The sequence below is a fragment of the Caballeronia sp. INML2 genome, from assembly GCF_023631365.1.
Lineage (GTDB): Bacteria > Pseudomonadota > Gammaproteobacteria > Burkholderiales > Burkholderiaceae > Caballeronia > Caballeronia turbans.
The window spans coordinates 1-46586 of sequence record NZ_JALQDH010000106.1; the positions used below are offsets into that span (position 1 = coordinate 1).

The window sequence follows — 46586 nt, forward strand, 5'->3', positions numbered from 1 at the left end:
GCCGTCCGGCAACGTGAAGCGGGCAAGGATGCCCGGCCACTGACCGATGACCTTCTTCTCGTGCCGGTAATCGAGCATCGCCATGCGCAGCGCTGCGGACGGCGCCACTGTCAAACCCGGCACCCGTTGGCGCAGGTATCGCGGAACGAGGCCATCGGTCCCGACCAGCGTCGCGCGATCCCACATTGAATCGAGACGCTTGCGCGCCCACTCGGGGTCGACCTTTCGGCCAGGCGCCGGGGCCGCCGGTTGCGCTCGGTTTTGCCGTGCATCGGCCAGACTGCCGCCTTCAAGTTCGATCATGAGTTCGCGGAAAGTCATTCCGGCGGACTTGCAGATGAGCTCGAAGCCGTCGCCGGCTTTTCGGTCGCCGTCGTTGCACTTGCGGCAGACCCAGTCGCCCCGCCCGCGGTTGTTGTCGTAGGTGAAGCGGTCGTTTCCGCCGCAGATGGGACAGGGTGCGCCCTTCCCGGTCAATGAGCTTGCGGGCACTCCATACTTCTGGAGCAACGCAATCCACTGTTCCGGGGACAGCTTGATGTCCTTCACATTCATTGTCACTCCAGTTGTGGTGTGGTTGAGGTCGATGCCTGAACAGGCGGTGAAACCGTGCTCAAAAAAGCCGTCCGCCTCGCGCGAGGCGAGCACGGCGGGCGGCTTTTTTCAGCAGGGGAAGCGAAAGGTGGGTGTAGCGACGAATGAGGCCGTGTCGCGTAGGAAAGAGACGCTTCGCGGCTCCGCCGACCGTTTCCGGTTCGACGAAGCAACGAAGGTGAGAAGAAACAGGAGGTGAGGTGAGCCGTTACGGGATCAGATCGCGGCCCACTCGCGCCGCGTCAGGAATCCCCGGAACGGGATGTCATCGTCCATGTCTGCGAAGCCGCCGCCTCCACCGAACGACGTCGATTGCGGTTCGCGATTCGCCGGCGCAGGGTTGCTCCATCGCGGCTGCTGCGAACGTTCTTGACGTGCAGGGCGTTGGCTCTCGAAGCCGTCATTGGATGAACGATCGCCCGTAGAGCGGCCGCCGAGCATTTGCATCTGGTCTGCGACGATTTCCGTCGAGTACCGCTCCTGCCCGGCTTGGTCCGTGTACTTGCGCGTGCGGATTCTGCCTTCGATGTACACCGACGAGCCCTTCTTCAGATACTCGTTGACGATCTCAGCCAGCCGACCGAAGAACGACACTCGATGCCATTCGGTCTGCTCCTTCATTTCGCCCGAGGCCTTGTCTTTGTAGCGATCGGTTGTTGCGAGTCGAATATTCGCGACCGCATCGCCGCTCGGCAGGTAACGCGTCTCAGGGTCAGCCCCGAGGTTGCCGACGAGGATGACTTTGTTTACTGATGCCATAACTAACTCCTTTAAGATTTTTTGGAAATCGACCAAAGCCATTTGTCCCACAGCACTTGCTCGCCGCTGGCGTCTAGCTTAGGTCGCCCACGTCCATCGACTGCTGGCACTTTGGTTTTGCCGATCCGCTTGACTTCAACGCGGTCACCGATGCGACAGGCCGACTCTGCGATTGCGTCGCGGAGGCCCTCGCCTTGGAGAACGTGCGTCTCGCCGCGATGCTCGAGCGTCACGCAAAACGATTCATACGTCTTGCCAGGGCGCTTGCCATCGGGGAATCGCTTCTCCCCCCACTCTCGCAACACCCCGTACCTCGCGCGCTCGGTCCGCCGATGTGACGACTCAGCGGGTCGAGGGGGCGCTGTCACGACGGCGTCCGTAACTTCTGGCCGGGGTCGCGCGTCGCTGACATTGACTGGTCGAACGGGTTTGGCGTCGGGCGAAGGCGTGTCTTGCGCATGAGCGCCCTTGAGTGCAGCCGCAATGGCGTCGGTCAACGTGCCCTTGTACTCGTGCAGCACTTCCCAGTGCGGCGCGAGCGCCGGTATCAGCTTCATGCCGACAGCCGTTGGTCGCAGCTCGTAGTCGAACGCCGGACGAAACTGCACGACGACTCCACCTTCATCGCGGAACAACATCGGTTGTCCTGCGATGGCGATGTGCCGTTCGTTGGCACCGCCCTTACCGACCTCGATCGGGGATGAATGGCTTGTGGGATTGTCGCTGCGACGCTGCGGTTGCGGCGTCACTCCGAAAAGCGTCCCGATCAGCCGGCCGAATGTTGATGTGCTCATCGTCGGCCTCCTACACCAGCGTGCCGAAGCACTCGCGACGCACTTCTTCCATGTCGCGCTTGAGCAGCGGGTTGCTCAGGATGACGTCTTGCAAGAACTCGGGATCGACGCCGTTGATCTGGCAGACGAACCGATACGGCAGCGCCCCGCTCCAGAACTCCATAACCCAGCCGAGCGTTGCTCGGTAGTCTTCGACTTCCATCTTCTTTCTGTTTCTGAGTCGCTCGCTGAACAGTACAGCGCAGTCCATCAACGACTCGGGCATGTTGTCGCCGCGTCTGCTGTCAGTCGCAAGACTGATCAACGCGTCGACCATTTTGTCTTTTACCGCCTCGCTCCACAGATGCGGATCGGGCAGAGGATCGGGCTTGGCTCGGGCACGCGTGATCGGCGCTGGAGGAGCGTCGAACATGTCCAGTTGCCATGCTGCTACTTCTGCTTGCATGGGAATCTCCGAATAAACGGGAACCCATGCCCGCAACGGGATGGTGTCCCGTTGGGGTGAGGGGTCAAGACCGCCCGCGCGGGCAGTCTTGACATTCAGGCGTAGCGACTAGTCGTCGGTGCCTGTCTTAAGTGGAACGACCACTGCGGACTTGGCGTACTGACGTTTGATGGGCGTGACGTTGGCGTCGGCGGGAGCCGAAGCGACAACGGCGTGCGCGGGAGCCTTCGAATCCTCCGCTTTCTCTTCTTTCAGCGCCGCCTTGATGGATCTCTTGATCCAAACAGCGACGGTGGCAGAAACAAACAGAAAGGCGAAGAACGAGTGCGCAGCAAGCCACAACGCAAAGCAAACAGCGACCAACCAGCCGGGCGATTTCATCGCCTTCATGACCAACTGCTTCGGCATTTTTCTCTCCAGAAAAAGACGCACTAGGGGATGTCCAGCCAGTACAGCGCTGGATGGTTTTCGATGCTCGGGTGAGCAGGGAAAAACGGGCGCGCGGAGAGACGCTTTCGTCACGGCTCGATGAAGGCGTGGCGAAAGCAGCTCACTGCGGATGGAAGAAGAGATCGCAAGCGCGCGCACCCATGCTCCGCGGCGGCTTGGGTCGATGCGTCGGTGACGCGGGGATAACAGGCAATTTACGCGTGGGCCGCGAGCGCGTGCGCGCGAAAGCTCCCAATTTCACACCGCCTTTCGATTTTCGGCGCGGGACGTGGCAGCGCCGCGGTGCTCACTTGACTTCCATTTGTCCTTGGCATGCTAGTTACATGCTCAACAGGGAGGCAGCGAATGTTCTTCGAAATGCTTGTCGCAGTCGGCGGCTATCACGTATTCAAAGCCATCAAGCGGCGGAGCCGATCTGGTTCGCGCAGCGCCCATCGCGCAAAACGCTTGTCGGACGATATCGGTGCGGCCGGCGAGGCTCTGGCTCAAGCAAAGCTTCGAACGACCCTCAGGTGGCTGTGCGGCGATAGCTTCTACCTGCACGAAGGGACGTTGCTGATAGAACATGCTCCCGGGACTGCGTTCCCTACCGCAGAGATCGATCACCTCGCGATCACGCCGTTCGGCGTCTTCGTTTTCGAGACGAAGAATTGGTCCGGCCGCATCGCGCCGTCGAATTGCACCTCGATGCTGACACGCATTGCGCCCAACGGAAAGGCGGACGAGCGCCGCTCGCCTATCGAACAAAACCGCAGCAAGATCCGTTTCCTCCGAGAGCAGCTTCCTGCGATATGGCCGGTCGCTGGCGCGGGTCTCTTCGTGTCGCCAGAAGTCGTCCTCCATCCGGAACTATCGACCGATCTATTGGCACTGGACGACCTCCCCCACTGGTTGCGTTCGAAGCGTGCAGAGTACATCGGCAGGTCGGCGGTGGACGTTGCCAAGGCCCGCGAAGCGGTACTCATGTATGCGGACACCTCGACCGAAGGTTTCATGGCGCACAAGGTCCGCGCGACGCGCCGGCTACCGGTAATTCGGGAAAGTTTCAAGTTTTTCCGCTAGGTAATCGCTTCCACGTCAAAACTCAGGAATTGCTTAAGTGTTTCAGAAATGAACCGTTAAACGTTTGCAAAGATGGACAAAAACACTACCTTTCACTCCCGGAAGGCGAAAGACGGGGTAAAAACAGTGTCTTTAAATGTCAGTCGTGCTCGGGAGCGCCGTTACGATCGCTTACATGTGTGAGAAAGCACGTCCTCCGACGGCAAAGGTTGCACAGGATGAGAACTGCCGCTGTGGCGAGTAAGTGCGCTCACGCGCGGATGCGGCTGGTTGTGTACTGACACCATTTTCTTATCCGCGAGCGAAGTCCTCGCGGGGTTTGAACGCAGCGCGCGGGGGTGCTGCAAATCTGGAGAGAAGTTATGTCCTCAAGTAGTGACGATTCTAAGAAGAACCTGCAATTGCGAAAAACGGAACTTCACGATCCGTTGGACGACATTTTTGGCCCAGTTTCGGCCGGCGGTGTCGAACGCTCGAAGATCGAAACGGTTGCCCGGCAGCTTTTCGGAGACGGCCCCGAGTTCACCGATCTCATCGCTCAGCTCGTCGAGAACATGGTAACGATCGCGGAGGCGAGAGCGCGAGTTTCAACCGACCTTAAAACGATAGGCGGCCTGTTGATCAACTCCATGCACCTGATTAAAAACGCGCTGGTCACGACGTCAGGCAACAAGACAACTGCCCTGCGACGGGCTGCGACGTTGGGATATTCATTCTTCGACTTGGCTCTCGGCGTGAAGATGCCGGCGGCCCGCAAGTACATGCGTTGCTATGAGGCGTTCCTCGACAACACCGAGGCTATCCGGGTATTCAACGTCGGCGAACTGGACATCCTCGCTTCCGACCACGTGACCGACGAACAGGTTGCGGCCATTCTCGCGGCAAAGCAGGCCAACGAGCATATGACCCGCGAAGACATTCGCAAAATGCTGGCGACGCTGCAGAAGCAGGAAGAGGCACTGGCTGACCGAAAAGCAGAGCTAGACAACTACGAGGCGCTGCTCGAGGACAGCAAAACCGCTCAGCGGGTCGCGGAGGACGAAGCCAACCGGCTTCAGCAACAGCTCGACGCCACTGCGAAACTGATCGCCGAAAAAGAGGCCCAGCTACAGCGCATGGACAGCTATTACACCGGTCGGCAGGCGGGCCTAGCCAACCTTGAAAAGGACCTTGCGGACAAGGACAAGGAAATTGCAAGGCTGAACGAGGAAAGAAACGCGCTGCTCGACCGGAAGCCGGAAGTTCAGATCAAGGAAGTTGAGACGACCCCCGCTGGTTATAAAAGCATTTCCGAATCACTGGAAAAGCGCAACGCTGAACTCAAACAGCTAGAAGAGCAGCTGGTCGAGAGGCGCGCCGAGTTGGAACGACTTGAGGCCGACAGGAAGAAAGAGGCCGGCGCCATTGAGGCTGCTAACCGCGTTCAAGCAGCGATGCAAGAAGCGCTATCTGCATTTGAGCAATTCGCGGGCAAGCTCACGCTGGCTCAGGTGGCGGTTCAGGCTTCCGATGGACTTGGGCAGCACGAACCGTTGGTCCAAACGCTGGCCGCAATGATGCGCAAGCACCTCAGCGAGATTGAGACGGGTTTGCGAAAGCTGTAAGACGTACCTGCCATAACGATAAGGCGGACGCGATGGGGTCGCATCCGCCAGCAACAATATAAATAATATGTCGACCACCACGCTTGATGCCGTTGAGACCAACATTGCCCTTCGCCAGTATCTCGCTGAGAAGATACAAAGGACCAACTTCTCGCTGACCGCGGTTATCCATAAGGTACTCGCGCGGTACAGCGGCGCCGAAGCATTCTTTGGCGTCTCGTTCGACAACATGGAAACGTTCAAGGCGCACGCCGTACCGATGGCCAAGCTTATGAACATGCCGTTCCTGGCGCTGTCGCCGGCGCTGCAGGACCCTCGCGATTGGGCGACGTTTGTCGACGGGATCATGTTTTCGACTGCAGTGTCGAAGCTGTCCTCAGCGATGCCCTTCGTCGACGACGTGACGGCGCGCGATATTTTTCACTACAACTGCGCCTATGTCTCGCTGCTGAAAGACGTGCTGCACCAGAGCGTGCTCGCAGCGCCCCTCCTCGGTATCTCGTTCGAGTTAGCCGAGTACCTGATGGGCTTGCCGATTGGACGGCTGGAAGCAGCAATCGGTGGGATTCGCTTCCCACTGTATAGATGGCGGTTTGACGACGATCGCTTCTGGCGACAATACGGCGCAGATTCTCTTACCGAAGAGGCCGTCGCTCACTATGTCATGCGCACCTCGAACCTCAAGCCGAGCGGGCTACCTTTCAAGAATGTGTGGTCCGACCTGCGGCTCGACCGCGCTAGGCGTGAGATCTACGCAAGATTAATGATGACCCAGGGCTGTCGCGCTTCGACCGCCACAAACTTGTTTGGCGTGACCTCGGCCATCACTCGCAGCACGTATCGCGAGATCCACGGCGTCAGCTCGCCGTGCGGGAACAGTGCAAGCTCGTTGACGTGGTACGTCGAGCGTCCCGTGCACCGGCTCCAAGCAACCATGCTCGTATGGCTTTATCGGTGCGCGCTGAAGAACGGAGCGAACATTCCGGAAGCGCTGATTGCGTCCAACGACGTTCTCGACAAGATGTTTGGTAGTCGGCTCGCCGTTTCTGCTGACCGCGCGAACCATCTCACCCGCTCTATGGCTATCGATTCGAGGTTGAATGTTGCACCATGCAGAACTTGCGCGACGGAGTACATCTTGGCGAACGACGAAGGGAAGATCGAATTGGCGAAAGATTTCGTATGTCCCGGTTGCACTGGCGACCTGAAGCCGCGCCTGACAGAGCCTAAGCGCAAAGGCCGTAAGGCCAAAAAATAGCCATATATAAAGGAGTTGGTGATGCCCCATGAATTCAACGTCGAGGCTGGTCTAGTGGTCTTCTCTCGCGACGGCCGCCCTCAGTTCGGCTGGCTCGACTTGGTAACCGGCGAGTACTACGCGGAGTCCGACGGACGATGCATTCCCGACGCAATCGGTGCGGTCGAATTCCACTCTGACGTGGCGCACTGAGCCATGCAGGACTTCGCTTACCTCTTTCCGGACAGTGTAGCGGCGTGGCTCGAAGGTCGCGGCGACGCGCGATTCCACCGGTACGAGCAGCACTACCGAGCCGATCGGGCGACGGCACAACCGGACGAAGCGTTCGACCTTGAGCGAAGCAATGTTCGTTTCGCCCAGCAGTTCGGCTCAGGCCGGCGGCAGTTCGCGGCTGTGTCGAAAAGCAAAGCCTTCGGCGCGCTCGCGACTTTTCTCATTCTCCTTTGGGGCGGCACCGCCCTCCTCTCTTCAGTCGGCGCGAAACAGCCCGTCGCCGTTGCTGCGGTGCTCGGCGTCGTCTTCATCGCCTTGCGGGTGAAGCACTTCCGCGCCCGCGGCAAACACCAGTAGCAAACGGTTGCGACCAAACAACGGTGCCAAATTCCAACCCCTTACCGGGTATTACAATGCCTGCGCCGCCGTTTGGCCAACGGCAATTTGCCAACGAGGAAAGCGGTTTCGCGGCGGGCTTCCGAGTCGCCTTGACTTCGAACACCGCTCGATAAGATGAAAGTAAGCAGATCGCGGGGGCGACTGCAATAACTAGATCGGAAACACAAATGACGATTCAGAAAAACTTCAAACTCTCGATGGCCGCGATCGCTGCATCGCTTTTGGTCGCTGCTTGCGGCGGTGGCGGTGGCGGCGGCAGCGATGCATCGCCCGCGGCCCCGGCAAGCGGTGCCAGCACGCCCGCGACTCCGACCAATCCGGCGAACTTGACGACGCCTCAGTACCCTGCTGACAGCTTCCATCTGGCCGCCTTCAACCTGCTCAACCAACAGCGCCAGCAATGCGGCTTCCCGGCCCTGCAGGAGAACACGGCGCTCGATCAGGCGACGGCGGCACACGCTCAGTACCTTGCATTAAACAGTGTGGTTACCGATACCGAGGTGTCGGGCAATCCCGGCTTCACGGGCGCTACTTTCGTTGATCGCGCAGCCCATTTTGGATATACGCAGAACAACGGTTCCATCGGCGTGTCGGGTGGCATTTATACGAACGCCACGTTGACGGAAACGCAATACGGTCAGGAAGCCGTCTATGAGTTCGAGTCGGGCGTGTATCACATCAGCATCGCGGCCTCGCCTACGAACACGATCGGTATCGGTAAGGTCGCAACGACGTACAACGGTTTCCCGCAAGAGCAGTTTTCGATGCAACTGACGAACTTTCAGCAAGTAACGACAAACGCTCCGTTGACGTTCCCGTGCCAAGGGACTACCGGCGTTGCGTACGACTCTTTCGGGGAAATGCCGACGCCCCCTGCCACGTCGGGCCATTGGGGTACACCAGTCGCTGTCGCGGGCAACCCGACTGACACAATCGTGATGCAGACCGGCACGATGACCGATTCGTCGTCGCACGTGATCGCATTGCAGGTTCTCGATTCGGCCAAAGACCCAAACAAGCTCCTGCTGCCATGGCAAGGCGTTGCGTACCCGACCACTCCATTGTCTCCTAACTCTCAATATACGGTCTCGCTCACGGGCACGATTAACGGCGTCGCGTTCTCCCGTACCTTCAGTTTCACGACCGGTAACGTGATCGGCTAACAAAGGTCGGCGCTTAGAAAAACAAAGCCGCTAGTCGATCTGGCGGCTTTTTTATCGGTTGCAAGACTGAAATTAGATGCCCCTGAGCAGCGCGCGGCGGCATTTTCTTGCGAACAGTTGCCTCAGCCGCCCGAGCCCGCTGTGTCGCCATAACCCTGCACATCGTAGCCGTTCACTTCGCCGGTACTATCGCTCGCCCTGCACATCGCATACTGGTACGTGTTTGGAGATGTGTTGTAGGTGTTGGTAATGAAGGTTGTGTTTGTACCGTCGTCAAGAATCGAGTTCTGCACGCCCCATCCAGGCCAGAATCCGAGTTGCTGAGTCACGTAGGCTCGGCAGGCTGGCTCGGGATTCCCTGTCGGTTGCTGCGAATTCGGTTTGCACTGCTGTCCCACCCAGGCGGAGCCGTTCCACGATGGAGCAGCTACTTGTGTGTATCCGTTCGGACAGCTCGGCGGCGGCGGTACATTACAGGAGTAGTTCCAAGCTGTTCCTGTCCAAACTGGCCCACTAGCAAAGCCGTACGCGCAATTAGGTTGTGGCGTGGCGCATTGATATCGCACACCGAGCTTCTGCCACGAATACCCCGGATCGCAACCGGGCGCACGCGGAACGCCGATGGGATTCTGAACCCATTCCGCGTTGGAGGTGACTGGAGCCGTCAGCACCCCGCTAAGAGTCGCCATCAGCCCAAACGAGATTGCCGTCCCGATTCGCTTCATGATCTTATTGGTTTGAATAGTTACAGCCAACGTCGATTTGCGCTTGCAGGCCGAGTTGATCTTGCACAAGCGTGTTTGCGCCGTCAGCGAGCACGTCGTAGATCTGCAGCACCCATTGCGAGCCGTTCCAACCCATCGCGTAACGCGCGCCGGAGATCGGCGGATTGTGATTGGAATAGTCGGTCGTCAGCGATTGCGGAGTGATGCGATACCAGGCCGTCCCGCCGGGGCCGCATGAAGGCGGTGTAACGCCCCATCCGTTGTACCAACCGCTGTATTGGGCATCTGCCGACTGATTGCTCACTAGAGTGCTCGCACCCACCCAGTTGCCCCACTTATTGCACACGTACATGAGGTTGTTGCGGATCGTCACTCCGTTCCAGCTGCACTTGCTGGCGGTGTAGTTGATGTTCGCAACATTGCCGTTGATAGTGTTGCCAGAGACCGTCCCTGACGAACTAACGTCCCCGACGTTCAGCCCGGCCGGCCCCGTCCCCTGATAGTTCTGCACATAGAGGTTGCCCTTGGTACGCACGGCAGCGTTCACGCTGTCACCGTAGTACATCGCACCGTTGTCGATCTGCAGGCTATTGCCCGCCTGCAACTTCAAGACCTTGTTCACGCCCAGCGTGACATTGCCGACGTTTTGCATGTCCTGATTGTTGGCGTTCATCGTGCCTGTCAGCGGCAGTGCGCCATCACGGCGGTAATACGGCGAATTGCCGTCCGCACCAAAGCCGTTGATCGCCAATACCATTCCAGCCTTGCTGCCGACTGGATTAGGCATCGTCCAGCCGCCATGAATGCCGGTCACCGTCGCCGGCGCTCGGTTTGTCGAATAGCCGAACTCCGCTCCCCCGGCCGCAGCGACCACACCGGCGCCGGCGATGTCGGGCGTTTTGTCCGTCATGCTGATAAGCGGCAGGCTTGGATAGATTTGCGAGGCGATATGGCAATTGCCGGCTGCGGTCGAACAGTTGTCGGGCACAACGGACAAAGCGATTTGGTAAGTGCCGCCCCAGAACGGCCCGTTCTTAAACGCGACCTTGTTATTCGACTGCGCGCTCAGTTGCGCCAGCGTCGGCGCAGCAATCGGCGTAGACGTCGTCTGCGAAAAGCCCGCGGGAATAAGCGACGCGTAGTTGTTGGTGATGTAGCTACCGAGCGCCGAGTTGATCGACGCAATGTTCTGCCCTTCGATCTGGAGCAGATTTTGTCGCTTGGCAGCGATGTCTTCTCTGATTCCCTGTACCGTCAGCAAGGCCGCGCCGACCAGGACGATCAACATCTCGAGAATGCTTCCCATGTCGGCGGTCCGCGATCAGGTACGGGTGGTCCACAGTCCCATCGACGCCATCGCGCCGTTCGACGCGCATGCAGTGGCGACCGTCTGCGGGTTGAACGTGACCGTCGGCGAAAAAATGGTTGTGCCGTTGACAGTCACCTGCGTATAGACGGTGATCAGCGCAGCGGCACTCAGGGAGCAAACCGTCGATGTGACCGGATACGTCAGAATCAAAGAATCATTCGAGGTAACGAGCGTGCCGACGGCAGCCGTCACCGTGCCGTTGAACATGCCCTTGACCGCTGACTTGTCCGATGCGACGCGCGATCCCGCGGAATCAAAGGCGTGATTCTGCGCCAGCACCGTAAGCGTTTCAGAGGAGAAATCGGCGTCGTTCTGCGTCGCGTTCAGGATCCCGGTGTGGAACATCTGGGCTTCGCTTTTGAACTGAGACGAATGAATCAGATCGAGCACGTACTTGCCGCCCGCATAGACAGCCAGCGCGAGTAGCGCAGCGCCAGCCATCACCGCGCCTGCCTCGATCATCGAGAGCTCGCCCGACTGCTTCTTGGCACGGGCAATTTTAAGAATGCGCGCCCGGCGTTCTTTAATCGGGTCGACTTGAATTGCTTGCGTGTTTTCGTTGGTCACTTTGCTTTTCCTTAGTAGCTAGAAGCGGCGGGATTACCCGATGTGAGGTTGACGGCACCCGTCACGACGTATGAGCCAATGCCGAGGGTCAGAAACAGTGCGGCGGCAAAGCCGAGCAGGATGAAGTGCGTCGTTCGAGCGTTGCGCTTAACTGCTTCAACGACGCGATCGAGCGACTCGCGGCCTAGACTCTTGATAGCGGCTTCGAACTGATCGCGGCCCGCAGCGTCTGTGATCGTGTCGACGATCGTGACCGAAAAGATGCCGGTGTCGAGCGCGCGCATCGGCTCATCGGATCGGGCCGTCAAGCGTCGATCCATGATCTTCAAATGCCAGCGCAGCCACGGATCGGCCGTCTTGAGAAGCCGGTCGAGCGCCGCGCGCAGCGTGAGATTGGAGTCGAACAGGCCTGCGAGCGAGACGATGAGCAGCGCCGCGCGGAGATCGCGGCGATTGCGCCAAAGTAGCGGCATGCGGTCGAACTTGTCGCGCAGCGGACCCGCCCAGCGCTTCAGGCTCGAAAAATAAGCGAGCACAAGGCCGATCATCGCCGTGAGCGTGAGCCACCAGTACTCGTAGCAGAACGTGTCGACGTGATAGAGGAACCGGCCAAGATCGGGCCATTGCTCGAGCGGCCGGACGTCAAGCACCTGCGGGAAAATGACACCGCCAAACAGCATGCAGTACGCGTACATGTAGACCAGCAGCAACGCCGGGTATGCCATCTGCACCGAGGTGGTCGACGACAGCACGCGCTTTGCCTTCGCTGCCATTTCCGCGAGCTCGAAGCCCCGAACGACCGCATCTTGGCGCGAAGACTCGTCCGCGATGTCCAGCAGCGCGTACTCGTCCCCAGGGACGTATGGCTTGATTGCAAGCGCGAAGCTTTCCCCGCGCTGCATGGTCTCGCGGATGCGCGCGAACACACGCCACTCGAGCTTGCCTCGTGAACGGCTGCGCTTCTCGTACGTTTCAAGCCGGTCGAACAGCGTCTCGGTGTTGCGCAGTCCCTTCGCTGCGATATCAAGACGCGTCTCGCGGTAGAAGTCCTCGCGGACTTTCTGAAACCGCCAGCGCGCGACGACCAACTGCTGCCGCACGGGCAGCATCTTTGCGAACGTGGTGATCATGGAGGACCAGGTTTAGACCATCAAGCCATCGACGCCGGGCATCACGCGGTACTGCGCGAAGGACTGCATCGAGCGATTGATGAATTGTGGGTCAATCAAACCGCGCGAAGCCTTGAAAAGAGCATGTTCATATAGCGTCTTTCCAGTCATATCAGCGTTATCGAACCCGGTACGACGCTCGCCGCGCCAAACTACGCGCGCACCGGCCCAGTCGCGCTCGGCAACGCGCTCCAAAAATTCCGGGGTCGGGCGATACAACTCGGCAGCTAGCGACGGGCGCTTCGTGCCGCCTGCCACCTTGCCGTTGCGCGTGAAAAGCCCTTTAAGCCGGCAGTGTTCGCAGCCGTCGTAGTTGCGGCACGCCATCCGCGAGGTGTTGAGGCCGAACTTCGTGCGCAGCAGTTCGAGGTCAGCTTTGGGCATGACGTCCTCCGCCGGCAGCTTGCAGTGCTCGCAAAGCGTCGGGATCAGCTTCTGATTGCCGACTGCATTGATGAATCCCTCGGAAGCCAGCTCGTCGATCGGCAGTTGCAGCCGCCCGCCCGCCATACGCATCACGGCAGCGATGATGTCGCCCGCGTGCAATGAAAAGCGTACCGGGTGGCCGGTCAGCGCAAGTTCCGCGACCAATCCCATCACGACGCGGTCACGGACTTCCCCGATCGTCAGATCGTCTGGGTCCTGCCGCATCAGCGTTCGGATGACTTCCGCGTACTTTCGGTTCGCTTCATCGTCAGTCTCATCCGGGCGGCGGATGATCGAGTAGTCCGACAGCCACGGCATCGGATACTCGGACGGCTCGTTCACTGCGAACTGCTTCTTGAGTTCCCGATCTGGCAGCATGTATGAGAGCGCGCGCAGCGTTGTCGTCTTGCCGGAACCGGTCTCGCCGGTGAGCGCTGTGATGCCGCCGCTCACATAGTTGAGCGTTTCGATCAGCTCAAGCTGGCTCTTCTCCAGGCCCATGTCTTTGGGCAGCAGCACCGAATAGTTCTTGAAGTTGCCGTCGAGCAGACGCAGCGTGACGTCATAGCCGCCAACGAGCGGGGATGACTGCCAGCGCAGGTTGACCGTGTCCGTCTTGACCACGAGTGGGATCATTGCGGATTGGGGCGCGCTCGGCTGAAAGCTGTTGCCCGAGTTCGTGTTGCGCTGAACCAGATCGCTGTACGCCGCGAACAAGGCGCGACGCACGATGGCCTTCGGCATCCGACTGAAGGTGTACATGTCGCCGTTGACGCGAAACCGAACTTCTACCTCGTTGTGGAATTCCCGTGGCTCGAAATGGATGTCGCTTGCGCCGTATGCGTGTGCTGCCTCAACGATGTCCCGGAAATTGCCGATCGCGCGGCTCGCTTCGCGAACTGTGGAGTTCGCGGACGCCGCGGCCTTACCCGAGTAGATTGCGGCGATTACGGCATCGGTCGCGATCATCTCCTCGCGCACGAGTATGTCGTTAGCGCCCAGATCCTTAATGAAAGTTGCGTACTGTGCCTTCTCTGCAAATCGTGCGGTGGCCACTGTGATCGCCACACCCGGCTGCAGTTCAACGGCGACGAACTCTTTGCGGGCGGCTGCGGGAATGCGCAGCGCGGCGTCGTCATCCGCCACGGTCAGAATGCGCTTGAAGTCAGGAAGTGAATCGGGCGACACGAGTTCCGGCCGCCCGGAAGACAATCCACCGCCTTCGGGCTGATCTTCGTCTTCCGCTGGCTGTTCCTGCTCTACCTTCGTGGGCGCAGACATCGCCTTTTTCTCGGCCGAGGCGATGGGCCGCTGAGGCGCGACATCCGCTTGCTTCTCGAACGCAAGCGGGCTCGCATTTGCACCAGACGTGCCGTGCGTGTCGGAGGGCGCATCGTTTGCGGCGACAGCATCGTGCGCAAGGCTTGCCGACGGCGCGGCCATCGGCTGCGGCTCAGGCTGCACTTTGTAGCTCGGTCGGGCAGTGGCCGCCACCGATTCGACTGGCGAGGCTGCACCATTGACTTGCACGCCGTGCTCCCTGGCCGCCATCGCCGCAGACATACTAGCGAAGGTGGGTCGTTCGAAGCTAGGCGGGACAAACGGGCGAAACGCCACGTAATCGTCGGCCGCATGCACCGGAGTTTCGGATCTCTCAGGCCCCGCCTGCGCCGGCGAGTGCCAATCATCGCCAACCTCTGTGCTCTCGACGTCCTCAATGTCGCCCCCCGACAGCGCGCGACCGAGAAACTTGACTTGGGGATTCACCGCGCGCGTGCTCACCGGCGACGCTTGCTCGGTTGCCGTTTCGTCGGCCAATATTTCCCGCCGTTTGCGTTTTCCCGCAACCGGCTCACCGGCCGCGAACTTCGGTTCCGCACCCGTGCCGGGCTCAATGAAGCTCGAGCGCGGTGCGCGAAACCGCTTCAGGAAGCCACCACGCGGAGCATCTGGTGTGCCCTGCTCTTCTTGTGCGAAAAGACCCATTTCTTATTTCCCAAACGGTACGAAGGTGGAAGCCGTCGACGCGATGCCGCCCGGAGGAAGCGGCGATGACAGATCAGTGATCGCCCTGACGGCTGCCGAGTCCGGAATCGCGACGGGCGCGTCGGAGGGCGCAGCGATGGTCTCTGTCCAGTGGCGCTTGCCGTCGACAAGATTGACGGTGAAGCCGTCGATGGAGGCGACGGTCCAACCGTTGAGCAAGCGGCTGCCGCTGCGCGCGGTATAAGTCGTGCCTTGATAGTCATACAGCACGTAGGAGCCCGACATGTCGGAGTACGCGCCAACGAAGGTTGCTGGAATGACGCGCTTTACCGGGACACTGGGCTTGTGCTCAAACTTGGGCGCGGCTGGTGCGGCCGCCGTCACCGCCGCAGGCGTCGCGCCGAGCGGCGAAGCAAGGCCAACGCCGTTGCCCGGTGCTGCTGCCACGCCTTGGCCACTTTGCGGGCCCCGCATCGAGTCGACGAGCTTTGCGCGCGCGAGCTTGTCAATGTCGTCTAGCGTGAGATGACTTTCCTGCGAAACCGCCGCGCCGGCGACGAACATAAGCGCACCGAAGCAGGCGGCCCGTGCTGGCCACTTAGTTGAGAACATAGTATTTACCCTTCGCAGTGAAATGCACCCCGGTACCGTCGTCTTTCAGCTCAACGTCGAGGGTGTCCAGTGCCATGTTGTCGGGCAGGCGCGCGAGCAGCGCGCTTTGCCACTTGTATCCGTCGATCTGCCACGTGCCGCGCTGCACGAGCGGCCCCTGCACTTCGCCAGCCGTCGGTTGTCGCGCAATGAGACGCTCGGCGGGCTTGATATCAACGACGTAGCCGTGGCTATCGAGCGTGTCCGGCTTGGTGGAAAGCTTCTGCGGATCAGTCTGCAAGGTCTTGATGAGAGCCTGCTGAGTCGGCCACGTCGCTTGTTGGGCGAGCGCGACCCGTTCAGCGACGGTTACTTCAGGACCCCGCGCGGTCAGATGCCAACCGTCCGGGTTAAAGACGACCGGTCGCAACGACTCCGGCACGCGTGCGTCGAATTCCTTGAACGTGCCGCCCTGCCGCTTGTAGGTTGCGATGCAGGGGCCCGAGATCGTGCAGGACGCTTTCTGAAACTGCCATCCCGCAACGTTGGTTTCTTGCGCGCCAAAGCTAGCGAGCAGCTTTGGTGCAAGCTGATTGGCAAGTGGAGCAGGCGCGGCCAGCGTGCGCATGACAGCCGACTGGTATTCCTGCATGAACGTCGGCGGGGGTGCCGGCGGCGGAGGCGGCGGGTTGAGCATCTCAATCAACTGCTTGCCGCCGAAGAACACGGCAGCGAGGATGACGAGCAACGGCACCGTCGTGGGCACCGCCACCGGGACCTTCTTGATTAGCCCGACCTTGGGCGCAACGAGCAGCTCGCGAAGGTCGAACGATTCTTCGACCGCGTGCAGTTGCGCGCCGTAACCCAGGGTCGCCAGTTCAAGCCCGGCTTTTGCGCACCCATCCTCGATCTCGTCTCGCTTGTCGGCAAGCGCATTAAGTGCTACCTCCTGATCGAGCGAGACAGCGCCGCGCTGCACGAGCACCAAATGCACGCGCTCATCGTTCTGGATGAGAACGAGTACCGCCGGGCGCCGTCGGACGCGCTCCAGCGACGCAATACGAGCAGCGGCGGAGTACAGCTTGCCGCCCTTGCGCTGCGAAGGCTCCAGTTCGCAGAACCCGACGATGGTCTCGTCATTCGCCTTGTATTCGGTGTAGTGCGTCGCACCGGACTCCTCGACGTAGTGTCGGCGTTCGGCGCGGGCACCCTTAGCGGAGTAGGCGCGCCAGTCCAGCCCGAAGACGAGCTTGGCGCCTTTTTCTCCCGGTATGGATTCGAAGTGCAAAGGCATTTTTACCCCGCGCTCACATCGACGGGACGACGGTTGCCGTCAGCATGATCACTTGGAACGTACGACCCTTATTCCACGCGCCCGAAAGACCACCGATGCCGTTGTTGCTGCTGCCGTCATAGCGATTGCCCACTGCGCCGTACAGCACAACCGTCTGTCCATCCGACAGTGCAATGGTCTGGTCGTCCTTGTTGCCGATGATGTCGGGCAACTGGATCTGCTGCAGCGTGTCGCCCGAACCGGTGCTGATGGTTGTGAACGGACCATTCAGCTTCGAGCTATCGCTCCAGTACGACAGGATGATCTGGTTGTGGTCATTGACCGACGGCAGGATGTTCACGAAGTCACCGACCGTCACCGACCCAGGTTGCAGACCCGGCACGCCAGCAGTACCGCCCGAGATGGAACCGAGGCTAGGCGTTGTTGCAGCGAGGTAGCCCTTTGTCTCGAAGGATCCGATCGAAACCGGCAAGCCATTGAGCGTCATCTTCGTTTGGGTGTTGTCCTGAACCGTTTTGCCGAAGACGTTGAGGCCGCTGATGACTGCGTTGGTGCCTTCCATGGGCGAACCCGGCTTCAAGACGGACAAGCCCACGGTGCCGCCAATTGCAGTTGCCAACGACGCGGGCGAAGCAACCGAGATTGAGTAGCGCTTCAGGCCGTCCGAGATGCGGTTGAAGACGATGTCGGCGCTCACGCCGGCTTGCGACGAATTGCTCAGATCGACCTGCAGGGTACGGACTCGCAGAGCGACTTGACGGGTCGAGATCGCGTTCTCGCGCGCGAGCAACGCGCCCATGCGATCGACGGCTTCCTTGGTGTCGTGAACCATCACCAGGCGGCTTTGTGGATTGACCACGACTTCGCCGAGCGGCGATTTCAGCTTTTCCAGCTCCGACTGGATGATCGCAATCTGGTCAAACGTGCCGTCGCGTCCGGTCGACGTGATCGACGAGAAAGACCCGGTATTGCCCGACGTGCCGCCCGTGGTGCCACCGGATGCCTGGTTGCCGGTCGACGTATCCGTCCCTTTCGACATGGTGGACTTGATGGACACCTTGCCCGGGATCGCCGCGATCGTGAACGTCTTGGTGACGAACCGGCTGATGGAAATAGTGCTGCCATCGAACGTCCAGTCGAGGCCAAGGTTTTCCGTCACGCCACGCAGATATGCGCCTACCTTGCAGTTACACGCCTGCGCGTACACCGGCTCAACGTTGGACTTTGCCATCACTTGCGGCTGCATCGGGGCGCTCTGCCCGTTCCCGCCGTTGGTCTTCGGAATCAGCGCGTCGCGCGGAATGAACACATCCGGGCTCAGATGCACCGGATAACCGGTAGCCGTCGAAACGAGCGTGGCGATCTTGGACAGCGGCAGGTTGCCAGGAAAGACGACCGACTTTTCGCGGAAGATCGCGGGAAGTGTCGCTTCATAGGCGACCGGCACCAATCGGTCGCCGAGGAACGCGGTCGGCACTTCCTCAACGAGCGACATCGACTCTGGGCCATTTCCCATCGCGCGCGTGGCTTCAGCATTGGTCGCGTCATACGCATGGTTCACGTCCGATTGCGAGACAGCGCAGCCGGTCAGCGATGCAGCCACGAGAATGGCAACGGCAGATTTGATTTTCGTGAGACGCATGGCGGTTACTCTTGGCAGTTGGCTGCGCGTGCGACGACGCGGATAACGTTATTGGTGTGCTTGCAGACGCGCGTGGGCGTGCGCATGTGATTGGTCGCCTGCATCACTTGCGTGAGTACCGACTTGAAGTCCCCGGTGAACGTCGCGTTGAACTCGAGCGGCAGGTCGTCATCGATCTTCCAAGCGAGCTGCCAGCCCTGCTGCTGCAGCCAGCGATCGAGCGCGTTGCGCATGTTGATGTCCTGCGGCGTGATGGAAAAGGTCAAAAGTCCACCGGGAGCCGTTGCACCGCCTTGGGACGGCACAACGACCGGAGCGACGTCCAACGAGCCAACAGGTGACGGCGCGGCAGCACCCGGAAGCGCCGAAGGCGCAGCGCCACCGATCGCTGCCTTGAGCGCGGCAGGAGAAGCGGGAGCAGCGGGAACAACAGGGACCGCAGCCGCAACGTGCGCAGAAGGCGCCACCATCGCGAGCTGTGCGACCGGCGCCTTTGCGATCGGCGCGGACAGCAGTTGCCAACCGTCACCGGGCGGCGGCGCAAGGCGAGACTGATCAGGTTCCGCTGCGGCAAGACCCGATACGGTCGTCAGTGCAAGACACGCGAACAAGTGGGCCACCATGCGCGCGGTGCGATGCGTTTGAAGAGAAAAAGTAGGCGTCATGTTGGTCAGTTCGCGCGTTGCAGGCGGCGGTAAATGTTGTTGGCGTAGATGAGCTGCTTGTTCGAGGAAACGGCGTTGTAGGCACCGACCGCTTTCCATGTCGGACCGAACTGCTTGATGTTGGAAGCCAGGATCCATGTCCCGACGTAGGCGTTCACGCAGGCGTCGAACAGGTGTTGCCGAGTAATGCCGAAGCGGCCCAGTTTTGGTAACCATGACGAGTTGATCTGCATCAGGCCTATGTCCTCGCTCCCATCGGTATTGCGGTTCGTCACATACGGGCGCATTCCGGACTCTTGCTGTGCGATCGCACGCACCACTTGAACGCTCACGCGGTGATAGCGCGCGGCATCGTCAAGACAATCGGCATGCGCGTGGAACGAGACGGCTGCAAGGAGCAGCGTCGACACGCGAAGCAGTCGGCTCATGACGCGGGCCGATCGAAGAACCGCACATCATGTTTGCGCAGCACGTTGACGACGTTGCCGTCGGCGTTGACGATGAACTGGTCGGCGGTGCCGTTGAATTTGTAAAAGCGGCCCTTCTGCTCGCCCGAGCCCATGTGCGCCACGTCGGCGACCGTCACCTTGCCGACGGTGTCAGCGAACTTGAAGAACGTCGAACCGTTTTCATCAAACACGCTTTGCAGAGCGGCCTTGTTTGCCGTGTCGAACTCATAGACGGTTCCGGCGACACGGGCGACTTCGACCTTGTTGGTGCCGTTGGAGATCGTGAAACGCTCAGCGCGGTTGAACGTCACCACGTCGGTCGCGTCATCCCACTTCGGACGCAGCGACTTGCCGTCTTGTCCGGTCACCTTCAGCTCAGTAGCGGGCTTGGCGGAAAACTTGATTTGAATGTGGCTGTCGTCACCGTCCCGGATCGCCAGCGCGCCGAGCTTCGCTGCCAGGATGGACCCCGATGCGGCGGGCGCGTCCGCGTCGGCTTTTTTCGCGATATCTGTGATCGGGTCCGCACCGGCAGTCACGCTCGACGACGCGGCAACAGGACTTGCCGCGACCTGCGACACCGGCGCGACGTAGTTGACGGCCACCGACTGCGGAGCCGAGCGGCGAAGTGTTACATGGTGAGAGTTGAAATCGACGTCCGCGTACAGGTCAGAATTGGCCACCAGCCGATCGAGCGACTGCATCCAGTTTTCGCCATCACGCGTTCCGAAGCTCGTCGAGGTCGTCAGATCGATGTCTTTCTGTGCCGATCCGGTCCAACCTTGCGGCACCAGCGCTTTGACCAGTTGCGCGAGCGGCAGCGTGGCGTTCAAAGGCCGGGTGCTTTCGAGGCTGCTGCGCGGTCCGATCAGCGCAAGGCGGCCCGAGAATCCGGAAAAACCTGAAGGCGTGTCGCTGCGCGCCTTGTCGCCAATGAAGCGATTTGCCTTTTTCCAATAAGCAGTGGCGCTCGAGCCGCCCGCCGAGTAGCGGATCACCTCGGGCGTGCCCGGCACAACGATGTACGGTCCTTGGCTATGTCCACCGTCGACGCGCAGGGACTGCCCGGCACGCGGCTGGAAGTAGGTGTCGCTGCCATCGTTGAAGACGAGCGCCGGCCGCTCAAGCACGTTGCCCGCGATCTCATAGTCAAAGTCGAGCGGGTCCGTGCCAGCGGCCGCTGCATTGAGCGTGACTGCGGCGAGCGCGATAGTAAGAAGAGAGAGCGTGTGCTTCATAGACCGCGTTCGATTTGGGAAAGGTGCTTCACGAAGCGCGCGAGGTATTCGCGGCCCGGGGCGGGATTGGCGCTGTGGTAATACGCGACGGCCTTCACCGCGGAGTGCGTGAGGCGGTAGTTCTCGTTGAGGATGTCTTCGGCGACGCGGATGTTTGTCGCCGGTGCGAGCGCATCCCAAGCACTCGTGAAGCGCTTACTGTGGTATCCCCAGTTCACTTGCATCAGGCCAATGTCGAAGTCCGAACGGCCGTTGCCGATGAGGTATCGAATGGCTCGGTACGCGTCCTCGCGCGTGCGGAAGAAAAAGCCCCGGCCGGCGACGTTCAGTGTCCACGGCCATGCGCGACCGTTGTAGGCCGACTCATTCAGCGCGATACCCGCGAGAATCTTCGGATCGACTGACGCATGCATGACGTCGAATGGCGCTTGCGCGGACGCGCAGGCCCAGCCACCTCGCCGCTCTGCGATGCTCCCTTGTGCGTCATCGGTAAGCTTCGCGGGGCGCAGCCACCCGGCTTTCACGAAAAGGCTTTCGAGGCTGACCGGCGACCCATCGATGCTCACGGCGACGCCGCCAGCAGCAGCTTCGACTGTTTGGCCTTCGAAACGGTTAGCCCATGCGAGGAACGGCTTCAGCCCGCAGGTGTAGACCGGCTCGCCCGGCAGTTCGACGATTGCGCGCTTTACGCCGTCGTCGAGCACAATCCGCGTCGGGCTGATGATCGAATCGATGATTGCAGCATGGGCGCCGAACGCCATGACAGACAGGCATGCCGCCGCGAGAGCCTTACTCATGGTACGGCTCCATCACGATGTCTTGGGTGACCTGCACCAGAAACTTCTGGCCGGGTTCCACCGTGATCGTCGGCGGGATATTCTGGTTGCGCTGCATGACGGTCTGGGCCGTCGCTGCCGCGACCTGCCCTGCCGTGTCGCCATACGTAGTGACGCCGTTCGGCGTCGCGGTCGTCGCCGTCTGCGAACTGCTGTCGAAGGCCTTCAGCAAAATCGCAGTAATGAAGCCCGCGCCGAAGATTTTCAGGAAGTGGTTGTTCACGTCGCCCGAAAACCCGGCGTAGCCGTTCTGGTCCGCACCCTGCATGCCGTTGAGCGGCACGCTCTTGCCGTTGGGCAGACGCAGACTCGTCGAAGCGACCAGCAAGCGCTCTTGGCCAACTTTGACGTCCGCGCTGTACATGCCATTGATGAACGCGCCCTTCGGGATCATCAAGCAGTCGCCGCCCAAGCTGTCGTACACATCCTCATCGACCATCAACGCCACGCGACCCGGCTTGTCCGAGTTCAGCCCCTCCACCGTCTTGACGTGGATGACGTGCGGCGGCGTCAACGTGCAACCCGTCGACCGGCCATTGAAGGTTGTCCGTTCGATGCCGCCGCGCGAACCCGCATCGCGCAGGAAGGCGCGGTCGCGATCTTCCGGTGCTTGGCCCTGCTTCGCCAAGGCAATCGCCATCGCATCGGGGGTGTTGGCTCCCGCAGCGTTACGGGCAGCTCGTACCTCGTCCAACGAAGGGACGCCAGCGGGCAGTACGCCGGTCGCCGAGTTCGCCGAACGCGACGCGCCTGCCTGCTTGAAAATCGAGGACGTATAGATCGCGTCTTGCGCCGCTTGCCGGGAAAGCTCGCGCGTGTCCGTGCTCGAGCCTTTGACTTCCTCCTGGAAGTCCGCGCCGGTTAGCATCGGCTTGACGGCGGGCTTCGGAGCCGCTGCTTCAGACGCTGCACGCGCAGCAGCCTCCGACGCCGCTGCGTCGCGCTGCTGACGGATCATCTGGTCGATGTCGTTGTGGTTCGCGGCAGTCGGCGCTTCCGTACTCGACTTCAGCGCGGTCGCCTTCTTAATGCGGGCGTCTTCATCGGCCTTGTTCGTCGCCTGTAGCTGATAGTAAAAGCCGAGGCCACCGATGACGACAGCAGCCAGAATGCCGATGCTCATGATCGCATTACGGGGCGTCTTGCCTTTGACGAGTGCTTCTTGCTCCGCGCTGGGCGTAGCCGAGTCCGGTTTCTTCGCCACGATCAAAACACCCCGAACAGGCGGCGGCCGCGCGTCACCGTGACCTCATCCTTGCCGGAACGCAGGACGATCTCGTCGGCCAGACGCTGCAGGACGAGGAAGTCTCCGCGGCGGATGAAGTTCGCGACGACGTGATCGCCGTGGTCGAGAATGAACGGAACCGGCCACTCCTGCGCTTTGGCAGGCATGCGCATCCAGACGGCGTGGCCGTCGTCGAAGACAGTCTCCGGCGTGAACTCGGCGCGGCCATCGACGCTGTAGTCCCAGTTCAGCTTGTCCGGCGCAACGCCGATGCTTCCTGACTCCGCACCACCGCGGCCGCCAGTCGCCGTCGCGTCATCGCGTGCGCTGACGCGGGCCATTGGCGCGCGCGGGTATTGGAAGCGCACGGTCTGATAGAACATCCCGCCCGCCGGCGACGCGATAAGCGTGAAGTCGTACTCGCGCAAATTCGTCGTCAGATGCAGCGTGTTGACTAGATCGGCCTTGTGCGGCTTGATGAACACGTGGTTCATCTTGTCGTCGTCGATCTCCCACTGGACGCTGTCGCCCATCGCGGGGTCAGCAATCAGCTTCTCGCCCTTCTCCAGTTCGATCGTCGTCAGCTTGAGCGGTGCGGTCAGCACGCGGTAGATCTGGTCGCGGCTGTACGGGAAGACGCCGATGCGCGCATCGCCCGGCATCGTCAAAGGATCAGCGCCGCCGTTGAACGGATTGATCGGGCTCATCGGGTCGCCTGCGACCATCGCGGCATTGAACGCCGAGTCGTTCGTGGCTTTCTTGGCCGCAGCCGGTTGGGTATGGAACGCTGCGCACGCAGCGAGAACGCACATGCCGATGACCGGCCGTTTGTTGAGAATGGTTGCGGTCATGCTTATGCGGTCCGCTCAAGGCGGAAGAACGGAATGAAGATGCCGAAGGGGTTCGTCGTCAACGCCTGCTCAGCGGTGGGCGCGACGATCTGATATCGCAGCGTGAGCGCGTATGACTTCACGTCCGGCTTACCCGTGGCGCCCGCTTGCGACGTCGTAGTCGTGAATTCGACAAGTACCGTCGAGTCTTCAAGCAAGGCGATGTTGCGCACGTCGACTTCGCGAATCAGTTTCGGGTTTGCCGTGATCTGCTGGAACGGTGTGTCGGCTTTCAACCAGTCGCGGAATTGACCGGCTGCTGCGCCGATCATTTGCGCCTTGACCGAGTTGATGTTGGCGGTCATGCGCGAAGTCTCGAGACGGTCCGACAGCACCGGCTCGATCGTGAACCAGCGAACGGCCATCTCTTTGACGGTCGTGCGCACAGCTTGCGAGTCGGGCTTGTAGGCGACAAGCTCGGTCACGATCGGGTGACCGCCGGTATCGGCCGAGACGCCCACAACGCGAGTAACCGAAGGCGGAGGTTGCCGTGTCCATACCGCGCCGACGGCAATCACGGCAAGGCCGAACGAGATCAGCATCCAGCGGTTAGCTTCGAGCTTAAGCTTCGTGCTTGTCTCGAAGATGACTTGGCTCGGATCTTCCTCCGCGTACATGCCAGGAGCCGTAGACAGCGCGGCCCGACGCTTGTTTTTAAAAAGACGCATGGCAACCCTTTATTAATGGTCACCATTGAAACAGCACGAGCGTCCTCCGTTTTTCCGAAAGGAGGCCAATTTCGCACGCCATTTCCATTGTCTGGCGCACACTTGACCTCAAGAGCGTGAGCGACCAGCGTGCAAATCGCACTGGACGCAACATTTCATAATACGAAAAGTTAGCCGACTAAGGGGGGTGTGAATATCCGGATCATTTTGTAACAAGACTTTTTTGCTTTAGAATCAGGGCATTAACGAAATGTCCACCCGCAGTGGGACGCTCTCCGGAGAGCGTCACTCTTCGTCCACGGACCCGTTTGAGGCCTTGTCTTAGCGAGCCAGAACCTGCCGTGCCCGGGCATGTGTCCAAGGCGGTTGAGGCAAAACACCACCGTTTTGGTCAGCGTCACGGCGTGCGGCCGGCGCGACGGCAGGCATCCGGTGCTCGAGTATTGCCGAAATTACCTCGCGCATTTGGCAAAACAGGCTAGAACTCCTACGCCCAGCGGCGTCGATCCTCACCACGCCGTACTCCTCGACGGACCAGACGTCTCCATTAGCCCCGGCAAAGGACTTCCCTGCCAAGGCCCGCACCCGTTCCGTCTCCAGTTCCTCTTTTGCTCGCTCATTCCTCTTGTGGGCGGCCGCCTCCTCATCAGCGTTCATCCGAATGGCAAGGAACGAATAATCAATCGGCCGATGCAACAGCGCTTGTAGGTAGGCGAACGCATTCGACACCTTAAGTGATTGCAGCTGTTTTTGGGCGTGTTTTACGACGTCTGAGAGCAAGTGTCCGCGCTCCCGCGCCCGCTTCATCAACGCGCAGACTCCAAACGGAGTTAGCAGCCGTCCCTCTACTAGCCAGCGAAAGTCGGCCGGCAATGAGACAGGCTTTTCAATTTTCACGTGTCCTGAATCGCCCTGTTGTCTCTTTGAAAGATTATTTGGGTTCGCTGTTTACGTATCGCAGCGGTGCGCATCGGCTTCACGGCGGTCCGCCTGTTTTGGTTGCTTCCGGCCTCTCTGCGCGCGGGAGACCGAAAGCTGACTATCCAAACTGCGTGAACCGATCCTGCTGATGGAGGTCATCGAGGCCTGTGCGTTGCGAACAATGATGCCTGCGCCCTTCTCGATACACGGTCGCACGATTGATCCGCATTCAGATGCGATTGTCGTTCCGCATTGAAAACGCCAAAGGGTCGGCGATTCACCGCCGTGAAAAAATCGGCGCGAAGAAGTGGCTACGCGCAAAAATGCGGAAACGGAGTGCGCGCCGTACTGATTGATGCAAAAAACCCCACAGAAGAGGTAGCTCAGATTGACGTCGGCGGCCATCGAGTTAGTGGTCGTCGCGCGGGCGAAGAAGAACGGCGAGGGGAATATGTGCAGCGTTGGCCTATGCCCCCGAAAGGCTGAAGAAAGCCTGACACCTGCCTGAAGGTCGAGTTTGACGTCGAAGAACAGGGTTTACGCAGGGTGGACGTCGAAGAATTGCCTTGGCAGTCGAAGCGGGCGAGTGGGGGTGCGATGAATCCGCCGATCTGCGACTCACCTCCTGCAGCAAACGATGCTTGTTCGGTCCTTGCTGCGCGAGGCGATGCTTGCAACGAACCAGCGGACGTTTAGTTTTGCAAGTCAACCGAAGTTGCCTTGGTTACTCTGCGTAAGCACGATCTTCGAAGCTGCAGTTGCACGTGCTGTACTGTGTTGCACACGCGGTATCTTGCGACTTTACCCGCTCACATATCTCTTTTCGGGAACCCGGCCGCCTTGTTAAGAGGCGAAATTTACAGCATGTCGGTTTTTCGAGTCATGCCGGCTATCGTTGCCTTCGAACGGAAACGGTTCCGACGTTGCGTTTGAACCGAACGTTCATGACCGCCACCTGAACGAGCGCTGCGATCTCGCTGGCACCCGCCAGTAGCTCTTCGGCCTCGTCGAGCTTGACCTTGAATTCCAGGACCATTGCACCGTGGTCTCGGCGTACCGCCAGTTCCACTCCCTGTTCGGGCCGTACCTGAAGCAGATTCGCTACGATCTCATCAATTGTCCTTCGCCGAGGTGCGCTCAACATTTTGTTTGCCCGTGCAGCCATCTCCCGTTCGCCGATTGCCTTGCGAATCTTGACGAGCGTAGCACCGAGGCCGTACGTGATGCGCTTCAATTCGAAAAGTTGCAGCACCTCAGAAGGCAGCTTCGAGATCGCGATCGCCTTTGAAAGACGGGTCCGCTCCCACGTTGGGCACGCGGCCACAGCAGCTACCATCGACGTCCATCGCCCCTCCTCAATTCCTCGCTTGTACTCAGTAGCAAGTGCCAAAGGCGAGATCGGGGAGACGATTCTTTGGGGTCGGCGCACTTGTCTGTCGTCGAGACGATCGACGATTTCGGACCACGACAACCCGAGAGGGTCAATCGCCATTGCACGCTGACAAAGCACGTCGGGCCCGTGCTTCCGTGAAAGTCGGATCAAGTGGCGAGCCGTCTCGGGCCACACGCCCGCCGTTTCAAACAGCGCCAATATCGGCGTCGGCAGTTTCGAAACAGTGATGGCACGGCTCAATGCTCCAGCGGCCACTTTTGGCGTAAATCGCGCGAAGGCAGCAACCGCTTGCCGGCGCGTATTCCACGAAGTGCCAAGGCCCGCCTGATAGAGTTCGGCCAAGGCAAGCGGGTCGCGAGATATGGGAGTTCCAGCTAGTGCAGTCATTCTTTCCTGTCCCGTTAGTGCGACGATTATCTGATGTAACCGGTGCGCGCAAAGGGCCGAAAGGCGTCAATTTTACGCTTCATTTCACGCATTTTTTAGTCAGGCATTTCGTCATAATTCTGCACGAAAGTTATCTTGGGCGACGGAATGGCACGACCAACGAACGTGTCAGATGCTTGCGTGCCGGGCGGAGAGAACCGGCCTTCTGAGGCGGCGACGCTCCCGAACCGGGCCACGAGGCGCAGGGTGTTAAGTCGGATGGATTCGCCGTGCGCAAGTCGTCGGCAGCGCAAATCGCTGTTCGCTCCTTTTTGGAGCGTCGACGTACTCACGGCGTTGCCCGCGTGGTGCGCCGGTCACTCTTCACGCGGAGCGCGCAATCGCGATCGCCCTGCGTACGCGAAAGACTTAAAGTTCTTTCGAATAACTGTCGCACACTCCCGCTCCAGCGAGCTTCTCCAGTAAATGTAAACTTGCGACGCCGCTCGTTTCCCACTATGCTGTCGGAAATTCAACACCTATCGTTTTTTTCTCATCCGAGTGTTGAATACCACAATGGGAGCAGTAGATGACCACGGCCGCTCGGGCACGCCCTGATAAGACCTCGCCGACGATGCAACTTCAAGTCAAGCACGCGCCTAGGCGGATTCCGCTGGCCGGGATCAAGGACATTGCTCAGAGCGCCAGCGACATGCTGGTTGATGTTCGGGAGAGCATGCTCGCTCCGCATCCTCGGAAAAATCCGCCGGTGTTTACTACTGCTCAAGTTGGTGACCTTTGCCGCGTCGATCGACAGCGTATGCATTATCTGGCTCGTACCGAGACAGATCTTCCTCAAGGCACTCTGCGCCATAGCCGCAGTCGCGAGTTTACACTTGAGGAAACAAGAGTTTGGATCAACCGAATTGCCCCTTTTGCCAAACGTCCCGTCGGCGTGAAAGCGAAAACCATCGCCATTGGAAATTTCAAGGGCGGCGTTAGTAAAACGACCACCGCAATGACGTTGGCTCAAGGCCTGACGCTTTTCGGCCGGCGAGTACTTCTCGTTGACCTTGACCCACAAGCGTCGCTTTCTGCCCTGCACGGAATACTAGCGGACAGCGAGGTTGCAGATGAGCATACCGTTCTTCCTTTGATTTACGGCGAGACAGACAGTCTTGAGTACGCGGTGCAGTCAACGTACTGGGATGGTATCGACTTGATCCCGGCGAGTGCTGCGTTGTTTGGAGCGGAATTCTTCCTGCCGTTCAAACAGTCGAAGGAAAAGAACTTCCAATTCTGGAATGTTTTGAATAGTGGTCTGAAGTCGCTTCTTGACAAGTACGACGTTGTCATCATCGATACGCCCCCTGCCCTCTCCTATCTAACTATCAATGCTTTCATGGCTGCCGACGGCCTGATTGTGCCGACGCCCCCCAGCGCACTCGACTACGCATCATCAACGCAGTTTTGGAGTCTGTTCTCGGATTTGTCGCAGAGCATGCAGGAAGTAGCGCCGCAACTCGACAAGAGCTTCGACTTCATCAATGTGCTACTTGCAAAAGTAGACCAAAGCCAAGCAGCAACACCAATTGTTCGAGATTGGATCAACAAAACTTACGAAAGTCTGGTACTTCCTGTCGAGATACCTACGACTGCGGTAACTCAATCAGCGGCAGCGGAATTTGGCACGGTCTACGACATCTCAAAGTACCAAGGGAGTCTAAAAACGTACCAGCGAGCTAGGGAGGCATATGACCGTCTTGCTGAAATCGTGGACCAACAGATTGTCACGCTCTGGCTTGCTGAATCGGAGGCCAAATGAGTATCAAGGATCGGCTTGCAGCGAAGGCAGCGGGAATTGGCTCCAATCCCCGCTCACCGCGGCCTGAGCCAGAAATTCCGAGCAGACCGAAGACTGCCCCTGGACAGTTGATGGCTTCTCTTCCTCTCCTAGCCGAGAAAGAGAGGGAGCTTGAGGTGCTACGCACGCGAATAGAAGAGTTGGAAGCAGGTGCTACGGGTGCCTCCAGCGACGAAATTGCGCGTCTAAGAAAAGAGCTTGCCGATGCTCAACAATCTGGGGCGGCGATCGACATTCGTCTACTCGACTTGCACGAGGTGCCAGGAAGGCGACGACATATGCCGCCGGAGAAATATGCCGAGCTTCGGGAAAACTTGCGGCACAACAAGCTCATTCATCCAATTGTGGTTCTTCCGCGGTCAGAGGGTGGGTTTGAAATTCTGTCAGGTCATCACCGGACAGACGCGTTACGAGAACTGGGTCGCGAGTCTGTCCGATGTGTAGTTGTCGACGCGACCACAGAGGAAGCTGACGAAGGTGCGTTCTTTGCGAATCTAATGCAATCGGATCTTACCGACTATGAGAAGTATGTCGGGCTAAAGCGGTTTCAACAGAAGCACGCTAACTTGAAACAGGCGGAGATCGCCGGCCGAATTGGGATCAGTCAATCGTACGTGAGCCTCTTGCTTTCATACGATCGCCTACCCAATGCAGCGCGTGCAGTTCTTGAAGCGAACGTGGGCATCGTAGGTGCCACCGCGGCGGCTGAACTTGCCAGTCTCTCCGAACTTGGAAAGAGCGAGCGTGTAGTGGAAGCCATTCTTCAAGTTTCCGTTGGAAAGCTGGACCAAGCGCAAGCAGTACGCTTTGCAAAAGATGGGGACAGAACAAAGGTTGCGAAGCCGTTAGCTACGACGTTCAAGGTGAAGGCGGGCAAAAGCACCTGGTGTGACGTTCGTCGCGCAAAGAACGTTATGCGGATTGAGTTCCAGTCCGAGGAAGTTGCCCAGTCGGTTCAAGAGGCCATCAAACGAACGCTGGAAGGTCTTGCAAGCGCCGCAACGAGCGATCTGCACGTTGAAAAAGGCTAACTCACTGATTTTTAAAGGTATGAGACTCTAATTGACTGGAGACTTAACAATGTAGTTTCAGCGACATCAAAACAAAAGCCCTCGGCGGGAACCGAGGGCTTTTGAAGGTATGGCTGCGAGAGCCTAACCGCACACTCACCGGCGGGAACCGGAAAGTGGTCACTACGCACAGACCTGAGTGTAGCGAAACGCGATCTGCAGTCAAGCAAATTCAATCCATTTTTTAATGGACCGCTCGACATGTCTATCGCGCAACGCTTCGTTGCTAGCGAGGGTGAAACACACCCCGAAGATTCGGCTGCCCTCACCGCTTTTCGCTGTGACTCGACGAACCTGCCTTGGATCATCTTCCGGGCGGCATTTCGCGCCGCGCACATCGAACAGATTCCACCGCGCGCCCGCGCCGTCCTCTCCGCCCTTGCGCGAACCGTCGACGCGGCTAAACCGTTCGGCGCCATCTTTGCACGCCGTGAGCTCCTCACCGGCCGCGCGCTGCAGTCCATGCGGACGTTCTATCGCAGCCTTGACGATCTCGAGGTCGCCGGACTTATCGAGCGACGTCCGCAGGCCCGCTATGTCGATGCCGGCCTGTTTGGTCGCGCCTACCTTCATCTCACCGCGCATGCCGCAGCTCTCCTCGGCCTCATTGAGAGCTCCCCCGTGCACGAGAACGAAACCGTCCGGGCGCCCTTTTCAACCGCGCTCGCATTGACCCAGCCTTCTTTGCCTATACCGTCTGCCAAGGTGGCAGACGGTGGAATATATAAGGATCTAAGCCCTTCTATTATTCAAAAGAGACAACCGGGCCAGTTGCCTGCGGACCTTCAGCGCCTGCGCGCCCTGGGTCTTTTTGATTTCTTGATCTTCAAACTGATGCGCGAGGCGCGCGAGCACGGCAAGCGCCTCTCCGACGTCGTTGAAGCCACCTGGGACCACCTGAAGCTTGCCAAGGCACCGATCAACTACCTGCGCGCCCTGCTCCGCAACCCGGTCGATTTCGCCCTCTTGGTACGCCGTCGGAACGACGAACACCATGCCGAGCAAGCACGCACGCAGCAGCGCGTTGACGCCCAAGCCATTGCCCGCCAACATGCCGGTCGCACGTTTATCGACGTCAACGAATCGCGCCTGTTCGTGATCGGGGCCGGTGGTGACTCGCTGACGATCTTCAGTCTCGCGGAGCGCATCGGCCGCCAGGCCGCCGGATGGATGCCGTCGTTTGCAACGGCGCTCACATCTGGCAAACTTCGACCAGCTACCGCGCTAGATCTCGAACGCTTCGCCCATGCGCAACGGGAAGCGTTAGGCAAATCCCAGTCTTGCGCGGCACCGATGGCGCACGCAAAGCCTCCAGTGACGGGCGAGGTACGGGAGCACATCGCCGGCCTGCGTAAGCTCCTGAAAGTGCGGGGGGCGGGCGCATAACGCGGTCAACGCATTGGGGACCAGATGAAGCGAATCGTGCGAACTCACCGCTTGCGGACGGACACGCGGGGCAGGTCATCTGATGGCACGGAAAAACTGCAACTGCCAATCTTAGCCACCGGCGTGCGGCGGATTGCCTGGACGCCTAGCAACAGCGAACGCTGAAAAGCCCTTCGGCAAGCCAGTATCTCGATAGCCAACGCACGATCTCAGCAAGGCGAGGGCGTGATCGGGCGCGACGCGATCGTCGAGCGCAATTACAACGGAGGCGAAGCGTGCAGCCAATGCGGCCGAGAGTCGGCAAAACGCCACAGACCGATGTGGACGCGCATGGAAGACCGGTGCGCGAATGTGTCTATCGGCTTCGAGGAACATAGCTGACTGATAGCTCAAACGTCGTCGCAGTCGAGAAAGCGAAGTCCCCTCGGCGGGCGGGGGCCACGATACAGGACGATGACCACGCGCAAATGGGCGCCCAGCCGGCGCCGGGTCGCTCCCAGTCTCGCCGACGCGACTTCGCCCGAAGGCTCACTTGTCGAGCATTAACGCGTGCGTGGCCTGCCAGCAGCCGCAAACGCCGAACAGCGGGCGCATTTGCGCTAAACCGGCCAAGCTGTCGGAGCACCAGTACGGGGATTTCAGCTCCACCATCGCTTGCCACGTGTGCGGAGAATCTGCGCTTTCAGGCGAACCGCGCGAGCGCCGGCCCGGTGGTGCGTGGGGGCGGACGACAAAGTGGGCCCGGCGGGACGTGCCGTGAAGTCACGGCACGACGTCTGCCTACCGGTACAGGTCTAGTGAACGAGGAAAAGCAATCAAGCTCGGCGGCACTGACCGGATCCAGCGGCCAGCCGGCCCCGTGCAGCGGCTACGCCGGGTAGCCCGAGTGTTAGCGATCGCAGTGGGCAGCGCGTTGCAATGCGCCAGGGTGGTCGCGTCGAGCCTCACGTAGGACCGACGCGGTGCCGTATCCAAGTGGAGGCCATTTGAATCGTCTCTGGCTCCTGGACGCCGGTCACGGAACCGTCACATCCTTCCACCTCGGTTTTCCGTTTGCGATGATCGATGGCGGAGGGGCGTGCCGGCGCGCCTCGCTCCGTCGAACCATCGTTCCACGCGAGTGCCGGAGCCCAACCGACGGTCGCCCACGGCGACACACGCACGCCGTCTTTGGCTCGGCCTCGGGCGAGCCAGATGAGGGCGAGCGACGCTCGTCAAACCTGATAACTTATGTTAGCGGGATAGGGCTGCGCACTCACCTGTGGACAGTCTGCCTGCCATGCATCATCACCCTTCCGCCGACACCACCGAGACACAGGAGCCGAGGGCGCCTTTGCTCAGTTGCGTTACTGGCGATGGCCGATCAAGATAGCGTCCGGCGTTCGCGAGGGCGACGCCGTGCTCAACTTTTTAGGTCACACAAAAATGGCAACCGGGACGGTCAAGTGGTTCAAGGACGACAAGGGTTTTGGCTTCATCACGTCCGATGGCGGCGGTGAAGATGTGTTCGCGCACTTCTCGGAAATCCGCGCTGAGGGCTTCAAAACGCTCAAGGAAGGACAGAAGGTGACGTTCGACGAGAAGATGGGGCCGAAGGGCAAGCAGGCGGCGAACATCAAGCCGGCCTAACTCGTCGCGCCCCGGCGACCGCGCGGTTGTCGGGGCGTCGGCAGGGCAGACGCAGAAAGGCGTTCGACCGAAGCCAAAATAACAGCGAAGGCGAAGGGTTTAAAAAGTGAGAAACCCTCACTTTTTGTCCAGTCGTGAAACATATGTCGTCGTTTCAGAGTCCGCGCTATCTTATTGATTATTTGATGTATACCTCCAAAATATTGCTGTGAACGGTGAGCTGTTTCACGGTGTCGGGGCACCAACGCGCTTCGAACCTGCTTGCGACCTCGATCGTGATCATCAGAACAGCGGAAAACTCGCGAATCGTATTAAACGACATATATTCTGTAGCGTTTGATACCTCGGCTGTCGCGTCGCCTTCGCCGCAAGCAATCATCGGCGCTCGCCTCATCCGCAAAGCGCAGCAATGGCGAAGTGCGGACCCTCAACGCGTGGCGTACTGGGCACTTCTCGTAAAACTTGACGGCGCGGCTACGACGAGTCCGCTGTGATCAGTGCGGACCGTCTCCTTCGCTGGCGCGCTGAGCGCCTCGCGTTTGAACGCGTTTGTCTCGCTTGAGGCGTTACCGGTCGCAGCGGCAAAGCGCTCGGGCACGCCGACCTCGTCCCGCTGCATTCCGACCTTTCTACGCCCGCCGGCGAATTCCTGACGTGATGCGGTGGTCCAAACCGAAGTTCACGGATTGCCGCATGCGCCCTTGCGCCGACGACATGTGCATTTCAGATTCAAAGCGATGGACGACGGCCGGCCTGCTTCAAGTCGTCGCCGAACCGAGACAGGGAGACGAAAGATGCAGAACGGCAGTCCGCCGCGACGGCGCGTGACCTACGAGAAAGGGATTCAGACCAGCGGCTCAGGATGGTTCGCCCGATTACTCGCGATGCTTCTGAGCGCGATCGTCCTCGTTGCGGCCGCGGTGCTGTCGATGGTGCTGCTCGCCGTACTGTTTGGCGTCGGCACGATCGTCTTCGGCTATTTCTGGTGGAAGACACGCGCGCTGCGTCGGCAGGGGCGAGGATTCGGCGACGACGGCCGGACCGTCGACGTTGAGGTCGTCCACCAGGACGCGCCCGATAATAATTCCGCGAAACGCTGACGATCGATTGTGCGCGCCTCTAAGCCATCCGCCTTTTCCACGGATCTAGCCTCGCCTCCGACTGTGGTGGAAGCAATGAGGCTTTGAAGCAAGTCATGCCGAACCCGTCATCGACCGTCACGGACGGCTGGCAGGTTTCGTGGAGCGCAGCGGGGACGCCCGCCCGTTGGTCGCGAAGCGTTCGAGTCTTTCGCGTGCGCCAATATGAACATGCCGCGGCGCATGCGCGAGTTGACGATCAGACTCACGCAGCACCGCCTCGAAAAGCGGGAGGTCCTCGGCACCGAGCATCCAGGCACGCCCGCTTTCGGCACGTTCGAGACTGCGCTCAATGGCGACCTCGACCCGCGCGTAGATCATCAAGTCCGTGTCGCCAAAGCCAGCGTCCTGCACGTAGAAGCTGAGGTAGACGAGCCGAATCAGTTCGTTGAAAAGATACGCGGAACCGGCGCCACTTCTGCAGGCGGCGAAGCTCAAATGGTTCACCAGAGAGATTTCTCGCGCCGCGCACTCGTAGTAGACGAGAGTGAACCAAACCGTGGGAGGCAATTTCGGTTGACTTGACCAACGTCATCGACGGCGTGACGGCGTAGCAACCAATCGGATATGGCGCTTTGTATCTGAAGTTCCGGCGAAAAGAGATCAGCGAGCCCCCCCGGCGCGCTGGCCGTTTCAACTACGCTGGCGACGTTGCCAACCGATCGGAGGTGCTATGCGACTGATCATCGAGGCCCGCGTAGAGGGCGGGGAAGCGCGCGCGACTGATGCGAGGGTTGTTGCTGTGGTGGAACGAAAAGACCGCAGCCTCGCCGACCTGGGGCTCACACTTGCCGAAGGTCGTGCCTTGCTCGCCGAGGTTCAATCGTTTCTTGTGCCGGAGCAGACTGCCGGATGGATGAAGAGCCAAATGGCTTGTCACCGGTGCGGCTCGATGCTGGCCCACAAGGACGCCCGATCGATCGTGCTGCGAACCGTGTTTGGCAAGGTCGACGTGCCGAGTCCGAGGCTGTGGGCGTGCAGCTGTGCGGCAGGGCAAGGGCAACCGCGCCGCTCTTTGAGCCCGCTGTGCAAGGCCGTTCGCCAGCGAGTGACCCCGGAATTGGAGTACCTGCAGGCTAAGTGGGCTGCTCATCTACCGTACCGTCAGGCCACTGAGCTGCTTCGAGAGGTCCTTCCACTGGACAAAGGGATTTCTTTTGGTAGTACTCGCCGTCGAATCCTCACCGTCGGCAGCGCGCTGGACGCGCAGATCAACCGCCATATCGTGTCTGGACCAAAACCGGTCAGCGGAGAGCAGGTTCGCGAATCGACCACCGTCGGCTGCGTGAGCGTCGACTCGGCGTGGCTGAGCTTCAGCAGCAGCCCCAAGAGCCGCAAGGCCATGCGCGACCTTGCGGAGCTGAAATCGCCTTGGTCGCAGAACTTGCCGCGGGATCGACATGTCAACATCGTTGCGGGGCGTGCAACTCTCTCTGATCGCCCCCCGCGTCTCTACGCGTACGTGCATAAGCTAGTGCCGTCGGCGCCCGCACGGCTGGACCAATTTCTCCTCGCAAGCGGCGTGGCTCCGGAAGAGCGAGTCACCGTTATCAGCGATGACGCTGGCGAATTCGGCAAGGCTGTGGACGGCAGCCAGCTCGCCAGGGGAAGGATCCTGGACTGGTTTCATATCGCGATGAAGTTCAAGACCGCCAAGAAATCAGTGTTTGGAAGCCAGACGGTGGAGCCTCACGAGCGAATCGCTATCGAGACAGAGATCGATCACGCCAAGTGGCTGGTTTGGCATGGAAAGGGCCGGCAATCGGTCTCCCGTATCAAGGCCCTGGATGCCACGCTGTTGGCAAAGGAAGGCTACGAGTACTCGACGTTATACTGGAACCTTTACGGCAGTGGCTGGCCATTGCCGGCATGTCGAGTGCCATCAGTTCCATCGTGGTGCTGTTGGTGCAAGGGTTGAAAGATCGGGTCACTCACCGACATGAGCGGCGCGACGCGGCCCTCGAAGTGGTGATCTCGCTTGAGGGTTACGCCCGCGTCTGCCGCGCCATGATGCATCGCGCTGACTGGGCGCGTGACGAGTTGAACAGAACGGGCAACCGCGATGCCGTGAAAAGCGCCATGCTGCCAGCGTTTCTGTTTCCCGAAAAAATCCAGTGGCGACGACTCGGCCATCGCGTCGTGTCCGATTTGCGTGACTTCCCGGCCAGAATACATGCGGGTCGTGAAGATCTCGGGTCATTCGCCGACTATGGCGACCCTGTCGCGCTTTGCGAGGAAGTGAGCGTCGAGTGCGCAAAGGCAGCACGAGATGCGCTGGCGCTGGCGCGCGAGACGCGGAAAAAACACGGATGTGTGCCGTGGCGGCCGGGCGCGAAGGATGCCGACCTGAACCGCGAGCTCCTGACCTTCATTTCGGCCGCGGAGGAGAAACGCGACGCACGCGGCAATCGCCAGACGATGAGCGTCGGACCTGCGATCATCTCCGAAGCGGCTGGGGCGGATTCCCGCATCGCGCTGCAGTGAACGCACGATCCGAATGGTAGACCTGACGAGATGCCTGTCTCCAAAAAGCGCAGATCGCCCAAGACACCGACGCGTGCACAATCGAAGCGCTTTCTGCTTCCCATGCCGCGGCAGGAGGCCGACGCGCTGTGTCTCCAGTCACGGATTGCGCTCGAATCGGTGCGAGGAGGCCGCGCCGGAAGTCACGAGACGACCATCCTCGCGCACACGGTCCTGCTGACAAGTTTCCTTACCGAAGCAGGACACGGTGTGCTCGATCTGTCATTGGTTCGTCACGTCGAAGAAGCTGTGCTCGCGATCCTCGATGCAGGCAAGGCAACCGGCGAATGGAACTTCGACGAGACATTTGTCGAGTCGCTGACCACCATCATCAATGAGTACGACCGCCAGATGAGAGAGGTGCGATTCGGTCAAGTCTTGGCAGCCACCCAGCGTCTGGATCGGATGTTCGCCTCGGTACGCACGGCCCGTTAAGCAGGAAGTCGGCTAATCCAGCTCTCCCTTGTATGAGAGGAGCACTGGAGCGACGCTGAACCTGCAACCGTACTGATCGATTTGCAGCGGCTCTTCACGCGATTCGTCGGTATTGCATCCACTCTTCTCGCGAGTTTTGCATGGCCAAGTCCACGCTTCAAGCGCCCAAGCAGGGATGTCGCTCCTAAGCTCGAATTGATACTCGGCGGGTGACCACCAGATGTCATCAAAGGTTTCGTCGAGCAGTTGTTGCACATAAGCGAGATCTGCGAGGCTCATTGGCGTGCGCCGCGTCCTGTACCGGTCCTGGCCCGCGATAACGCACCTAGACTGGAGATCGAGCACGAGGCGATGAATCAGAAAGGGTTCACCTGCCCAAACCGACGTCCAGTCTCCCATGGCGTATCGATCTGTCATGCTGGGTCATCGGATATGTGATCGTCTTGCGACTGCTTCAGAAGTTCCTCCTCGGCATGTTTCAATAAGGCCCGCGCGTATTCCGAGATGAAGGCGCTATCGTGATGGGTGGCCTTTCCGAACACAGTGGCGAGAATGCGCCGTGCTTCAATCGCAAATGCGGCACGGTCTTCCTCCGTGCTGAACATCACGTCAGTGACGATCCGTTCAGCGTGGTCGTGGATGGTGCCGACCTTCTTCCCATCGAACAGAATTCGGGCCGTCGCGTTGACGCCATGCCGTGTCTCGGTGAACTGGATGCTCAGGGGATCGATGGTATAGGGCATGTAGGCTCGGAAGAAAAGATTGGAGGGTTGAACACCTGCGCCATTGTTTTGGCACATCTCCGATCCTATTCATCTAATCGAGAAGTCAAGGAAGCCCTGCAAAATCCACAGTCAGCGGACTCGATCCGCAGAGACGAGCGCACCCCTTTCCCCAGTGCAGTCGCCAGCGAGCTAGCCACCGGACTTCGAATATGCGTGCCATCCTCAGAACAAGACACGAACTGTCCTGATGATCATTAAGATGTTGCCCAGGTGAGGTTCGGCGCAGAGCTCGAGATACGAGATGATTGATGCCGCTCGCCGGCAGAGCGCGCCCGCAGTGCACCGCATCGTGACATTCGCGCTGGATCTCATGAGCGCGCGTTCAGTTAAATGTTGTGCAGACGTTCACTCAGGCGCCCATGAAGACACGCACGCTTCCCCGCTTCGAACCTGTCGGCGTCGACGAGGGGCGGGTGCTATGGAAGAAGTACCGTGGGAACGCAGACGTTGAGCGCATGCTGCTCGAACTTGCGCAGGCGCGCCAGACCATAGGAGAGATCGAAACTTTCTTTGCCTCGGTCCGGCGGGCATGGGAAGAGGAGAACCTCGGACAGTTGGTCGCCATGGAAAAAATCCGCCTGTTACTCATGGAGCATCATCTGAGATACCGTGCGCTCGCTGGATTGAAGCCGCCGCCTCGAGATGAGGATCCCGATGAGCCAGAACCGGCGCTAGTCGATTAAAACGCGTTGTATCGCATCGATTTACTTCGATCGGTTGAAATTTCGATATCGAAGCCCTCGGGCCAACCGTGATTCATGACGCGCAGTGCATCCTCTGCAATCCGTTCGGGCGCAACGTCTTCATAGTCGCCTTGCGGCATGACGAGCAACAGTGCGTATTCATGCCCTTCGTGCCCTTCGTCCCCTTTGCCACCGCGATCTTCCCGGCCAGGTCGTTCATTTCGGTCGTCCATCGCCGGATCTGATCGTCGAGGACCTTCTTGTCACCTTTCGTCACGTTTCGTTTTGTTCGTTGTTTTAGTCTGTGACGCAAGCTGCAGCGTCAAGCGTGAACCGAAGGCGCGTCACGGTTCGGTGGCTCGACAGGCCGAGCAGGTTGCTGACCTGCTCATTGGTTTTCCCCGCCACGAGATGGCGCCTTCCATAGGTATTGCGTAAGAGGCGAGGGCTTTCATCTGCGGCCGATAGTCCCGCGGCCTCGAGCGCCGTGCGAACGCACTTGACCAAGGTGTCGGGTTTCATAGGCTTGCCTGCGGCCGTTGCCACGAAAAGCCAGTCCGTCGCGCAAACAATCGCTTTCCGGGCCTCATAGTACGCGCGCAGCACATCAATGGCGAAACTGTCGATCGGTACGCGTCTGGCGAGCCGCGAACCATGTTTCTCAACGAGCACGCTAGGCCGCTTGTCCTCCATGTCAAGGTCCGCGACCCGGAGCAGACTCAGTTCCGCCGCCGTGACGCCGCACCCGAGAAAGAGCGCGACGATCGCCGTATTGCGCAACTCTTTCGCGGATGCAGAAGTCGTCGTCCGACACACCGTCTGCAGGCGCTTGTCGTCCTCTTCAGATAGATAGATTGGCGTCGGTTCATCCTCGGGCCAGTTCTCTCGCGCAAGCAAGTGTCGATATACTGAATTTGCCAATCGTTAATCTAACGCGAAGCTGGCGCTTCGCCAACATCTGCACCCAGAAAAGCCGCTTGAAGCGCGCCTTCTCCGTTCTTTTAGATGCTGATTAGACGCTCGCTGCTAGCCCATTGCCGCGGGCAGTGGCATAGTGCGAGTATTTTCGGAATAGGAGAGTGCAATGGCGACGCTAGAAGCGATTCAAGCGCGGATCAAAAAACTCGAAGCTCAGGCGCAAGCTTTAAAAGCCAAGGCTGCGAGCGGCGTGATTAAGCAGATTCATGACTTGATGGCGCGTCATGAGATTTCGATCGATGACGTCGCCGGATTCGTTGGCAAGGCATCGGGTAAGACCAAAGCAAACGCAGTGGGAAAAGCGGATTCAACGAAGTATGTTGATCCGCAGACCGGTGCGAGCTGGAGCGGCCGGGGCAGGGCGCCGGCGTGGATTGCGAATGCAAGCGATCGCACCGCGTTCCTCGCGGCGGGTGCTGGCGAGGCGCCTGTTCGCGCGAAGGTGTCGGTAAAGCGCAGGATCGCCGCACGCAAAGGACCTCAGCCCGCTCTGTATCGCGATCCGGTCTCGGGATTGACATGGAGCGGATTCGGTCGCGCACCTGGTTGGATTGCGAGCGCAAAGGATCGTAGTGCATTCCTGATTGAGAAAGATAGTGCAGCGGGCGCGAGCAACGCGGGCGCACCGGTGGCCGCGAAAAAGGGTGCAGCCGCGAAGCAGCCGACACCGAAAAAGGCCGTAAAAGTGGTCGCGGCAAAGCCGGTCGGGAAGAAGGCGGCGTCGAAAAGGACGACAGCGAAGAAGGGAGCGGTTACGAAGACGGGACCTGCAGCGAAGAAACGAGTTGCTGCCAAGAAAGGGGCAGCGGCGAGCAAAAGCGCAGTCGCCAAGAAGGGAGCAGCTGCGAAAAAAGCGACGGCGGCGACAAAGGTCGCTCAGAGCGCGGCGACAAAACGTGCTCGCTCTATGGGCACGGGTCCGGCCCGCAAGTCACGAGCAGCGGTTGAGAGTGTTGCACCCGTTGAAAGCCCTGCTCAAAGCGTTGGGGCGGAAGCCGAGATTCCGAGCCAATAAGGCATTCTGCGATCGCCGCGGAGAATCTGCGCGGCGATTACCTTCAGAAGGCTTTCTCGGTGAATTAAGCGAAAACCTATCGAAGCTCATAACGTAAGCAAAGCACCTGATTCGGCCTTAGCCGACATTCACCGATAAGGCAACGCTCGGCAGCTGCCGGTCACTATGCTGCCGTTGGCAATGCGGTCGAGGTGAATGTCCGCATCGGAGAAATTCCGACGAGGTCTTCATGGTCATCTCCAGCCATTCAGTCAGACGCGACACGAAGCGTAGACTTCGATGGCGACCGGCTGTGTCTTATTTGGAGTCTTCGGAAAATTCCTGACCATTGGACCAAATGCCGATGTTCGACACATCGCTTACGGCGAACTATTGGGGCTCACCATAGATCCTCCAAGACATGATGCACATTCCTCGAGGGCGTAAGTTCAACAATAACGGGGCCTCGCTCTATGAAAACCGCATCGAAGCACGGTTTCCGGTTCCACAATGACGCAATTTTGGGAGCAAGGTGCGCCATTGCATCAGCGAGGTTCACGTTCGGTAGTGGCAGGTTATCGTAAATGGAAAGCCAGTTCATCGGAAACTGCCGATAACCGGCTAGCTTCGCGTGTTTGTCCTCGATGTTCTGCATATCGATGGCATGAACTGCAATTTGCAAAGCCGATCAGGCCGACCAATCCGTTCCGGGCAAATATCGCGCCAGAAAGGACGAAGCAACGGCCGGACGCACACGTGACACATACGTTGGGAACGCGTCGAGAAAGCATTTCGAAAACTTTCCGCTGCTCTTCGATGGACTTCGATCGTCACCATTCGGCACATTGGCAGGACGGAAAAAACGACTGACTGTGAGCTCGATAATCGCCGCTGGATCGCAACAATTCGCTTGCTGATTCTCCGGCATTGTCCTATACCCATCACTTATGACGCCACGGTCTTCGACTTCGGCTATTGAATGTCGAGCGATCTTTCAAGAATACGGGGCGACTCCTCCATCTCGATCGAGAGCCAGAAGATGACCGAGCCCAAGTCACGCAGCAAAGAAAGCGTAGAGAAAGGCCTCGGCTTCACTTACTTCTGGTACGTCTTCTACTTCGTTGTTTCCACATTTCTGTCTGGAATTGTTTTCGGTACTAACGCCGATCAATTAGCGGATCTCCACTGGGCAGACCTTCGCACGGAGCTGTTGCGCGGCCTGGAGGGCTGGAGCGCTCTGCTCAATAGCAATCTCAAGCATCATGTCAGTTCAGGCGGTGGCGCTCACGCTCCGCTTACGTTTGCCAGCTCATTCGTCCAGATTCTCACCGTCGCCGCTATCTCGGCATTCTGCTTTTATGCGTTTCGCCTCAAGGAACGCAAGGAACGTCCGGCGTTCGTCTATCCGATCGTACTGCCGGTGCTGCTGTTCTGCATCGGCATGCTGGATCAATATCAACCGGCTGTGTTCGCAATGGCCGTGGTCGCCATCATAGTCGCGGCAGAGCACTACGGCACATTGAGCGAACAAAAGTCGTTGATCGGTGAGCAAAGCAAGCGGCTCGAACGAAACGCGAATTCAGCTGAACATTCAGCCTACGAGATAGCAAAGATCGCGCATTCGATGCCGCATCTATTGACGCCAATCGGATTGAAGCGTTTCGTCCACGACGTTCACCTCGCCTATCTGAATGCGGAGACCATTTACGCGGTGGTTCGCATGCACGATATCGATGATCTCTGGTGGGGGCTCGTCATAGAGGCTATCCGGTCCGAGGAAAAGAAGACGAGGGACGGGCACGTCGTAGCGCGCGATGTGACGGACTTTCGTCGATTGACTGGAAAAGCGTGGGACGCCTACTTCAAGCCACCCCATTCCGTAAAGGGAGACACCCCAAAGCTGACCTTCTACGAGTCTCTCACCAGACACCCGCAGTCTTATACGAACAACGGGGCGCCGATACCCGATGCTCCGCAAACGACCGAAAAGCGCAAGATCAAGGCACACTTCGTCTCGCCGCTGCCGTCGTGGGACGATCACGACAGCGACGATGAAGAAAGGAGAAAGGCCAGGCACTTCGCGGCGTGGCTCGGGCTTGCCTGGGAACTGATCGTGATCGGTCGAGTGAAGCACGAAGTCGACGGTTCCAGCGAAATCAAGGCGTGGGTCTCGCGGCCGCTGTGTTGGGCTCATGCGACCGACAAGAAAGTGCTGCAGATCATATACGCGAACACCCTGCGTGACTCATACGTGCAACGCGTCGCCGACACCAGTGATCCGAAGGAAACCCAGAACGTTCTGGATCGAAACTTCAGTCGCGACGTGATCGATTCAATGCAGAATGAAATACGAACCTATGCCGATCGCGGTTCGTCAGCGGAAGACTATCTACTGTCGATTTTTGCGCAAACGTATTTCACGGCCTATCCGCGTGATAACGCCGCCGAAGGGGTTATGCTCGAAATGGTATTGAACAAGCTCGGCATGGCTGCGTGGACGCTGAGAGCATGGAAAGAGCACGACGTCGAACCCAGGTTTCTCGAAACCGTGGCGCTGGAGGTTTTTACCCAGTTTCTCAAAGGTTCGAGAGCATCGAGTATGCTTGCGTCCAGGGCCGGAGCGTCGAAAGACGAGACCCCCATGCTTGCGAAAGATCTCATATGGGGCATCCTTTGAAGGAGACAAGCTCATGGCAAGGCGCTCGGAGTCATTCGATCGGGTCATCCAGCTTCTTGCCCAGCGAGTCGAAGCCGAGCTACGCGTGCATCGGGCGAGCGGCGAACAAATCCGCAACATTCACGCACACGTCGCGAACGGGATGACCTCGGCGGATTGCAAGAAACATTCCGACGACATCTTTGAGCAGTTGAATCGGTCGATGCAGCAAGCGGACGATCGCCGCGTTCTTACCACGGTAGGCGATGAAGCATTCAAATCAGGCGACGACGACGAACTCCTCGAAACGTTGACCGCATGCTGGCTAGGTCTTTACTTCCTGGGCTTTCCCTATCACCCCGCGTGGGAGGCGGTTCTATATTTTTCGGAGAAGAACGGCTTTCCGCGTGGCGCGCCGTTGTGCAAGGCCGCAGGCGACGTCTACCGCGCCGCGAGGTTGCACCACGAGGAACAGCGTCAACCATGGTCCGATGCGAGCCTGAAGACGGTCTATACGCTCGAACACAATCCGTTCAGCTTTCTCACGGATGAGGATCAGGAAGGCGAGCCGAAGGGCGAAAGCGATCCGAAAACGGATCCAGTGACCAAACTGGGTATCTGCTACGAATACCTGCAGTTTCGTGTATATGTGGAATCGAGTTACGGACTCGAGTTGTGCATTCCCGAGACCAGTCTGCGCGCGCGGCTTAAGCGCGAGGACTGTACCCCTGAAAAAGTATGGGCCTTGATGAGCGATTCATTTGGTGAGGTGGACAGCAGCCTCCAGAGAGTCGTCGTGGTGAATGACCAACGCGACCTTCACACCTTGCCGTCCTGCGTTCTGTGGGGCAATGAAGGCGTGTATCGTACCCGCAAACAGGACGACGACCAGCGCGAAGGCGCCCGGAAGCGCGCGGGCGATGGAACGGAAACCTTCGGCCGACCTGGCAACTATCTGGCAACGCGTCTCGTCCGAAACTATCGCGACAAATTGAAATTTGCTATTCCCGAGGGCTATTCGGTCAAGGCGATCGGAAAACAGGAGTTCATCAACTATTGCCGACGGCTGATATAACAAGGTCGGCCGCGCTGTGCATCCCTCGCGACCGGACTCAACCGAACAACTTGATCAACGCGGCATTGACGTTCTCGTCATCGGACAGCGCCGTGGTCACGTCATCGACCATTTGCTGAAACTGTGGATCGTCGCCGCGAAGTGCGCGGCCGAACTCTTTGTCGGGGATGAGTTCGACGACCAGGCGAGTCAATCGGCGCCGGCCTAATTTCGGCCTTTCGACATCCGCCATCAGATCGCTGACAATCCCAAGGGGCAAAGCGCATCGATGACGATGATGCCCCAGGGACCGCCAGCAATGTGCTACGAGCCTTCGGCGACGGCCCCTCTGGTCGCTCATCCGTCCGGCTTCACCTACAGCGCGACAACGGACGGGACGATCCCAACGTCATGTCCCAATATGTCCCATCGCTGGACATGACTTCCGATCCTGCTCTGGCTAAAGTCAAACCCGCGGCCTCACTAGAACGGTGAACGGAGTCGCCTCTTTACAATTGATTCAATTCTGGAGCGCGCCATGTCGGGAAGCAAAACGAAGGGAAACAAGACAGCAGCGTCAAAACCGATGACGCAGGACCGCGCGTCAAAGATTCAAAGCGCTACAGCAAAAAGTACGGGTACGGTGACACCGAGGCATTTCGCGGCCCGCGCAGGACGCGCCGCCGCAAAGAATTCGACTAGCACGGACCATTAATCGGATAACGTTCAGGAAAAAGCGTGCGCTGCGAATCGCGGCGCACGCGTAGGGGGAGCATAGATGACAAAAGAGGCGATTGTCCTTAACGGTGACAAAGTCAGGTTCCGGATCGCGGAATTGGGCATCCCGCGAAAGCAATTGCTGGCTGGAATGCACGGCAAAACTTTGCAACGCATACTCAGAGGGGAGAAAACGTCATTAACCACTGCCCATCATCTAGCCCGGGATCTCGGGACAACATTGGAAGAAATCAAGGGGCCAGTTACAGACGACGATCTCACGGCCTGGTTGTCGGGACACTGGCTTTACGAAGACGGGCCAGCGACGAAACTCGACAAAAACACATCCAGCATGTCCTTCGTTGGAGCGGGTACGAAGGTTATCATCGACTCGCCACCGATTGGATTCGGCAATCCTTTTGCAAAACTTCTCGCTTTGCGGCCTGAAATCTGTCGCAAGCTAGTGGTCCGTCGCGTCGGCCAAACGTTCGAGGTTGAGGTTCACTATTTCGATTACGCTAATCATGGTCGGGAGGTTGCCTATCAGTTTGGAGTCTTGTGTCGCTTCTTCCCCCTTTCACGTGAGGGAGACAACTTTCTCAAGCGCGCGATGAGTGCCCCGCTAAAACGGTATTTCTGGGCGTGGCTCCGCGAGACCGCCATGGCCAACGCGGAATTGGTCGAGATTGAGGGCGAAGAATTTCCAACGCATCCTCACGCATATCGCCCGTTGGTCATTTTTTCGAAAGGCCATACTGCTGAAAACGAAGTACGCATTCGTTTGTTTTCCCAGCTTCAGGTTGATTTCCGTGAGTCGCTAATCGAATACCTAGACTCGCTTGAAGATCGAAGGCTTGTCTTCGCTCGGGCCACGCGCCTTGGCATTTCGATCACCATCCTGCCAACCGTCAAGGAAATGGTCGCGGACAATGAGTACGCACCGACATCGATTCATGTATTTCTCGTATGGTCAACGCCAACTGGAAGCATGCGGCTAGCCCCATGGCGATACGACCATCGCCAAGAGTTTGCAGCGGCAATCGCAGAACAACGATGGCGCGACTTCTATTCGCGTGGAATGCCAGTCCGTCAGTTTGACGATGACTTTGTGGATGATCCGCCGGCTCCTCCAATGAGCGCGGATCCCAACGTTCCCGTAGAGCTGCTGACGGCGCTTAGAGACATCGACTGGTACGACTCCGATGATCAGTTCTCCGCGCTCCTTGGGAACGATTGATCTCGCTGCGCGAACGCCATGACAAACTTGAAACCGGCAAGCAGGACAACCGGTAAGAGCCAGAACAACTCAGGTTTCAGAGTAGCTCGGGTGAATTAGCCGCATGCAATTTCGAGCCGTGTAAACGAACGGTGCGCAGAAGATGCATCGATATATCAAGGGATCGGACCAGCGGGTCCGACCTATCGCTGGGTCTTTAGAGGTGGCCTCATTCGTTCGGACAGGATCCGCCAGTTTTTAAGTGGAATCGCTGAGGCAATCAAGCTGCCGATTTT

General features: G+C 59.2%; 48 protein-coding genes. 19 read left to right on the top strand and 29 right to left on the bottom strand.

Annotation, left to right across the window (positions count from 1 at the left end; all coding sequences use genetic code 11):
* From NCT32_RS32145 to NCT32_RS32165, 5 genes are all read right to left on the bottom strand, one after another.
* Positions 1–648, bottom strand: a 648-nt coding sequence (locus tag NCT32_RS32145) for a primase-helicase zinc-binding domain-containing protein (RefSeq protein WP_311768212.1), incomplete at its 3' end; no start/stop codon positions are given.
* A gap of 162 nt (positions 649–810) precedes the next feature.
* Positions 811–1353, bottom strand: a complete 543-nt coding sequence (locus NCT32_RS32150; RefSeq protein ID WP_250491268.1) for a single-stranded DNA-binding protein — start codon at positions 1351–1353, stop codon at positions 811–813.
* A gap of 11 nt (positions 1354–1364) precedes the next feature.
* Positions 1365–2147: a hypothetical protein gene (locus NCT32_RS32155; protein ID WP_238218259.1), complete on the bottom strand. Its 783-nt coding sequence runs from the start codon at positions 2145–2147 to the stop codon at positions 1365–1367.
* A gap of 10 nt (positions 2148–2157) precedes the next feature.
* A complete protein-coding gene (locus tag NCT32_RS32160) occupies positions 2158–2592 on the bottom strand; it encodes a hypothetical protein (RefSeq protein WP_250491229.1) in 435 nt (144 codons plus the stop codon).
* Between the two features lie 108 nt (positions 2593–2700).
* On the bottom strand, positions 2701–3000 hold the full coding sequence (locus NCT32_RS32165; RefSeq protein WP_238218258.1) for a hypothetical protein: 300 nt from the start codon (positions 2998–3000) through the stop codon (positions 2701–2703).
* 387 nt (positions 3001–3387) lie between these two features.
* Between NCT32_RS32165 and NCT32_RS32170 the strand changes: the two genes are divergently transcribed.
* From NCT32_RS32170 to NCT32_RS32195, 6 genes are all read left to right on the top strand, one after another.
* Positions 3388–4104, top strand: coding sequence for a nuclease-related domain-containing protein (locus NCT32_RS32170; RefSeq protein WP_250491230.1), 717 nt, complete (start codon positions 3388–3390; stop codon positions 4102–4104).
* Between the two features lie 362 nt (positions 4105–4466).
* Positions 4467–5708 carry a hypothetical protein gene (locus NCT32_RS32175; protein WP_250491231.1) on the top strand — a complete coding sequence of 414 codons (1242 nt, stop codon included), beginning with the start codon at positions 4467–4469 and terminating at the stop codon, positions 5706–5708.
* A 67-nt stretch (positions 5709–5775) separates the two neighbouring features.
* Positions 5776–6966, top strand: coding sequence for a FlhC family transcriptional regulator (locus NCT32_RS32180; protein WP_250491232.1), 1191 nt, complete (start codon positions 5776–5778; stop codon positions 6964–6966).
* 21 nt (positions 6967–6987) lie between these two features.
* Positions 6988–7158 carry a hypothetical protein gene (locus NCT32_RS32185; protein ID WP_250491233.1) on the top strand — a complete coding sequence of 57 codons (171 nt, stop codon included), beginning with the start codon at positions 6988–6990 and terminating at the stop codon, positions 7156–7158.
* Positions 7159–7161: 3 nt separating this feature from the next.
* Positions 7162–7536, top strand: coding sequence for a hypothetical protein (locus tag NCT32_RS32190; protein WP_250491234.1), 375 nt, complete (start codon positions 7162–7164; stop codon positions 7534–7536).
* Between the two features lie 209 nt (positions 7537–7745).
* The gene (locus tag NCT32_RS32195) at positions 7746–8741 is read left to right on the top strand and encodes a CAP domain-containing protein (protein ID WP_250491235.1); all 996 of its coding nucleotides are present in this window, start codon (positions 7746–7748) and stop codon (positions 8739–8741) included.
* 122 nt (positions 8742–8863) lie between these two features.
* On the opposite strand, the gene NCT32_RS32200 is transcribed toward NCT32_RS32195, so the two are convergent.
* The 18 genes from NCT32_RS32200 to NCT32_RS32285 form a co-directional block, all read right to left on the bottom strand.
* Positions 8864–9070 (bottom strand): hypothetical protein, encoded by a 207-nt coding sequence (locus NCT32_RS32200; RefSeq protein ID WP_250491236.1) that lies wholly within the window; start codon positions 9068–9070, stop codon positions 8864–8866.
* A gap of 400 nt (positions 9071–9470) precedes the next feature.
* Positions 9471–10772 carry a hypothetical protein gene (locus tag NCT32_RS32205; RefSeq protein WP_250491237.1) on the bottom strand — a complete coding sequence of 434 codons (1302 nt, stop codon included), beginning with the start codon at positions 10770–10772 and terminating at the stop codon, positions 9471–9473.
* Between the two features lie 15 nt (positions 10773–10787).
* Positions 10788–11402, bottom strand: coding sequence for a type 4 pilus major pilin (locus NCT32_RS32210; protein ID WP_250491238.1), 615 nt, complete (start codon positions 11400–11402; stop codon positions 10788–10790).
* An 11-nt stretch (positions 11403–11413) separates the two neighbouring features.
* On the bottom strand, positions 11414–12532 hold the full coding sequence (locus tag NCT32_RS32215) for a type II secretion system protein (protein WP_250491239.1): 1119 nt from the start codon (positions 12530–12532) through the stop codon (positions 11414–11416).
* A gap of 12 nt (positions 12533–12544) precedes the next feature.
* Positions 12545–14983, bottom strand: a complete 2439-nt coding sequence (locus NCT32_RS32220; protein ID WP_250491240.1) for an ATPase, T2SS/T4P/T4SS family — start codon at positions 14981–14983, stop codon at positions 12545–12547.
* A gap of 3 nt (positions 14984–14986) precedes the next feature.
* Positions 14987–15547 carry a hypothetical protein gene (locus NCT32_RS32225; RefSeq protein WP_250491241.1) on the bottom strand — a complete coding sequence of 187 codons (561 nt, stop codon included), beginning with the start codon at positions 15545–15547 and terminating at the stop codon, positions 14987–14989.
* A 34-nt stretch (positions 15548–15581) separates the two neighbouring features.
* Positions 15582–16868, bottom strand: a complete 1287-nt coding sequence (locus tag NCT32_RS32230; protein WP_250491242.1) for a hypothetical protein — start codon at positions 16866–16868, stop codon at positions 15582–15584.
* Positions 16869–16881: 13 nt separating this feature from the next.
* Positions 16882–18510 (bottom strand): type II secretory pathway protein, encoded by a 1629-nt coding sequence (locus NCT32_RS32235; protein WP_250491243.1) that lies wholly within the window; start codon positions 18508–18510, stop codon positions 16882–16884.
* A gap of 5 nt (positions 18511–18515) precedes the next feature.
* Positions 18516–19175 (bottom strand): toxin co-regulated pilus biosynthesis Q family protein, encoded by a 660-nt coding sequence (locus NCT32_RS32240; protein WP_409241557.1) that lies wholly within the window; start codon positions 19173–19175, stop codon positions 18516–18518.
* Positions 19176–19180: 5 nt separating this feature from the next.
* Positions 19181–19603 carry a lytic transglycosylase domain-containing protein gene (locus tag NCT32_RS32245; RefSeq protein ID WP_233391842.1) on the bottom strand — a complete coding sequence of 141 codons (423 nt, stop codon included), beginning with the start codon at positions 19601–19603 and terminating at the stop codon, positions 19181–19183.
* Positions 19600–20862, bottom strand: coding sequence for a hypothetical protein (locus NCT32_RS32250; protein WP_250491244.1), 1263 nt, complete (start codon positions 20860–20862; stop codon positions 19600–19602). Before NCT32_RS32250 ends, NCT32_RS32245 begins: the two co-directional genes overlap by 4 nt.
* A complete protein-coding gene (locus tag NCT32_RS32255) occupies positions 20859–21659 on the bottom strand; it encodes a transglycosylase SLT domain-containing protein (RefSeq protein WP_250491245.1) in 801 nt (266 codons plus the stop codon). The genes NCT32_RS32250 and NCT32_RS32255 overlap by 4 nt, the downstream gene beginning before the upstream one ends.
* On the bottom strand, positions 21652–22902 hold the full coding sequence (locus NCT32_RS37525; RefSeq protein ID WP_250491246.1) for a TrbI/VirB10 family protein: 1251 nt from the start codon (positions 22900–22902) through the stop codon (positions 21652–21654). Before NCT32_RS37525 ends, NCT32_RS32255 begins: the two co-directional genes overlap by 8 nt.
* 2 nt (positions 22903–22904) lie before the next feature.
* Positions 22905–23774, bottom strand: a complete 870-nt coding sequence (locus tag NCT32_RS32265; RefSeq protein WP_250491247.1) for a TrbG/VirB9 family P-type conjugative transfer protein — start codon at positions 23772–23774, stop codon at positions 22905–22907.
* Between the two features lie 2 nt (positions 23775–23776).
* Complete coding sequence (locus NCT32_RS32270) at positions 23777–24481, bottom strand: type IV secretion system protein (RefSeq protein ID WP_062607219.1); 705 nt, start codon at positions 24479–24481, stop codon at positions 23777–23779.
* A gap of 321 nt (positions 24482–24802) precedes the next feature.
* A complete protein-coding gene (locus NCT32_RS32275) occupies positions 24803–25261 on the bottom strand; it encodes a hypothetical protein (RefSeq protein WP_250491248.1) in 459 nt (152 codons plus the stop codon).
* Positions 25262–25429: 168 nt separating this feature from the next.
* On the bottom strand, positions 25430–25807 hold the full coding sequence (locus NCT32_RS32280; RefSeq protein WP_250491249.1) for a hypothetical protein: 378 nt from the start codon (positions 25805–25807) through the stop codon (positions 25430–25432).
* A gap of 484 nt (positions 25808–26291) precedes the next feature.
* Positions 26292–27137 (bottom strand): hypothetical protein, encoded by an 846-nt coding sequence (locus NCT32_RS32285; RefSeq protein ID WP_250491250.1) that lies wholly within the window; start codon positions 27135–27137, stop codon positions 26292–26294.
* Positions 27138–27750: 613 nt separating this feature from the next.
* On the opposite strand from NCT32_RS32285, the gene NCT32_RS32290 reads away from it, so the two are divergent.
* The 5 genes from NCT32_RS32290 to NCT32_RS32310 all read left to right on the top strand — a co-directional run bounded on the left by NCT32_RS32290 (position 27751) and on the right by NCT32_RS32310 (position 34210).
* Positions 27751–28986, top strand: coding sequence for a ParA family protein (locus NCT32_RS32290; protein ID WP_082800757.1), 1236 nt, complete (start codon positions 27751–27753; stop codon positions 28984–28986).
* Entirely contained in the window at positions 28983–30056 is a 1074-nt protein-coding gene (locus NCT32_RS32295) for a ParB/RepB/Spo0J family partition protein (RefSeq protein ID WP_045463236.1), read from the top strand. The genes NCT32_RS32290 and NCT32_RS32295 overlap by 4 nt, the downstream gene beginning before the upstream one ends.
* 240 nt (positions 30057–30296) lie before the next feature.
* Positions 30297–31481, top strand: a complete 1185-nt coding sequence (locus tag NCT32_RS32300) for a Replication protein O (protein WP_250491251.1) — start codon at positions 30297–30299, stop codon at positions 31479–31481.
* A 1425-nt stretch (positions 31482–32906) separates the two neighbouring features.
* Positions 32907–33110, top strand: a complete 204-nt coding sequence (locus NCT32_RS32305) for a cold-shock protein (protein WP_250491252.1) — start codon at positions 32907–32909, stop codon at positions 33108–33110.
* A gap of 794 nt (positions 33111–33904) precedes the next feature.
* Positions 33905–34210: a hypothetical protein gene (locus tag NCT32_RS32310; RefSeq protein ID WP_250491253.1), complete on the top strand. Its 306-nt coding sequence runs from the start codon at positions 33905–33907 to the stop codon at positions 34208–34210.
* 117 nt (positions 34211–34327) lie between these two features.
* Here the strand turns inward: NCT32_RS32310 and NCT32_RS32315 are convergent, their stop codons facing one another.
* Positions 34328–34696 (bottom strand): hypothetical protein, encoded by a 369-nt coding sequence (locus NCT32_RS32315; RefSeq protein ID WP_250491254.1) that lies wholly within the window; start codon positions 34694–34696, stop codon positions 34328–34330.
* A 226-nt stretch (positions 34697–34922) separates the two neighbouring features.
* On the opposite strand from NCT32_RS32315, the gene NCT32_RS32320 reads away from it, so the two are divergent.
* From NCT32_RS32320 to NCT32_RS32330, 3 genes are read left to right on the top strand one after another with little or no spacing between them, the layout of a single operon-like run.
* Positions 34923–36167: a hypothetical protein gene (locus tag NCT32_RS32320; protein ID WP_250491255.1), complete on the top strand. Its 1245-nt coding sequence runs from the start codon at positions 34923–34925 to the stop codon at positions 36165–36167.
* Entirely contained in the window at positions 36119–36733 is a 615-nt protein-coding gene (locus tag NCT32_RS32325; RefSeq protein ID WP_250491256.1) for a hypothetical protein, read from the top strand. The genes NCT32_RS32320 and NCT32_RS32325 overlap by 49 nt, the downstream gene beginning before the upstream one ends.
* A gap of 30 nt (positions 36734–36763) precedes the next feature.
* Entirely contained in the window at positions 36764–37207 is a 444-nt protein-coding gene (locus NCT32_RS32330) for a Fis family transcriptional regulator (RefSeq protein WP_250491257.1), read from the top strand.
* 12 nt (positions 37208–37219) lie between these two features.
* Here the strand turns inward: NCT32_RS32330 and NCT32_RS32335 are convergent, their stop codons facing one another.
* Both NCT32_RS32335 and NCT32_RS32340 read right to left on the bottom strand, forming a co-directional pair.
* Positions 37220–37486: a hypothetical protein gene (locus NCT32_RS32335; RefSeq protein WP_250491258.1), complete on the bottom strand. Its 267-nt coding sequence runs from the start codon at positions 37484–37486 to the stop codon at positions 37220–37222.
* A gap of 134 nt (positions 37487–37620) precedes the next feature.
* A complete protein-coding gene (locus NCT32_RS32340) occupies positions 37621–37950 on the bottom strand; it encodes a hypothetical protein (RefSeq protein WP_250491259.1) in 330 nt (109 codons plus the stop codon).
* Between the two features lie 401 nt (positions 37951–38351).
* On the opposite strand from NCT32_RS32340, the gene NCT32_RS32345 reads away from it, so the two are divergent.
* The gene (locus NCT32_RS32345) at positions 38352–38675 is read left to right on the top strand and encodes a hypothetical protein (RefSeq protein WP_250491260.1); all 324 of its coding nucleotides are present in this window, start codon (positions 38352–38354) and stop codon (positions 38673–38675) included.
* Here NCT32_RS32345 and NCT32_RS32350 read toward each other — a convergent pair.
* Together NCT32_RS32350 and NCT32_RS32355 are read right to left on the bottom strand one after the other, a co-directional pair.
* The gene (locus NCT32_RS32350) at positions 38672–38908 is read right to left on the bottom strand and encodes a hypothetical protein (protein ID WP_250491261.1); all 237 of its coding nucleotides are present in this window, start codon (positions 38906–38908) and stop codon (positions 38672–38674) included. The two genes, NCT32_RS32345 and NCT32_RS32350, sit on opposite strands and share 4 nt — an antisense overlap.
* 64 nt (positions 38909–38972) lie before the next feature.
* The gene (locus NCT32_RS32355) at positions 38973–39596 is read right to left on the bottom strand and encodes a site-specific integrase (protein ID WP_250491262.1); all 624 of its coding nucleotides are present in this window, start codon (positions 39594–39596) and stop codon (positions 38973–38975) included.
* 163 nt (positions 39597–39759) lie between these two features.
* Here NCT32_RS32355 and NCT32_RS32360 point away from each other — a divergent pair, with 163 nt between their 5' ends.
* The 3 genes from NCT32_RS32360 (at position 39760) to NCT32_RS32370 (ending at position 44378) form a co-directional block, all read left to right on the top strand.
* Positions 39760–40668: an H-NS family nucleoid-associated regulatory protein gene (locus NCT32_RS32360; RefSeq protein WP_250491263.1), complete on the top strand. Its 909-nt coding sequence runs from the start codon at positions 39760–39762 to the stop codon at positions 40666–40668.
* A gap of 1018 nt (positions 40669–41686) precedes the next feature.
* Positions 41687–43324: a hypothetical protein gene (locus tag NCT32_RS32365; protein ID WP_250491264.1), complete on the top strand. Its 1638-nt coding sequence runs from the start codon at positions 41687–41689 to the stop codon at positions 43322–43324.
* A 13-nt stretch (positions 43325–43337) separates the two neighbouring features.
* On the top strand, positions 43338–44378 hold the full coding sequence (locus NCT32_RS32370; RefSeq protein WP_250491265.1) for a hypothetical protein: 1041 nt from the start codon (positions 43338–43340) through the stop codon (positions 44376–44378).
* 37 nt (positions 44379–44415) lie between these two features.
* On the opposite strand, the gene NCT32_RS32375 is transcribed toward NCT32_RS32370, so the two are convergent.
* Positions 44416–44610: a hypothetical protein gene (locus NCT32_RS32375; RefSeq protein ID WP_250491266.1), complete on the bottom strand. Its 195-nt coding sequence runs from the start codon at positions 44608–44610 to the stop codon at positions 44416–44418.
* Between the two features lie 525 nt (positions 44611–45135).
* On the opposite strand from NCT32_RS32375, the gene NCT32_RS32380 reads away from it, so the two are divergent.
* Positions 45136–46311: a hypothetical protein gene (locus NCT32_RS32380; protein ID WP_250491267.1), complete on the top strand. Its 1176-nt coding sequence runs from the start codon at positions 45136–45138 to the stop codon at positions 46309–46311.
* Positions 46312–46586: the final 275 nt, after the last annotated feature.

What these genes read in the sequence shown, in the direction of transcription:
- NCT32_RS32150 (WP_250491268.1), bottom strand. Translation starts at nt 1,353, where the DNA reads ATGGCATCAGTAAACAAAGTCATCCTCGTCGGCAACCTCGGGGCTGAC.
- NCT32_RS32155 (WP_238218259.1), bottom strand. Translation starts at nt 2,147, where the DNA reads ATGAGCACATCAACATTCGGCCGGCTGATCGGGACGCTTTTCGGAGTG.
- NCT32_RS32160 (WP_250491229.1), bottom strand. Translation starts at nt 2,592, where the DNA reads ATGCAAGCAGAAGTAGCAGCATGGCAACTGGACATGTTCGACGCTCCT.
- NCT32_RS32165 (WP_238218258.1), bottom strand. Translation starts at nt 3,000, where the DNA reads ATGCCGAAGCAGTTGGTCATGAAGGCGATGAAATCGCCCGGCTGGTTG.
- NCT32_RS32170 (WP_250491230.1), top strand. Translation starts at nt 3,388, where the DNA reads ATGTTCTTCGAAATGCTTGTCGCAGTCGGCGGCTATCACGTATTCAAA.
- NCT32_RS32175 (WP_250491231.1), top strand. Translation starts at nt 4,467, where the DNA reads ATGTCCTCAAGTAGTGACGATTCTAAGAAGAACCTGCAATTGCGAAAA.
- NCT32_RS32180 (WP_250491232.1), top strand. Translation starts at nt 5,776, where the DNA reads ATGTCGACCACCACGCTTGATGCCGTTGAGACCAACATTGCCCTTCGC.
- NCT32_RS32185 (WP_250491233.1), top strand. Translation starts at nt 6,988, where the DNA reads ATGCCCCATGAATTCAACGTCGAGGCTGGTCTAGTGGTCTTCTCTCGC.
- NCT32_RS32190 (WP_250491234.1), top strand. Translation starts at nt 7,162, where the DNA reads ATGCAGGACTTCGCTTACCTCTTTCCGGACAGTGTAGCGGCGTGGCTC.
- NCT32_RS32195 (WP_250491235.1), top strand. Translation starts at nt 7,746, where the DNA reads ATGACGATTCAGAAAAACTTCAAACTCTCGATGGCCGCGATCGCTGCA.
- NCT32_RS32205 (WP_250491237.1), bottom strand. Translation starts at nt 10,772, where the DNA reads ATGGGAAGCATTCTCGAGATGTTGATCGTCCTGGTCGGCGCGGCCTTG.
- NCT32_RS32215 (WP_250491239.1), bottom strand. Translation starts at nt 12,532, where the DNA reads ATGATCACCACGTTCGCAAAGATGCTGCCCGTGCGGCAGCAGTTGGTC.
- NCT32_RS32220 (WP_250491240.1), bottom strand. Translation starts at nt 14,983, where the DNA reads ATGGGTCTTTTCGCACAAGAAGAGCAGGGCACACCAGATGCTCCGCGT.
- NCT32_RS32225 (WP_250491241.1), bottom strand. Translation starts at nt 15,547, where the DNA reads ATGTTCGTCGCCGGCGCGGCGGTTTCGCAGGAAAGTCATCTCACGCTA.
- NCT32_RS32230 (WP_250491242.1), bottom strand. Translation starts at nt 16,868, where the DNA reads ATGCCTTTGCACTTCGAATCCATACCGGGAGAAAAAGGCGCCAAGCTC.
- NCT32_RS32235 (WP_250491243.1), bottom strand. Translation starts at nt 18,510, where the DNA reads ATGCGTCTCACGAAAATCAAATCTGCCGTTGCCATTCTCGTGGCTGCA.
- NCT32_RS32240 (WP_409241557.1), bottom strand. Translation starts at nt 19,175, where the DNA reads ATGACGCCTACTTTTTCTCTTCAAACGCATCGCACCGCGCGCATGGTG.
- NCT32_RS32245 (WP_233391842.1), bottom strand. Translation starts at nt 19,603, where the DNA reads ATGAGCCGACTGCTTCGCGTGTCGACGCTGCTCCTTGCAGCCGTCTCG.
- NCT32_RS32250 (WP_250491244.1), bottom strand. Translation starts at nt 20,862, where the DNA reads ATGAAGCACACGCTCTCTCTTCTTACTATCGCGCTCGCCGCAGTCACG.
- NCT32_RS32255 (WP_250491245.1), bottom strand. Translation starts at nt 21,659, where the DNA reads ATGAGTAAGGCTCTCGCGGCGGCATGCCTGTCTGTCATGGCGTTCGGC.
- NCT32_RS32265 (WP_250491247.1), bottom strand. Translation starts at nt 23,774, where the DNA reads ATGACCGCAACCATTCTCAACAAACGGCCGGTCATCGGCATGTGCGTT.
- NCT32_RS32270 (WP_062607219.1), bottom strand. Translation starts at nt 24,481, where the DNA reads ATGCGTCTTTTTAAAAACAAGCGTCGGGCCGCGCTGTCTACGGCTCCT.
- NCT32_RS32280 (WP_250491249.1), bottom strand. Translation starts at nt 25,807, where the DNA reads ATGGCCGCCGACGTCAATCTGAGCTACCTCTTCTGTGGGGTTTTTTGC.
- NCT32_RS32290 (WP_082800757.1), top strand. Translation starts at nt 27,751, where the DNA reads ATGACCACGGCCGCTCGGGCACGCCCTGATAAGACCTCGCCGACGATG.
- NCT32_RS32295 (WP_045463236.1), top strand. Translation starts at nt 28,983, where the DNA reads ATGAGTATCAAGGATCGGCTTGCAGCGAAGGCAGCGGGAATTGGCTCC.
- NCT32_RS32300 (WP_250491251.1), top strand. Translation starts at nt 30,297, where the DNA reads ATGTCTATCGCGCAACGCTTCGTTGCTAGCGAGGGTGAAACACACCCC.
- NCT32_RS32305 (WP_250491252.1), top strand. Translation starts at nt 32,907, where the DNA reads ATGGCAACCGGGACGGTCAAGTGGTTCAAGGACGACAAGGGTTTTGGC.
- NCT32_RS32310 (WP_250491253.1), top strand. Translation starts at nt 33,905, where the DNA reads ATGCAGAACGGCAGTCCGCCGCGACGGCGCGTGACCTACGAGAAAGGG.
- NCT32_RS32320 (WP_250491255.1), top strand. Translation starts at nt 34,923, where the DNA reads ATGCGACTGATCATCGAGGCCCGCGTAGAGGGCGGGGAAGCGCGCGCG.
- NCT32_RS32325 (WP_250491256.1), top strand. Translation starts at nt 36,119, where the DNA reads ATGTCGAGTGCCATCAGTTCCATCGTGGTGCTGTTGGTGCAAGGGTTG.
- NCT32_RS32330 (WP_250491257.1), top strand. Translation starts at nt 36,764, where the DNA reads ATGCCTGTCTCCAAAAAGCGCAGATCGCCCAAGACACCGACGCGTGCA.
- NCT32_RS32335 (WP_250491258.1), bottom strand. Translation starts at nt 37,486, where the DNA reads ATGAGCCTCGCAGATCTCGCTTATGTGCAACAACTGCTCGACGAAACC.
- NCT32_RS32340 (WP_250491259.1), bottom strand. Translation starts at nt 37,950, where the DNA reads ATGCCCTATACCATCGATCCCCTGAGCATCCAGTTCACCGAGACACGG.
- NCT32_RS32345 (WP_250491260.1), top strand. Translation starts at nt 38,352, where the DNA reads ATGAAGACACGCACGCTTCCCCGCTTCGAACCTGTCGGCGTCGACGAG.
- NCT32_RS32350 (WP_250491261.1), bottom strand. Translation starts at nt 38,908, where the DNA reads ATGGACGACCGAAATGAACGACCTGGCCGGGAAGATCGCGGTGGCAAA.
- NCT32_RS32360 (WP_250491263.1), top strand. Translation starts at nt 39,760, where the DNA reads ATGGCGACGCTAGAAGCGATTCAAGCGCGGATCAAAAAACTCGAAGCT.
- NCT32_RS32365 (WP_250491264.1), top strand. Translation starts at nt 41,687, where the DNA reads ATGACCGAGCCCAAGTCACGCAGCAAAGAAAGCGTAGAGAAAGGCCTC.
- NCT32_RS32370 (WP_250491265.1), top strand. Translation starts at nt 43,338, where the DNA reads ATGGCAAGGCGCTCGGAGTCATTCGATCGGGTCATCCAGCTTCTTGCC.
- NCT32_RS32375 (WP_250491266.1), bottom strand. Translation starts at nt 44,610, where the DNA reads ATGGCGGATGTCGAAAGGCCGAAATTAGGCCGGCGCCGATTGACTCGC.
- NCT32_RS32380 (WP_250491267.1), top strand. Translation starts at nt 45,136, where the DNA reads ATGACAAAAGAGGCGATTGTCCTTAACGGTGACAAAGTCAGGTTCCGG.